Below are 43,589 nucleotides of genomic sequence, written 5' to 3' on the forward strand. Positions count from 1 at the left end.
GCAGCGGCATCTCCGGCGGTTGGGCCGCCAAGGAGCTTACCGAGAAGGGCCTGAAGACCCTGGTTCTCGAGCGGGGCCCGATGGTCCGCCACATCGAGGACTACCCGACCGCCCAGACCAATCCGTGGGAGACGACGTATCCGAAGGGTAAGCTGCCCCAGGCGGAGCTGGACGCGCACTACAAGGTGCAGCAGCGCACCGGGTACGCGGTCACCGAATATTCCAAGCATTTCTTCGTCCGCGACGACGAGAACCCGTACACCGAGGACAAGCGGTTCGACTGGATCCGCGGCCATCACCTGGGCGGCCGCTCGCTGACCTGGGGCCGGCAGAGCTATCGCCATGCGCCCATCGATTTCGAGGCCAACGCCCGGGAAGGCGTCGGCGTGGACTGGCCGATCCGGTACGCCGACCTCGCCCCCTGGTACGATCATGTGGAGCGGTTCATCGGCGTCAGCGGCCAGGCGGAGGGCCTGGCGCAGCTTCCCGACGGCCAGTTCCAGCCGCCGATGGAGATGAACTGCGTCGAGAAGGCCTTCAAGGCCAGCGTCGAGGAGCGGCTGGGCCGCCGCATCACCATCGGCCGCGCCGCGCACCTGACCGCGCCCACCGAGGAGCAGATCGCCCTGGGCCGCGGCAAGTGCCAGCACCGGAACCTGTGCGTCCGCGGGTGCCCGTTCGGCGCCTACTTCAGCTCGAACTCCGCGACCCTGGTGGCCGCCGAGCGCACGGGCAACCTGAAGATCCGGACGGGCTCGATCGTTACCTCGCTGATCCTGGACCCCAAGACCAGCAAGGCGACGGGCGTCCGCGTTCTGGACGAGGCCAGCGGCCAGGAGATCGAGTTCTACGCCGGCGTCGTCTTCCTCTGCGCCTCGGCGCTGAGCACGGCCTGGATCATGCTGAACTCCACCAGTTCGCGTTTCCCCAACGGCTTCGGCAACGACAGCGACCAAGTCGGCCGCAACATCATGGACCACCACCTGGGCGTCGGCGCGGTGGCGGAAGTCCCAGGCTATCTGGACAGCTATTATTCCGGTCGCCGGCCGAATGGAATCTACATCCCGCGCTTCCGAAACCTGGGCGACAAGGCCTCGGCCCGGTCCGACTTCCTGCGTGGGTATGGCTACCAGGGCGGCGCGGGCCGCCAGGGTTGGGACCGCCCGGTTTCGGGCGTGGGCGCCGAGCGCAAGGCGGCGCTCAGCCAGCCGGGCCCCTGGATGTTCCGCCTGGGCGGCTTCGGCGAGATCCTCCCGTATGCCGACAACCGGGTGACCCTCAACAAGGCCAAGACGGACAAGCACGGTCTGCCCACCCTGACCTTCGATGTCTCCATCCGCGAGAACGAGAAGGCGATGCGCAAGGACATGGCGACGGCGGCCGCCGAGATGCTCGAGGCCGCGGGCTTCAAGAAGATCCTGGCCGGCGACCAGGGCTATGCGCCGGGGCTCGGCATCCACGAGATGGGCACGGCGCGTATGGGCCGCGATCCCAAGACTTCGGTGCTGAACGCCCACAACCAGGTCCACGCCTGCAAGAACGTCTACGTCACGGACGGAGCGGCCATGGCGTCCGCCTCCTGCGTGAACCCGTCCCTGACCTACATGGCGCTGACCGCCCGGGCCTGCGCGCACGCGGTCGAGGCGAAGAAGCGGGGGGAGATCTAGGATGCTGAACCGACGCGAAGCGGCGCTTTCCTTCGGCGCCCTCTGGACTGCCCTGGTCCTGCCCGCCGCGGCCTTTGCGCAGGCGACGCCGACCCTCGCCTGGACGCCCAAGGCGGTGTCGCCGGCCCAGGCCGTCGTCTTGGACGCCGTGGCCGAGGCGATCATCCCGGCGACGGACACCCCCGGCGCCCGGGCGGCCGGCGTGCCCCAGTTCGTGGATCGCGCGCTGGCGACCTATTCGGCGCCCGACGACGCGGCGGCGATCAAGGCTGGCCTGGATCAGATCGACCGCGACGCTCACGCTGCCCACAGGGCGCCGTTCGCCCGGTTGAGCGGACCCCAGCAGCAGGAGCTGCTCAACGGCTACGACCGCTCGGGCAAGGCCTTCTTCCGGGGCCTGAAGGAGCTCGTGACCGTCGGCTATTTCACCTCCGAGCCGGGCGCCACCATCGCGCTGCGCTACGACCCGGTCCCCGGCGACTACCGCGGCTGCGTGCCCCTTTCCGAGATCGGCCGCGGCTGGGCGACCTGAACGGCGCGTAGCGCGAGCGTGCTGCGCCAGAGGCGCGAGGAGACACAAAGCGCACGAAGGTCACAAAGATCACGAAGGGGGAGCGGGCCTCTTCGTGGTCTTCGTGCGCGCTTGGAGGTCTTGGTGTCTGAACGCGCCTGCGGCGCGAAGCTCACGGCAGCGGCCGGATCTTCAGGTTGCGGAAGGCTACGGGGTCGCCGTGGTTCTGCAGGGCGATGTGCCCGGACGGCGCGGCCGCGAAGGTGGGCCATCGGGTGAACTTGCTCGCCGCCACCCGCGCCTTGAAGTCGGCGGAGTTCATGTCGTAGGCCGCCACCTTCACCCCATTCAGCCAGTGCTCGACCTTGCCGTGGTCCACCAGGATGCGGCCGGTGTTGTACTCGCCGACGGGCTTCGTCACGGCGCCTTCGGGAGCGTAGAGGGCGAAGAGGCCGCCGGCCTGCTCCAGCGGCGGCTCGCCGCGGCTGTTGTCCAGCACCTGGTATTCGGGCCCGCTCTCATAGGTCTGGCCGCCCGCCTCGGTGACGTGGAACATCACCCCGGAGTTGCCCTTCGGCCCGATCTTCCACTCGAACGTCAGGTCGAAGTTCTCGAAGGTGTCCCGGGTCATCAGGTCCTTGGAGGTCTTCGGGTCAGGGCTGAGCTCGCCCTTGGCGGTCCAGCCCGGATCGGGCTCGGGGGTCTTGAAGCCGCGCCAGCCCTCGGTGCTGGTCCCGTCGAACAGCAGCCTCCAACCCGCCGCGCGCTCGGCGGCGGTGAGGGCGTTCTCGGCCGCCTGCACGCCGCCCGCGAGCAACGCCAGGGTTATTCCGAGCGCGATCGTCTTCATGCCGAAACTCCCTTGAGGCCCAGCTTGGCCAGCTGCAGGTTCAGCGCCGCCTTCACCTCGGCGGAGGGTCCCTCATCGGCCTCGCGGGCGATGTTGCCGATGTAGCCGATGTCCTTGAAGCCTGCCTCGGTCGTGTAGTAGGCGCCGATCGTCAGGGCTCGGAACCGCTTGAAGAAGGCCCCACCCTCAGCCTGCAGCGCGGCCATGGCCGCCGGGCGCTCGGCGGCCCCCGCCTTCGCCAGCGCCTTCAGCCCGTCGCGGATCACCGGCCGGTCCTTGAGCTGGTCGGGGTAGGGCGCGCTGACCCACTCGTCGATGAAGTCCGGAACCCCCAGGGCGCTCGCCGCCGGCGCCGTCCCACTGGCAGGCAGGACGAAGTCGGCGAGGATGGCCGCCGCTTGCAGCTCCGCATCGCTCAGAAGGCGCGGCCACGGCGCCTTCTCCGGAGTGACCAGCTTGGGGTCGGTGCCATAGCCCTTGGCCTCGGCCTGGCCGCCGATCGTTGGGCCATAGACCACGACGCCGGCGCCGACCGCCGTGGCCGCCCCGACCGCCCCGATCCAGGCCAGGGCCGTGCGCCGGTCGATCTTGCGGACGTAGGGTGTGGGCTCGCTCATAGAGCCCCCTGTTTGGCGAGGGTCGCCAGGTGGTCGCTGGACCGCCAGGCCAGGGCCAGGATCGACAGCGTCGGGTTCTTGTCGGGGCTGGAGACCAGCACCGCGCCGTCGGTGACGAACAGGTTGGGCACGGCCCAGGCCTGGCCGTACTGGTTCACCACCGAGTCCGCGTCCGAGGCGCCCATGCGCACCGTGCCCACCTCGTGGATCATTTCACCGCCCTTGGAGATCGCCTTGCGGCCGTCGCGCTCGATCGGGCCGATGGGCTTGCCCCCCAGGCGGTCGATCACTTCCAGGAAGGTGGTCACCATGTGGGCCGCCTGCCGCGTCTCGTGCTCGCCCCACTTCCAGTGGAAGCGCAGGACCGGGATGCCCCACTTGTCCTTCACCTTGGGATCCAGCTCGCAGTAGCAGTCGTCGTTGGGGATCATCTCGCCCCGGCCGTCGAAGCCGATGACGCTGCCGAAACGCTGGCGCAGCCGGGCGCGCAGGTCGTCGCCGACGCTGGTCTCGTCGTCGGGCAACAGGCCGGCCAGGCCCATGGACGGCATCCGGCGGCCGCCATTGATCTCGATGTGGTAGCCGCGCGGGAACCCCAGCTCTTTGTGCCGGTCGTAGCCCCACCAGGGGACATAGGTGTGCTGGGTGCCCTGGCCGTCGTCGTTGGTGGGCGGCAGGCCCTCCAGCGCCGGGAACTGGCCGGCGACGCCCAGCCCCACGCTGTCCATCAGGTAGCGGCCGACCATGCCCTGGGTGTTACACAGCCCGTCCGGAAACTTCGAACTCTTCGAGTTCAGCAGGATCCGCGCCGTCTCGCCCGACCCGGCCGACAGCACGACCGCCTTGCCCCTCACCGAGTGGTGCTCGCCGGTGACCCGGTCGACATAGGTCACGCCCTTCGCCTTGCCCGCCTTGTCCAGGTCGACCTGATAGACGAGGGCGTTGGTGGTGATGGTCAGGTTCCTGGTCGCCAGGGCCGGCGGGATCAGCACCGTCGTCGACTGGAAGTTCGCGCCGATCGAGCAGCCGCGGCCGCAGGGGGTGGCGAAGACGCAGGTGTTCCGCCCCTCCATCTTCTGGGTGACCACCGCCCCGTGCATCGGCACGACCGGGATGCCCATGGCTTCGAAGGCGCTGGCGTAGAACAGCTCGAACGCCCGCGGCGGCGCCGACTCCATCAGGCAGCCGGGCGGCGAATCCGGGGTGTTGGTCAGGCCCCGGGGCGGCGCGGCGCCGCTGACCCCGATCAGCTTCTCGGTCCGGTCGTACCAGGGCGCCAGGTCGTCGTAGGTGATCGGCCAGTCGTAACCCAGGCCGTCGCGGCTGCGCGGCTTGAAGTCCAGCGGCCCGAAGCGCAGGGAGATCCGACCCCAGTGGTTGGTCCGTCCGCCCAGCATCCGCGGCCGCCACCAGGTGAACGGCTCGGACCCTTCGGCCACGGTGTAGGGCTCGTTCGGCACTTCCCAGCCGCCGTCGACGGTGGCGTCGTAGAAGCCGAACGGCTTGTCCGGCGTGCCCACCCCGCGCAGGGGCGCCTCGGCCGGGATGTTGAACATCGGGGTCTCGGTGACGGGGTCGTAGTTGCGGCCCGCCTCCAGCATCAGCACCTTCAGGCCTGAGCGGGTCAGGTGATAGGCGCTCATCCCGCCGCCGGCGCCCGAGCCGACGACGATCACGTCATAGGGTTCAGCTCCGGCCATGGCGGCCTCGCGACATGGGCGCGTCCATGCGTCCCGCCTCCCCGATGTAATCGTTTACGCGCGGCAAACTGGCGCCGACTCGGCCCCACGCCAAGGGGCCTTGAGCGTCGACCGCCGCGATCACGCCCTGGCCGGGGGCCCGGCGAGGGAGCGTTGCGTCGCGCGCAATCGCCCTTGCGATCATTGCGTTCGACCGGCCGCCCTGCCGGGCCGATAAGCCGGCCGCAACACGGTGGGGGATCGGGATGCGCAAGGGCTTGATGACGGCCGCGGGGTTGGCGGCGCTGGGCCAGCCGGCGTGGGCGGAGACCGGGGCCGAAGCCGGCGTGGCCGAGCTTGTGGTGGTGGGCAGCCGCGGGGCGCCGCGCCTGGCCACGGAGACCGCTGCGCCGGTCGACGTGCTCCCGGGCGCTGAGGTCGCAGCGCGCGGCCACAACGACCTCACCAAGGTGCTGGAATTCCTGTCCCCGTCGTTCAACTACCCGCGCAGTTCCTCGGGGCCGTCCGTGGCCGGGGCGCGACCGGCGACCCTGCGAGGACTGAGCCCCGACCAAGTGCTGGTCCTGGTCAACGGCAAGCGCCGCCACGCCTCTTCCGTCATCACGTTCAACAACGGCGCCTACCGAGGCTCCGTGCCGGTCGACTACAACACGATCCCGGTGACGGCGATCGGCCAGGTCGAGATCCTGCGCGACGGCGCCGCGGCCCAGTATGGCTCGGACGCCATCGCCGGGGTGGTGAACATCGTGCTCCGCGACGACGCCGAGGGCGGTCAGGCGTCGGTCCAGTACGGCGAGACCGAGCGCGGTGACGGCAGGACGACCATCGTCACGGCCCGCCAGGGCTTCCGGTTGGGCGCCGAGGGCTTCCTGACCTTGACCGGCGAGGTGCGCGACCGCGGCGACACCAACGCCGCCGAGGTCGATCCGCGGTTCGGCCGCGTCACCTCCACCTTCGGCGATCCCCAGAGCACCGACATCGATGTCACCGCCAACGCCGAACTGCCGCTGGCCGCCGGCGTCAGGCTCTACGGCTTCGCCACCCACGCCCGCCGGGACTCCGAGATGAGCCCGCTGTTCCGCGCGCCGACCGTGGCGCCGGCGTTCTATCCGAACGGCTTCCTGCCCCGGGTGAACCTCGACCTGCGGGATGTGGGGGCCAGTGTCGGGGCCACGGGCGAGATCGGCGGCTGGACCTGGGATCTCTCCGACACCTACGGCCGCTCCAAAGGCGACTATCGCGTTGGAACGAGCGTCAACACCTCGCTCGGCGCCGCCAGCCCGACCCGGTTCTACGGCGGCGGGGCGCGGTATTCGCAGAACCTCGTCAACCTGACGGTGGATCGCGCCTTCGACCTGGCCGCGGGCGCGCACCTGGCGGGGGGCCTCGAGCACCGTCGCGAGACCTATCGGCTCGTGCGCGGCGACCAGGACTCCTACACCCTGGCCGGCGCCCAGGGCTTCCCGGGGTTCAATCCGCCCGCGCCGGTGGACGTCAGCCGCCACGCGGTCAGCGCATTCGTGGACGGTGAGCTGAGCCTGGCCGAAGGCCTCGATCTGGGCCTGGCCGGCCGCTACGAGGACTATTCCGACTTCGGCGAGGAGGCGACCGGGAAGGCATCGGTGTTCTGGCGGCCCCGCGACGTCGTGGCCCTGCGCGGCACGGCCAGCACCGGCATCCGCGCGCCGTCGCTCCAGCAGCAGTTCTTCTCCACCGTGACCAGCCAGAACAACGCCGGCGTGCTGCAGAACGTGGGCACCTTCGCGGTGAACGATCCGATCTCGGTGGCCCTGGGGTCGAGCCCGCTGAAGGCCGAGACCTCGGTCAGCTACGCGGCGGGCGTCGTTCTCACCCCGGCGCCCGGCCTCTCGCTCAGCCTCGATCTCTTCCGCATCGACATCGACGACCGCATCGCCCTGTCGGAGAACCTGCAAGGCCCGGCCGTGGCCGCGATCCTGCGCGCCAACGGGGTGACCAACGCGGCGGTGGCCCGGTTCTTCACCAACGCCGCCGACACCCGCACCAAGGGCTGGGAAGCCACCTTGCGCTGGGATCGCCGGCTCGCCCCCGACGCACGCCTGGCGGTGACGCTGGGCTACGGCGCCTTCGACACCGACGTGCGCCGCCTGGCGACCAATCCCGTCCTGCCGGCCAGCCCGCTGCTCGGGGCCGGCTCCATCGATCTCACCGCCGACGGCCAGCCGCGCAACAAGCTGGTGTTCAACAGCGAGCTGGCCTGGCGCGACGTGCGCTTCATCGCCGACGTGACCCGCTTCGGCGCTCACCGGATCACCTCGCCGCTGGGCGGGGCGAACCAGGTGATGGAAGGGCGCACGTCCATCGACGTCTCCGCCGCCTACCGCTTCCGCGATCGCTACACCGCGACGGTCGGCGTCCTGAACGCGGCCGATGAATATCCGGACCGGCTGGTGGGCGAGGGGACGGGGCGGCCCTACAGCGAGTTCGACCCGCTGGGCGTCAACGGGCGCGAGTACTACCTGCGGCTCACGGCGGAGTTCTGAGATGCGCGCCATCGTCCTCGCCGCGGCGCTCGTCTTGGTCGCGGTCCAGCCGGCGGCGGCCTGGACCCGGCCCGGCCACATGGTCACGGCCGCCATCGCCTACGACGAGATCTCGCGCGTGCGCCCCGATCTGCTGGCGCCGCTGGAGGCCATGCTGGACGCGCACCCCGACCGCGGGCCGTTCCAGGTGGCGGTGGACCGCACCGTGGGCGCCGAGCGGGCCCGGCGCATGTTCCTGCAGTGCGCCCGCTGGCCAGACGACGTCCGTCTGACGGGCCATGACCACCCCACCTGGCATGCGGTGCTGTGGCCGGTGCTCGCCGCCGATGTGCCTGAGGAGACCCGCGCGCGCCTGGCGGGCCGCGGCGGGGCGCCCTCCGGCCAGGCGCTAGAGGCGCTCTCGCTGAACTACCGCGTCCTGGCCGACGCCCGGGCCGAACCCGGCGCGCGGGCGCAGGCCCTCTGCTGGGTGCTGCACGTGGCGGGCGACATCCACCAGCCGCTGCACACGGCCGAGCTGTTCTCGGCGGCCTATCCGGCCGGCGACCTGGGCGGCGGCCGGCAGTTCGTGCGCGATCCCCTGTCGGGAGAGGCGATCTCGCTGCACTGGCTGTGGGACGACAGCGTGAGCCGCTCGGGCCTGGCGGCCGACGCCGATCGCAAGGCGCGGGAGGTCCAGGCGGCGCATCCGCGCGCATCGCTGGCAGCCCTGGGGCCGTTCAGCCCCGACCGCTTCGCCGCCTGGGCGCGCGAGGAGAGCCATCCGCTCGCGGTCGCCACCGCCTATGGAGCTGGCGTGCCCACGTCGCCGGCCGCGGCGACGGCGCCAGCCCTGACCGAGGCGCAGTGGCGACAGGTGCGGGGCGATGCGGAGATCCGCGTCGCCCTGGCGGGCTACCGCATGGCCGACGCGGTGATCGCGGCCCTGGACAGCGCGTCGCGTCAGGCGAACGCCGCGCCGCCGGCGGCTGCGTCGGCGGGGGCTGCGTGGGCCGTCCGGCGTCCCGCCTTCGCCTCCTCGGCCAACCAGGTCCACATCGCCGCCACGGCCGGCGCGCGCATGCGGCTGGCGCGGCCCACGAGCCGATAGCCGCCGGGATAGCGCGCCGACGGCAGGCCAAGGCTGACCAGGCGGCCGGTCTTCAGGTGCGTCGCCACGGTGACGCCCATCCCCGCCGCGACGCCCCAGCCCGCGGCGGCGGCCTCGTACAGCGCATAGGCCATGTCGAAGGTGTCGCTGGCCGCGAACGGGCCGCCATTCGCGGCGGTGGCCTCGCCCCACCACGACCACATGCCCGGCGCCTGCGCCGGAGCAAGGAGGCGCTGGCCGGCCAGGGCGATCCGCCCCTCGTGGAACGCCGCCACGAGCTCCGGCGCCGCGACCGGGGCCACGTGCACGTCCAGCAAGTGCTCGGTATGCAGGCCGACGGCGTCCACGTCGGAGGCGCAGACTCCCAGGTCGGCGTCGCCGGCCCGGATGGCCTCAGCCGTGCGCGTGGTCTGGATCGCCACCTCGATGTCGGGGCAGCGCTGCCGGAACCGGTCCAGCCGCGGAAACAGCCACGCCACCGCCAGCGAATGCGACAGCGACAGGGTGACCTTGCCGCCGCCGCGCGGCCCGCCGAGCTCCAGCGCCGCCTGGGTCATGGTGCGGTAGATGGGCTCCAGGGTGTCGAGACACTCCTGGCCCGCGGCGGTCAGGCGCATGCCGGCGGGCGTGCGGTCGAACACCTCGCGTCCGACGAACAACCGAAAGGCCTGGATGCGCCGCGAGAACGCGGCGGGCGAGAGGGCGCAACGCTCGGCGGCGATCCGGAAGCTGGGCGCGCGCGCGGCCTCGATGAAGGCCTCGATCACTTCCAGCCGGGGGATACGTCGGGTCATGGCGCGCCGTCGCGGTGGGTCGGGCGGAACCTTACACGAGAAGCCCGGCGCGTTTTGTGACGGTGGCGCTCACTCGAGGATCGCAACCGCCCGGATCCAGCCGGCCGAAGCGCCCGCGATCTTCACCGGGAAGCACGACAGGGTGAAGCCGCTAGGGGGCAGGCTTTCCAGGTTGGTGAGCTTCTCGATCTGGTAGTACTCGCGCAGGCGGCCCGCCTTGTGCCCCTCCCAGATGATTTTCGGATCGTGGCTCTCCGCCCATTTGCGGGCGGTGTGCGAGAACGGCGCGTCCCACGACCAGGCGTCGGTGCCCACCACCTTCACGCCCCGTTCGGTGAGGTAGAGCGTGGCCTCCTCGCCCATGCCGCAGCCCTTGTGGATGTAGTCGGGGCCGCCATAGGCCGCGCCGGCGGCGGTGTTCACCAGCACGATGTCCAGCGGCTGCAACTCGTGGCCGATGCGGCCCAACTCAGCCTCCACGTCGGCGGCGGTGGCGACGTAACCATCCTCGAAATGACGGAAGTCCAGCTTCACCCCGGGCTGCAGGAAGTAGTCCAGCGGCCCCTCGTCGATCGTCGGCGCGGGCCGCACCTGCTCGGCCGCGTCGGTGGTGGAATGGAAGTGCCAGGGCGCGTCCATGTGGGTGCCGTTGTGAGTCGACAGCCGGACCTGCTCCACCGCCCAGCCTTCGCCGTCGGGCAGGTCCTCCGCCTTCAGCCCCGGGAAGAACGAGGCGATCTGGCCCACGGTCTCCTTGTGCTTCGAATAGGTCACCTGCGGCCGCATCACGTCGGGGTCCGAGACGATGTCGTTGGTGATGGGGATCGACAGGTCGACGAGCCTACGCGCCATGGGCTTCCTCCGGGCCTCTTCTGGAGCGCGAGCTTAGGCCGTGCGGGGCCCAGGGGAAGTCCTGCCCGTCATTGTGCACTGCAGCACTTTTTCGTTAATGTGGGCGCGCAAACCGGAACCTGCGGCCCGTGTCGGCGGTTTAGCGCAATGTTCGGGGGGTGCACGGAGCTGGGCTGGCAAATGACCGTCATCGCGCCGCGCGCGCAAGCGCCGCTCCGTGTTGTCTCGGCCGACGAGCCTGCAAGGGTGGCGTCCAGCCGTCGCAAGCGCGCCTTCGACATCTTGGCGGCCAGTCTGGCCCTGCTGGCCTTCCTGCCGCTGTTGCTAGTGATCGGCGTGGCGATCTGGATGGAAAGCGAGGGGCCGATCCTCTTCCGCCAGCAGCGCACCGGCCTGCACGGCCGCCCCTTCCGCATCTACAAGTTCCGGACCATGCGGGTGACCGAGGACGGCGCCGAGATCCGCCAGGCCACCCGCGGCGACTCCCGGGTCACGCCCCTCGGGGCCCTGTTGCGCAAGCTCAGCCTGGATGAACTGCCCCAGCTCCTGAACGTGCTGAAGGGCGAGATGTCCATCGTCGGCCCGCGGCCCCACGCCATCGCCCACGACCTCGTCTGGAGCCGCCGGGTGCCCAACTACGCCGGCCGGTTCCGCACCCGCCCGGGTCTCACCGGCGCGGCCCAGGTGAACGGCTATCGCGGGGAGGTCGCCAACGATGAGGGCCTGTTCGCCCGCATCGACGCCGACAACGCCTATGTGGACGGCTGGCGCTTCCGCGACGACCTGCGCCTGATCGCCCGGACCGTCCCGCTGCTCTTCGGGGACGCCCGGGCGTTCTAGAAGACGACCGCCGCCGCCTGGGCCGCGAGGCCCAGCAGCACCAGCGAGGCCAGCATGAACAGGGCCCAGCGCAGCATGATCACGTTCACCGTGGCCTGGACCAGGCTGTGGACCACCCGCAGGCCGACGTAGCCCCAGGCGAGGGCGGCGTTCAGTCCCTCGCCGTGTCCCGCGACCGCTAGGGTCAGGGCGATGGCGTAAAACAGGGTCGGCTGCTCCATCAGGTGGTTATAGTTGTCGGCCTTCCAACGGACCTGCGGCGGCAGGCGTGCGGCCAGGTCCGCCGACGTCAGGGCGGGGTCCAGCGCGACCTTGGCCTTCTGCATCGCCGGAATGCGGGTGGCGTAGAGCCAGGCCCACATCACCATGGACCACAGGACCAAGGCGACGACGGGCTGAAGGATTGGGCTGGGCATGCTGGAATCTCCCCCGAGTTGTTGTGCGGCCATGGAGACCCGCGTCAGGGTCGCCGTAAAGGCTTGATCCCACCGGCGGCCATTGACGAACCCGGTCCGCGTCCCGCTTAAGGGCCCGTGTCCCCGCCGCCCGCGCACCCCCCGGCCCAGAACGTCGCCTTCGGCATCGCCTTCCGCGTGGCGGCCATGGCCTGCATGGCGTGCCTGTCGGCGATCGTGAAGTGGACCGGCTCCCGCGGGATCCCGGTCTTCGAGATCATCCTGTTCCGCAACCTGTTCGCCTTCGTGCCGCTCGGGCTCTATATCGCCCGCACCACCGGCTGGGAGGTGCTGAAGACGCAGCGCCCCTTCGGCCACCTGGCGCGGGCCACGGTGGGGCTGACGGGCATGGTTTGCGGCTTCTCGGCCGTGCAGTACCTGCCGCTGACGGAGGCCACCGCGCTGCAGTTCACCTCGCCGCTGTTCATGACGGCGCTGTCCGCCCTGCTGCTGTCGGAAAAGGTCGGGCGTCACCGCTGGGGGGCGGTGGTGGTGGGCTTCCTGGGCGTCCTGATCATGGCCCGACCCCTGCCGGGACAGCTGAACGTGCCCGGCGTGACCCTCGGCATTCTCAGCGCGCTGGGCGCGGCCGGCGCTATGGTGGCGATCCGCCAGATCGCCGACACCGAGCGCGGGCCCACCATCGTCTTCTACTTCACCCTGGGCGGCGTGGTGCTGGGCGCCATCGGCTCGGCTTTTCACTGGGTGACGCCCGATCCCGCGACCCTGGGCATGCTGGTCGTGGCCGGCCTGATCGGCGGGGTGGGCCAGCTCTTCCTCACCGAGGCGCTGCGTCAGGCGCCCATCGGGGTGATCGCGCCGTTCGACTACACCCAGCTGGTCTGGGCCGCCCTCTTGGGCTTGGTGATCTGGGGCGAGCTGCCGCATCCCCTGACCCTGGTGGGCGCGGTCATCGTCGCGGCCAGCGGCGTCTACATCCTGCACCGCGAGATGCGCCGGTTCCGGCAGGGTTAGCGGCCGGCCTTCGCCTCCAGCCACGCCGTCAGCCGCCGCGCCGGACCCGCCGAGAAACCCGCAACGTCGCCGGGCGTCCTGAGCTGGGCGGCCAACTGCAGCGAGTGGAAAACCCGCGCCACGTCCGCCGCTTCGGAAGCGCCAAGGTTGTAGGCGCGGGCCAGCAGGCCGGCGATGATGCCCTCGCGCGCCGTGTCGGCGTCGCGCACCAGCGCCGCGACACCGGGCCGTCGGGCCGCAAGTTCCCGCACGCCGATCTCGAGACTGTGATCCATGCGCTCGGACCGCCTGGCCAGGGCGCGCAGACCCCTGCGCGGATCGGCCTGGGCGGTGGCCAGGGCGCCGATCTCGTAGGTCTCGGTTCGCCGCCACCGCCGCGCCAGTTCCACCAGCAGCGCGTCCATGGTCTCGAAATGGTGATAGAACGATCCCTTGGTGCGGCCCGCCGCCACGCAAAGGCCGTCGACCGTAAGGGCCGGCGCGCCATCGGCTTTCAACCGGGTCACCGCCAGCTCCACCCAGTCCTGCCGCGACCAGCGCGCTCCGGCCGCAACGCTTGCCTCGCTCATCAGCAACACCTCAAGACTTGCGACGAACATACCAAACCGTATGGTATGTTGGAAACAGGAGACTTCCGATGGTTCTGAAGCTCGCCGTGCTGGCCGTCGCGCTGGGCGCGTTGATGACACCCGCCGCCCACGCGGGACCCGATCAGCCCTTGTTCGCAGTCATCTATCGGCCCGGTCCCGCCTGGAAAGCCGGGCTGCCCATGGCGCAGCAGGACCTGCGCGCGCACGGCGGATACATCGCGCGGCTCGCAGCCGAGGGCCGCGTGGTGGCCGGAGGCGGCTGGGTGGGGCTGGATGGCGGCATGGCTCTCCTGCGGTGCGCCGACGCCGAAGAGGCCGCACGACTGCTGGCTGCGGATCCCGCGATCACGACCGGCGTCTTCGAGGCCGACGTGCGGCGCTGGTCGCCGCGTTTCGGCGTCGACGCCGACCTCGTCCCGAAGCCAGCAACGCCATCGCTCAGACCCCAACCGTGAATTGACACAACAGCGTTACAGGCGGACGCTCCCGGGGTTCAGGTTGCGGAGCGACCCCATGCTGAAGACCCCTCCTATCCTCGGGCTGGCCGCGGGCCTGTCCCTGTTGGCCTTTGCGGGCGCCGCGCAGGCGGCGGTCACCGTGCTGGGCGGCGGCATGGCGCGCAGCTGTTCCGAGGCGGCGCTCTCGGGCGAATCCGACGTGAGGTTCGAGAACCTTTGCACCATGGCGCTCGAGAGCGAGGTTCTCGACCTCCGCGACCGCGCCGGCACCTATGTGAACCGCGGCGTGCTGAAGCTGCGGCGCAAGGAGTTCGGCCAGGCGCTGTTCGACTTCAACCGCGCCATCGAGACCAAGCCGGACCTGGGCGAGGCCTACGTGAACCGCGGCGCGGCCGCGGTCGGCGCCCGCCGTTTCGCCGACGGCCTGGCCGACATCAACAAGGCGCTGGAGCTCGGCGTGGAGGAGCCGGAAAAGGCCTACTACAACCGCGCCCTGGCCTATGAGGGCCTCGACAACCTCAAGGCCGCCTATTTCGACTACCAGAAGGCGGTCGAGCTGAAGCCGGAATGGGACGCGCCCAAGAACGAGCTGGCCCGCTTCACGGTGGAACGCCGCTAGGACCTGGGCCGTTGGACGCGCATATGGTGTCCCATGCGCGCGCTCCTCGTCCTTATCGTCCTCGCCGTCGCCACGCCGGCTGCGGCCCAGCCGATCCAGCTCCAGCTGGACGATCTGCGCGCCCAGCAGCAGGCCGCCGAGCGCCGCGCCATCGACCAGGCCAACCAGATGCAGGCGCTTGAGGCCCGGCTGCGCGCCGACCAAGCCAGCGCCGACTTGGCCGCCCAGCGCGCGGGCGCGCGACTGCCGCAGCTGCCCTACGGAGAACCCTCGATGACTAACCGACCGGCGGCTGCGGCGGCCATCTACCCGTCCGTGCCGGACGCGGTGCTGGCCGACTCTAACCGGCGCGTCCAGGACGCCGCCCGGAACCGCCGCTGATGCGCTGGCAGGGCGGGGAGGGCGGCGGTAACGTCGAGGATCGGCGGGGCATGGGCGCGGTCGGCGTCGGCGGCATGGGCGTGGGCGGCGTGGTCCTGGCCCTGGTGGGCTATTTCTTCTTCGGCATCGACCCATCCACGACCATGGGCGTCGTCAATGGCGTCGGCCCCCAGGCCCAGCAGCAGGAAGGCGTGCGCGGCACGCCCGCCGACGAGGCGGGGCGCTTCGTCGACGTCGTCGGCCACAACGTCGACCAGGTCTGGCAGGCCCAGATGCGCGGCTATCGTCCCCCGGACGCCATCGTGATCTACGACCAGGCCACCGGCACCGGCTGCGGGATGGGCCAGTCGGCGATGGGGCCCTTCTATTGCCCAGCCGACCGCAAGATCTATCTGGACCTGTCGTTCTGGCAGGAGTTGGATACCAAGTTCGGCGCCGGCGGCGAGGCCGCCCGCGCCTACGTCATCGCCCACGAGATCGGCCACCACGTCCAGAACCTGACCGGCGCCTCCGACGAGGCGCGGCGGATGGGGGCGAAGGGAGCGGAAAGCGGCTCGGTGCGGCTGGAACTCCAGGCCGACTGCTACGCCGGCGTCTGGGCGGCCCACGCGTCGGCGGTTTCCAAGGGCCAGGTCTCGCTGGATCCGCGCGACATCGAGGACGGCCTGCGCGCCGCCGCGGCGGTGGGCGACGACACGCTGCAGCGGAAGTCCCAGGGCCGGGTCATGCCCGACGCCTTCACCCACGGCAGCTCCGAGCAGCGGATGCGCTGGTTCCGCAAGGGCGCGGAGACCGGCGACCCGGACGCCTGCGACACCTTCGGCGCGTCGCGGCTCTAGGGGTTCAGTCCCAAGGTCAGTTGATGGGGTCGAGCTTCACCCGGCCGGCGCAGCGCCGCGACAGCGTCATCGGCGTCGAAACGGCCCTGGGGCGAGGCGCAGGCCTAGAACAGCAGCCCCATCGCCCACTGCAGCATGAACGCGGCGCCGGCTAGGGCGGCGAGCGTGCAGCCGAAACAGACCGCGCTCTCGGCGAGCGTCTTGGGCGCATGGTGGACGTTGTCGCGAAAAGCCATCTGCCGCTTCCTCCTCTGCGTCGGTCCGCTCTCGAGGGCAGGCCGTCCGCAGGGCAGAGCATGCGCCAGGCCCGGAGCCTTGGCCAGAGGTCTTGATCGGGATCAGGTCTTCGGATCGTCCAGCGGCGCCGTGAGCACGCACCGTATGGCCGTGCGGAGCACCCGGGCGATCGCCTGGCGATCAGCGCCTGGGTTGTTCACGCCGCGCACGGTCATGCCGTCGAACAGCATGCTGGTCACCTCGCTGCGCGCCAGGCCCTCGGCCGGATCGCACCCCGGCGGAAGGACGCGCTCGATGAGCGCGAGTTTCATCCGGCGTTCCTCGGCGTCGGCGGACTCCACGATGGCTGCGACCGCGGGATTGCGCGCGGCCTCCGCCGCGACTTCCAGCATCAGGGCGGCCCGATCACGGTCGTAGGCGTCGTCCACCGCGGACACGCACTTTGCGAGGATCTTGTCCAACAACGGCTCGCCCGCGTCCTGCATCTCCGTGAAGATGTCGCGCATCTCCGCGGTGTTGCGCGCGACGATGGCGGCGATGATCGCCTCCTTGTTCTCGAAGTAGCGATAGATCTGCCCCACGCTCAGGCCGGCGGTCTGGGCGATTTCGGCCATGCTGGCGCCATGGAACCCGGAGCGCCGGGCGCACGCCGAGGCGGCGTCGACGATCTGTTGCCGCCGCGCGTCCGCATCGGTCCGCTTTGTCACGGGCTCGCTCATGTGACTCCTCTTTGCACCGCAACAAAATCAAGCGCCACCGGTTGACTTAGCGGAAACCTGCGTCTAGTGACCAAACTGAGAATGAACGTTCATTCTCATGGTTTCTCCTCAGTGAATTGTCAAGGCCGCGGCCTCGAAATTCCCGTCCGCCAGGTGCTCGAATGCCCAGATCGTTTTACTCCGGCGCGGCGGTTGCGCTGGCTCTCGTCCTGTCGGGATGCGGCGCGAAGGCGCCCCCTGGGCCGGACCCGAACGCCCCCGCGCCGGTGGGCGTGGTGGTCATCCGCACCGAGCCCGTGAACCTGACGATGGAGCTGAGCGGACGGACGTCGGCTTCCCTGGTGTCCGAAGTGCGCCCGCAGGTGAACGGCGTGATCAAGGCCCGGCTGTTCCAGGAGGGCTCCACCGTCCGTGCGGGCCAGCCGCTGTACCAGATCGACCCGGCGATCTATCGCGCCAGCCTCGACAGCGCGAACGCCGCGCTGGCCCAGGCCCAGGCGACCGCCAGCTCGGCGAAGCTCAAGGCTGACCGCTACCGGGAACTGGTCGCCATCAACGCGGTGAGCAAGCAGGACAACGACGACGCCCAGGCCGCGGCCCAATCGGCCGCCGCGAATGTTCAGGCCCAGCGCGCCGCCGTGCAGCAGGCGCGCATCAATCTCGACTACACCCAGGTCCGGGCGCCGATCTCCGGCCGGATCGGCAAGTCTTCGGTGACGCCGGGCGCCCTGGTCACCGCCAACCAGGCCGCCGCGCTGGCGACGGTCCAGGACTTCGGCAAGATCTATGTGGACGTCACCCAGTCGGCGGCGGAGCTGCTGAAGCTGCGCCACGCCATGGCGGCTGGCGCGGTGGAGGCGCCGACGTCGGCCAAGGTTCGGCTGATCCTGGAAGACGGGTCGACCTATCCCATCCCCGGCACGCTGGCGTTCTCGGACATCACGGTGGACGAGGGCACCGGCTCGGTCGGCCTGCGGGCGGTCTTCCCCAACCCCGACGGCGCCCTGCTGCCCGGTCTCTACGTACGTGCGCAACTCGAACAGGGCGTCGCAACCTCGGCCATCCTGGTTCCCCTGGCCGCGGTGAGCCGCGATCCGAAGGGCTCGGCCACGGTCTATGTGGTGGATGCCGCCGGCAAGGCGCAGCTGCGCCCGATCGCCGTCTCCCGCATGGTCGGCGACAAATGGCTGGTGACCAGCGGCCTCAAGGCCGGCGAACGGGTCATCGTCGAAGGGCTGCAGAAGGTGCGGCCGGGCGCTGCCGTGAAGCCCGCCGTCATCGGCGCGGCGCGCTAGGGACCCGTCATGCTGTCACGCTTTTTCATCGACCGGCCGATCTTCGCCTGGGTCGTCGCCATCGTGATCATGATGGCCGGCGCGCTCGCCATCCGCACGCTGCCGATCGCCCAGTACCCCGACATCGCGCTGCCCCAGGTGGCTATCCAGGCCGTCTACCCCGGCGCCTCGGCCAAGACGGTCGAGGACAGCGTCACCCAGGTCATCGAGCAGAAGATGAAGGGGCTGGACGGGCTCGAGTATATCAACTCGGCCAGCGACGGGACCGGGTCGGCCACCATCACCCTGACCTTCAAGGCCGGCACGGACATCGACATCGCCCAGGTGCAGGTCCAGAACAAGCTGCAGACCGCCACCGCGCTGCTGCCGCAGGAGGTCCAGCAGCAGGGCCTCAGCGTTGTCAAGTCGACGCGCAACTTCCTCATGGTCGTGGCCCTCTACGCCACCGACGGCAAGGCTTCGAACGCCGACTTGGCCGACTACCTGGCCGCCAAGCTGCAGGACCCGATCAGCCGGGTGGACGGCGTGGGCGACGTGCAGCTGTTCGGCGCCCAGTACGCCATGCGCATCTGGCTGGATCCTGACAAGCTCGCGTCCCGCAGCCTGACCCCGGCGGACGTGATCGCGGCCATCCGCGCCCAGAACGCCCAGGTCTCGGCCGGCCAGTTGGGCGGCACGCCCGCGCTGCCGGGCACCACCCTGAACGCCACCATCAGCGCCCAGTCGCGCCTGCAGACCCCCGCCCAATTCGAACAGATCATCCTGAAGGACACTGGCGGCGGCACGCACGTCTACCTGCGCGACGTGGCCCGCGTGGAGCTGGGCGCGGAGAACTACAACTCCCTGTCCAAGTACAACGGCAAGTCGGCCGCGGGCCTCGCCATCAAGCTGGCGCCCGGCGGCAACGCGCTCGACACCGCCGAGGCGGTGAAGGCGCAGCTCGCGGAGCTGTCGAAGGATTTTCCCCCGGGCATCGGCTACGAGGTACCGGTCGATTCCACCCCGTTCGTGAAACAGTCGATCGAAGAGGTGGTGAAGACCCTGGTCGAGGCGGTGATCCTCGTCTTCGTGGTGATGTTCCTGTTCCTGCAGAACTGGCGCGCCACGCTGATCCCGACCATCGCCGTGCCGGTGGTGCTGCTAGGCACCTTCGGCGTGCTGGCGGTGTTCGGCTACTCCATCAACACCCTCACGATGTTCGGCCTGGTGCTGGCCATCGGCCTCTTGGTCGACGACGCTATCGTGGTCGTGGAGAACGTCGAGCGCGTGATGAGCGAGGAGGGCCTCTCCCCCAAGGAGGCCACTCGCAAGTCCATGGACGAGATCACGGGCGCCCTGATCGGCGTGGCGCTGGTGCTGGCCGCCGTGTTCGTGCCCATGGCCTTCTTCGGCGGGTCACAGGGCGTGATCTATCGCCAGTTCTCCATCACCCTCGTCTCGGCCATGGTGCTGTCGGTCCTGGTGGCCCTGGTGCTGACGCCCGCGCTCTGCGCCACCCTGCTCAAGCCCGTCGACAAGGGGCACGAGATCTCGAAGCGGGGCTTCTTCGGCTGGTTCAACCGCAACTTCGACCACGCCAGCCATCGTTATCAGGGTCAGGTGCGCGCGATCCTGGGCAGGGGTGGCCGCTGGATGGCCGTCTACGGGGCGATCCTCCTGGTCATGGCGCTGCTCTTCCTGCGCCTGCCCAGCGCCTTCCTGCCGGAAGAGGACCAGGGCACGATCTACACCCTCGTCCAGCTCCCGCCCGGCGCCACCGAGGAACGCACCCAGGCCGTCCTCAAGCAGGTGGCCGACCACTATCTGAAGGACGAGGCCGAATCGGTGAAGGCGGTGTTCACCGTCTCGGGCTTCAGCTTCGCCGGCGCCGGCCAGAACGCCGGCATCGCCTTCGTCCGCATGAAGGACTTCGAAGAGCGCAAGTCGGCCGATCGCAAGGTCGCCGCCGTCGCCCAGCGGGCCATGGGCAAGTTCTCGCAGATCCGCGACGCCATGGTGTTTGCGGTGGTTCCGCCGGCGGTGCCGGAGCTCGGCAACGCCTCAGGCTTCGACTTCCAGCTGCAGGACACCGGCGGTGTCGGCCACGAGGCGCTGATGGCGGCCCGCAACCAGCTCCTCGGCATGGCCGGCCAGGATCCGAAACTGGCCGGCGTCCGCCCGAACGGCCAGGACGACACGCCGGAGTTCGCCATCGACGTCGACCACGCCAAGGCCGGGGCCATGGGCCTGACCACGGCCGACATCAACGCCACCCTCTCGACGGCCCTCGGCGGCAGCTACGTGAACGACTTTATGGACCGCGGCCGGGTGAAGAAGGTCTTCGTCCAGGCGGACGCCCCCTTCCGGATGAAGCCCGAGGATCTGGAGCGCTGGTACGTCCGCAACGCGGCTGGCCAGATGGCGCCGTTCTCCGCCTTCGCCTCCAGCCACTGGACGGTCGGCTCGCCCCGGCTGGAGCGCTACAACGGCCTGCCGGCGGTGAACATCCAGGGCGCGCCCGCGCCCGGACAGAGCTCGGGCCAGGCCATGCAGGCCATGGAGGCGATCGCCGCCAAACTGCCTGCCGGCATCGGCTACGAATGGACGGGCCTGTCGCTGCAGGAGCGGGAGGCGGGCGCCCAGGCGCCGGCGCTGTACGCGCTGTCGATCCTGGTGGTCTTCCTTCTGCTGGCAGCGCTCTACGAGAGCTGGACCATCCCGCTGTCGGTGATCCTGGTGATCCCCCTGGGCATCGTCGGCGCGTTGCTGGCGACCGCGGCGCGCGGCCTGTCCAACGACATCTACTTCCAGGTGGGCCTGCTCACGACCATGGGCCTGGCGGCCAAGAACGCCATCCTGATCGTCGAGTTCGCCAAGGACCGCTTCGAGGCGGGCGCCCCGCTGGTCGACGCGACCCTGGAGGCGGTCCGCATCCGCTTGCGGCCGATCATCATGACGTCGCTGGCGTTCATGTTCGGGGTGCTGCCGCTGGCGATCTCCAACGGCCCGGGCTCGGGCAGCCAGCACGCCATCGGCACCGGCGTGATCGGCGGCATGCTGTCGGCGGTGATCCTGGGGATCTTCTTCGTCCCGCTCTTCTTCGTGCTGGTGCAGCGCTACCTCGGCCGTAAGGCCACGACGCCTGCCGCCGTCCCCCATGAGGCCGCCTGAGATGTCCCCCAGATCCCTCGTCCTGGCGCTGATGGCGTCGGCCGCGCTCGGCGGCTGCACCCTGGCGCCGCGCTATGAACGGCCCATCCTCCCGGTGGGCCAGGCCTGGCCTGTGGCGACGGATGCCCCCGCCGCCGCCGTCCCGGGGGCCGATCTCGCGTGGCGCGACGTCTTCCAGGATCCCCGCCTGCAGTCGGTGATCGCGCTGGCGCTGGAACAGAACCGCGACCTGCGGGTCGCGGTGGCCAATATCGCGCAGGCCCGCGCTCAGTACCGGATCCAGCGCGCCGAACTCCTCCCTGGCATCGACGCTACGGCGGCTGGGACGCGCACGCGCACGCCGGCGTCGGTCTCGCAGACCGGCCGCTCGGACGTCACCGACCAGTACAGCGTCGGCGCCGGCTTCTCGGCCTATGAGCTCGACCTGTTCGGCCGGGTACAGAGCCTGAGCGCCGCGGCGCTGCAATCCTACCTCGCCACGGAAGAGAACCGGCGCACGGTGCAGATCAGCCTGATCGCCGAGACCGCCAGCGCTTACCTCACCCTGGCGGCCGACCAGGACCTGTTGAAGATCACGCAGGACACCCTGGCCACCCGCGAGGCGGGCCTGGACCTCGCCCGCAAGCGCTTCGAAGCCGGGGCGACGTCCGAGCTCGACCTGCGCCAGGCCCAGACCCTGGCCGAACAGGCCCGTAGCGATGCGGCGTCGGCCACCGCCCAGGTGGACCGCGACCGCAACGCCCTGCGCCTGCTTGTCGGCGCCGAGGTCCCGGCCGATCTTCTGCCGGAGGGCGGGCTGACGGACGTGGGCGTCCTGGCCGACATCTCGCCCGGGCTGCCCTCCGACGTCCTGACCCGCCGGCCCGACGTCCTCGCCGCCGAACACACCCTGCGGGCCCAGAACGCCAATATCGGCGCGGCGCGAGCGGCGTTCTTCCCGCGCATCAGCCTGACGGGCTCGGCGGGAACCATCAGCCCCGAACTTGGCGACCTGTTCGGAGGCGGTACGCGGACCTGGAGTTTCGCGCCCCAGGCGGTTCTGCCGATCTTCTCCGGCGGGGCCAACATCGCGGGCCTGCGCAGCGCCGAGGCGTCCCGCGACGCCGCGGTCGCCCAGTACGAGAAGGCGATCCAGACCGCCTTTCGCGAGGTCGCCGACGCGCTCGCGACGCGCGCCACCATCGCCGACCGGGTCTCCGCGCAGGAGCGGCTGGTCGAGGCCGCGGCGGCGGCCCAGCGCCTCACCCAGGCTCGCTACGAACGCGGCGTCGACAGCTACCTGTCGCTCCTGGACGCCCAGCGTACGCTCTACGCCGCGCGCCAGACTCAGCTCGCGGCGCAGTTGGACCAGGCTGCCAACAGGGTCGAGCTCTATCGGGCGCTGGGCGGCGGCGCGCCGAACGGCGCCCGCCCGTCGGACTGAGCGCCCGCGGCTAACCCACGCCGTGCGGCAGCGGCTCCCAGCGTAGGCACACGGCCACGCAGCGGCGGGCCAGCAGGTCGCCGGGGTCGATCAGCTCAAGCTTCACGTGCTCGTCCTCCAGCACCAGCGGGACCTCGGTGCAGCCGGCGATCAGCACCTCCGCGCCCAGCTTGCGCAGCTCGTCGGCGTAGCCCTTCATCTCGCGCGTCACGTCGTCGCCCAGGTCGCCGGCCTTGATCCGGTAGAGGGTGACCATGAACGCCTCCTGGCGCTCGGGCGGCAGGCTGACCAGGCCCATGCCGCGGGCGGCCAGGTATTCGCGGTAGAGCTTGAGCGCGCCCTTGGTGCCCAGCACCCCGGCTCGGATGGCGCCGGACTGACTGGCCGCCTCCGCGCCCAGGTCGATCATGTCGATCAGCGGCAGGCCCGAGGCGCGCTGGATCAGATCGGCGTGGGCGTGGGCCGTGTTGCACGGCATGGCCAGCACCTCGGCCCCCGCCCCGTGCAGGGCGCCCGCCATCTCGGCCAGCACGTTGCCTGCGCCCGAGCCGGGCACGTTGCGGTCCGGCGCCTTGGGGTTGATGTCGACGATCACCCGGATGTGGTCCTGGTCCCGCTCGGCGGGCGTGTAGGCCTGGAGCCGGGCCAGGAACTCCAGGGTCGCCGCCGGGCCCATGCCGCCCAGCACGCCCAGCGTCAGCTGATCGTCGCTCACGACAGCTTGCCCTCGAGCTCGCCCTGGTAGCCGAACAGGCCCTGGGCGCCGCCGGTGTGCAGGAAGACCACGGTCTCGCCATCGAAGGCGCCCTTGGCCGCGAGCGCCAGCAGGCCCTTCATCGCCTTGCCGGTATAGACCGGGTCTAGCAGGATCGCGTCGGTGCGGGCGATGGTCTTCAGCGCCTCGATGACCGCGTCGTCGATCAGGCCATAGCCGGCGCCGACGTAATCGCAGTCGGCCACGACCATATCCCGCGTCACCCGCTCCTCATGGCCCAGCAGGGCGGCGGTCTCGCGGGCCAGCTTGTAGACGTTGGCCTCCTGGACGTCCTTCGGCGCGCGTACCCCGATGCCCAGCACGGGGATGTCGGCGCCCATCACCGCCAGGCCGGCGACCAGGCCCGCATGGGTGCCGGCGCTGCCGGTCGCCGTCACGATCCGGTCGATCTCCAGCCCCGTCTCGTTCGCCTGGGCCACCAGCTCCAGCGCGCACTCCACATAGCCCAGCGCCCCGATGCTGTTCGAGCCGCCGCCGGGGATCACGTATGGCCGTCCGCCGGCGTCCGACACCTCGGCCGCCACCTTGGTCAGCTCCTGGTTCATGTCCGTGCCGCCCGGCACGCTGCGGATCTTCGCGCCCAGGAGCTGGTCCAGCAGGACGTTACCGGACCGGGTGTAGTCAACGGCCGTGGAGCCGGTGCGCTCCTCCAGGATGATCTCGCACTTCATGCCGAACTTGGCCGCCGCCGCCGCCGTCTGGCGCACGTGGTTCGACTGCACGGCGCCCTGGGTGACCAGCGTGTCGGCGTCGTTGGCGAGCGCGTCGCCCAGCAGGTACTCCAGCTTGCGGGTCTTGTTGCCGCCGCCGGCCAGGCCGGTGCAATCGTCGCGCTTGATCCATAGGGCCGGCCCGCCACCGCCCGGCCGCACCAGATGTTCGGTCAGGCCCGGCAGCGGCTCGAACGGCGTGGGCAGGTGGGCGAAGCGGACGGGGTTGAAACGGGCGAGGTGCATGCCCTCGCTGCTAGACCCTTCCCGCTACGGCTTCAACTTCCGCGGCAGGGCGGCTGCCTCGTCCGGCGTCAGCCTGGCGATGGAGTCCACCGCGCAGAGGCCGCTGCGGGCGTGGAGCGTCACGTCCCGGGGCTTGCAGATCACGCCGCCATGGCTGACCTGGCTCATCCCGATCGGATCGGACGAGATGGCGCTCTTGAGGCAGCCGTTGGTCATGGTGAAGCGGTAGAGGCCGCGGTTCTTGCCCACGGCCTCCACCAGCAGGGTGTTCTTGTCGACGACCGAATGGTTGCCCACGTCGCGCAGGATCATGCACTGACCCTCGGGCAGGCCGGCGCCGGAGGCGGGCGGCGGGCCCAGCGGCGAAGCGGGAACGGCGGCGATGGCCAGCGTCGCGACGCCCGCGACGCCGGCGGCCATGGCGATGGTTGCGAACCTCATGGATGGTCTCCGTGGGCTAAGGCTTCAGTTTGCGGGGGAGGGCGGCGACCTCCTCCGGCGTCATCCTGACGATCGAATCCACGATGCACTGGCTGGGGAAGCCGCCCCGCGAGATGGCGATGTCCATGTCGATGGGCTTGCAGATGATCGAGGAGCCGGGCGGGATCCGGGTCACCAGCGGGTCGGAGGCCACGGCGCCGGCCAGGCAGCCGCCCTTCATCGTCACGCGATAGGTCGCCTTGCCGCCCACGTCGATCAGCAGCGTGTCCTTGTCGGCGATGGTGTGATTGCGGATCTCGCTGGATCGGATGCATTGTCCGCTGGGCAGCCCCGTTCCCGACGGCGGCCGCGGCGTGGTCAGGGGCGAGGGTTTGGCCGCGATGGCGGCGGTGGATGCGGCGGCGGCGACGGCCGCCAGGGCGATGGTCGCCAGTCTCATTCGGCGTGCTCCTTGGTCTCGTCCCACCGACAAGATACGCGCGGCGACGCCTCCCGTCTTCGCAATTGACGCTGGCGGGCGTCGGGCAACGGGCTTACCCTGCGGCTATCCTCGGGGGGCCGCGCGCGAGCGGCTGAGAGGTGGGTGAGCCCACGACCCGTCGAACCTGATCCGGGTCATGCCGGCGAAGGGAAGGGCCTTTTCACCCCGACTGACGCCCGTGATCCGTCCGCCTACGGAGTCACATGCGATGAACAAATTCACCGGCAAGCTGGCCGCCGCCGCCATCCCCACGGGCGAGCGCCCAGGGTCGAAGAAGGTCTACCAGCCCGGGGTGCTGTGGCCCGACATCCGCGTGCCGTTCCGCGAGGTGGCAGTCCATCCCTCGGCAAACGAGCCGGCCCTGACCCTGTACGATCCTTCGGGCCCCTATACGGACCCGACCGTCGGCATCGACATCGAGAGGGGCCTGGCCAAGACCCGCGAGCCGTGGGTGGTCAGCCGCGGCGACGTGGAGATCGTCGAGATCCCCCGCGCCGTGAAGCCCGAGGACAACGGCTTCGCCCGGGGCGCGCACCTGGCGCCCGAGTTCACCGCCCCGCGTCGCGTCTACCGCGCCAAGGCCGGCGCCAACGTCACCCAGCTGGAATACGCCCGTCGCGGTATCATCACGCCCGAGATGGAATACGTCGCCATCCGCGAGAACCTGCGCCGCCAGCAAGGGGACGCCTTCATCCGCGACGGCGAGGACTTCGGCGCCGAGATCCCGGATTTCTGCACGCCGGAGTTCGTGCGCGACGAGATCGCGCGCGGCCGCGCCATCATCCCGGCCAACATCAACCACACCGAGCTCGAGCCGATGATCATCGGCCGCAACTTCCTGGTGAAGATCAACGCCAACATCGGCAACTCGGCGGTCCTCAGCCACGTCTCCGACGAGGTGGACAAGATGGTCTGGTCGATCCGCTGTGGCGCCGACACGGTCATGGACCTCTCCACCGGCCGAAACATCCACAACATCCGCGACTGGATCGTCCGCAACAGCCCCGTGCCCATCGGCACGGTGCCGATCTACCAGGCGCTGGAGAAGGTGAACGGCGTCGCCGAGGACCTGACCTGGGACGTCTTCCGCGACACCCTGATCGAGCAGGCCGAGCAGGGGGTCGACTACTTCACCATCCACGCGGGCGTCCGCCTGGCCTACGTGCCCCTGACCGCCAGCCGCGTCACCGGCATCGTCTCCCGGGGCGGCTCGATCATGGCCAAGTGGTGCCTGGCCCACCACCGCGAGAACTTCCTCTACGAGCACTTCGAAGAGATCTGCGAGATCATGAAGGCCTACGACGTGTCGTTCAGCCTGGGCGACGGCCTGCGCCCCGGCTCGATCGCCGACGCCAACGACGCGGCCCAGTTCGGCGAGCTGGAGACCCTGGGCGAACTCACCCAGATCGCCTGGAAACACAATGTGCAGGTGATGATCGAGGGCCCCGGCCACGTGCCGATGCACAAGATCAAGGCCAATATGGACAAGCAGCTCAAGACCTGCGGCGAGGCGCCGTTCTATACGCTTGGCCCGCTGACCACCGACGTGGCTCCCGGGTACGACCACATCACCTCGGCCATCGGGGCCGCGATGATCGGCTGGTTCGGCACGGCGATGCTCTGCTACGTCACACCCAAGGAGCACCTGGGCCTGCCGAACCGCGAGGACGTGAAGGTCGGGGTGATGACCTACAAGCTGGCGGCCCACGCGGCCGACCTCGCCAAGGGACACCCTGGCGCGCGCATGTGGGACGACGCCATCAGCCGGGCGCGGTTCGAGTTCCGCTGGGAGGACCAGTTCAACCTGGGCATCGATCCCGAGACGGCGCGGGAGTACCACGACGAGAGCCTGCCGAAGGAGGCGTTCAAGACCGCCCACTTCTGCTCGATGTGCGGCCCGAAGTTCTGCTCGATGAAGATCAGCCAGGACATCCGCGACGCGGCCCGGGCGCAGAACGACGTCGACACCGGCATGGCGCAGATGGCGCAGAAGTTCCGCGAGACCGGCGGCGAGATCCTGGTGCCGGTGGCGCCGGCCGAATAACCCCGTCGCTATGGCTGGGCAGGACGTGCGGGGTCAGGCCGAAACGGCGGCCCGCGGGCGTCCCGCCCAGCCTTCGCGGTACGCGAACTGAACCGAAACTAGTCTTCGGCCTCGGCGGCGGCCGTCTTAGGCGGCCAGACGCGGACGGCGACCGCGACGGTCACCGAGCCCAAGATGGCGGCGGCGGCGCCGGCCCACTGGACCGCGTTCATGCCGATGGCCGCATAGTGGCCGGTCATGGCGCCCGACAGGAATACAAGGCTGGCCGAGCTCCACTCGATCAGATCCTTCTTGGTGATGTCGAGGTTCATGCGGTCACTCCGGGCAGGCGGTCTTGGCGTCGATCCAGGATCACCAGGGCTGGATGCCAAAACCTTACCGGCGGAGCGATGCGACACTGTTGCGCAGGCCGCGTCTATTCCGACCTGAGCGCCGGCGCCGGCCGCTTGGAAAGCGCCTGGAAAGACGCCAAGAGGCCGCCTACGCCGGCGAACGCCGAGGCGCCGGCCAGCAAGGCGGCGACGCCGGCCCAGTCGACGCTCCACTTCGCCTCGAAGACATGTGTCACGACGGGCCAGGCCGCGGCGTAGCCCAGCCCCACGCCCGCGGCGCCGGCGATCAGGCCCACCAGCCCATACTCGATGACATAGGCGGCCAGCACCTGCGCCCGCGACGCGCCCAGGACCTTCAGCGTCGCCGCCTCGCGGGTTCGCTCCTGCGCCCGGGCCGCGATGGCGCCGGCGAGCACCAGCAGGGCGGCCATCAGGGCCACAGCCGCCGCGCCGCGCACTGCCAGGGCGACCCGGTCGAACATCTCGGTGGCCGCCTCCAGCTGTTCGCGCACAGAGATGACGTTCACCTCCGGGAAGTCGGCGCCCAGGGCGCGGACGATCCGCTGTTCCTCAGCGAGGCTCGCCTTGGCGATGGCCACGTGCCGGGGCGTCGCACCCTCCAGCGCATTCGGGGTCAGCACGATCGGAAAGCCCGCGCCGAAGCTGCCGAAGTCGACCCGGCGGATGGCCGCCACCCTCGCGTCGATCTCCGCGCCCAGCACCGACAGCTTGAGCATGTCGCCGACCTTCAGGTTCCCGCCCTCGGCTGGGTCGCGCGACACCGCCACCAGCGGCGGTCCCGTATAGTTCGCCGGCCACCATCGGCCTTCGAACACGCCCGCGTTCGGCGGCTCGGCGCCCAGGGCCGAGAGGCTGACGTCGTTGTCATAGGCCCAGCGCGCGCCGGGCGGGATCTTCTCGATGTCCACCGGCACGCCGCGCACCGCCAGGATCCGGCCGGTGAAGAAGGGCGCGCGCAGATAGGTGTCAGGCCTGGGCGTGCGGCCGAAGGCCCGCGCGACCTCGGCGTCGAAGGCCGCCGTGCGCTCGCCGGGGATCTCGGTGAAGATCAGCGCCGGCGCGGTCTGTGGCGCAACGATGGAGATCTGGCGCAGGAGGCTGGACTGGATCAGCACCACCGCCGCCAGCAAGGCGACGCCCAGACCGATGGCCGGGGCCGCCGTCCGCGCCGCCGAGCGCGGGCCGGCCAGGTTCGCCAGGGCGATCCTCACCGCGCTGCGCGTGCCGCCGCGCAGCCGCCCCGCCAGCTTCGCCGCGCCCCAGCCGAACGCCCACAGCACGCCGAACGCCGCGGCCACGCCCGCGGTCATGATGCTGGCGGCCAGCGGCGTCGGCGCGGTGACGATGGCCAGGGCGCCCAGGCCCAGCGCCGCCAGGAGGGCGCCGATCAGCTCCGGCCCGAAGGTCAGGCGGCCCGACAGGTCGCTGCGGAACAGGCTGGCGGGCGGCGTGCTCCGCGCCCGGGCCAGGGGCGCCAGGGAAAAGGCCGCCGCCGACAGAAGCCCGAAGGCCGCCGCCCGCGCCAGCGGCCAGGGATAGACCGCGAACAGCGCCGGCACCGGCAGCTCGTCGCGGACCAGGGCGCCCAGCACCAGGGGCGTCACGGCGCCGACGATGAGGCCGATGGCGATTCCGGCCAGGGCCAGGAGGCCGATCTGCGCGAGATAGACGTTGCGGATCAGGCCGCTCTCGGCGCCCAGGGCCTTGAGGGTGGCGATGGCCGGCTTGCGCCCGTCCACATAGGCGCTGACGGCGCCGAATACGCCGAGGCCCCCAGCCACCAGCGAGGCCAGGCCGACGAAGCCCAGGAAGTATTCCAGCTGGTCGATGATCCGGCTGACGCCCGGCGCGGCGTCGTTGCGGTCGCGGATGCGGAAGAACCCGCGCATGCTCTTGCGGACGTCGGCCTTCGCCGCCTCCAGCGACAGGTCGGGCCGCAGGGATATGCGCACCGTCTCGCCGAACGGCAGGCCGGGCTGCAGGAAGCCGCCCTGTTCCAGCGCCCCGGTCCGGGTCAGGACCCGCGGGCCCAGCGAGAAGCCGCGGGACAGCCGGTCGGGTTCCTCCTCCAGCACCGCGCCGACGCGCATCGGCACGTTGCCGGCCAGGAAACGGTCGCCGACCTTCAGGTTCAGGCGGTCCAGCAGCGCCTGTTCCACGGCCGCGCCCCATACGCCGTCCCGCGTGGCCAGGGCGGCGGCCAGCGACGGCGCGCCCGTGATCTTCACCTCGCCGGCCAGCGGGTAGGCCGCATCGACGCCGCGCAACTCCACCAGCCGCCGCTCGCCGCCCGGCGCCTCGGCCATGGCCTGGGAGGCGGCCGCGTAGGTCGTGCGGCCCAGCCGGTCCAGCCAGCCGCGCTCCACCGGCGTGAACCGGCGCTGGCTGGCCGAGACCGCCATGTCGCCGCCCAGGATCTCGCGCGCCTCGGTCGCCAGGCCCCGGCGGAACGCCTCGGCCGTAGAGCTGGCCGCGGCGATGGCGGCGACGCCCAGGGCCAGGCACGCCAGGAAGATGCGGAAGCCCTTGACCCCGCTCCGAAGCTCACGCGCGGCGAACCGCAGCCAGAGGGGGATCATGCCGCCTCGACCGGCCGGCCGTCGCGCAGGGTCACCACGCGCTGGGCGCGCGCCGCCAGGCCCGGGTCATGGGTCACCAGCAGCAGCGCCGCGCCCGTGTGCTCCACCAGTTCGAACAGCAGGTCGGCCACGTGGCGGGCGTTGCTGGAATCCAGGTTGCCGGTCGGCTCGTCGGCGAACAGCAGGGCCGGGGAGGGGGCGAGCGCCCGCGCGAGGGCCACGCGCTGCTGCTCCCCGCCCGAGAGCTGGTGCGGATAGTGCCGGGCCCGGGCCGACAGGCCCACCCGGTCCAGCCAGGCGCGCGCCTCGTCCATGGCGTTGGGCTTGCGGGCGATCTCCAACGGGGCGGCCACGTTCTCTTCTGCCGTCATGTTCGGGAGCAGGTGGAAGGACTGGAAGACCAGGCTCACCCGTCCCCGTCGCAGCTTGGCGCGGCCGTCCTCGTCCAGCTTGCCGAGGTCGCGGCCGAACAGGCTGACCTTGCCGGCGCTCGGCCGCTCCAGGCCGGCGGCCACCGCGATCAGCGACGACTTGCCCGAGCCGGACGGCCCCACCAGCGCCACACGTTCGCCCTCGGCCAGGGTCAGATCGAGGTTTCGCAGGATCTCCACGGGTCCCGCCGCGGACGGCAAGGTCAGGCCCACATCCTCGAGGACCAGCGGCGGTGTGTCGTTCAAGCGGAACCTCAGGCGGTTGAGCAGCGTACCCTTTCCCTTACATAGGACGTTCATGGCCGAGCCAAGACCTACCCGACGCGTGCTGTTCGCCTTGCCGCTGATCGCGGCCGCGGGACCGGCCCTCGCCGCGCCGCCCAGGGTGGTGACGGTGCTGGGCGATTCCATCACGGCCGGCTACGGCCTGCCCGCCGCCCAGGCCGTGCCGGCGCAGCTTCAGCTGGCCCTCCGCAAGCTCGGCTTCTCGGTCCAGGTCCGCGCGGCCGGGGTCAGCGGCGACACCACCGCGGGCGGCCTCGCCCGGGTGGACTTCAGCGTGCGCAAGGATACCGACCTCGCTGTCGTGGCCCTGGGCGCCAACGACCTGCTGCAGGGCCAGGACCCCAAGCGGACGCGCGCCAACCTCGACGGCATCATCCGCAAGCTGAAGGCGCGCCGCATCGGCGTCCTCCTCACCGGAATCTCCGCGCCGACCGAGATCGGCGGCGGCTATGCGCGCGACTTCAACGCCATCTTCCCGGGGCTTGCGCGCGCCCATGGCGTGCCGCTCTACCCAAATCTCCTGGACGGCGTGGCCCGACGCCCGGCGCTGAACCAGCCCGATGGCATCCATCCTAACGCCCGCGGCGCCCAGATCATCGCCGCCCGCCTCGCCCCCGTGGTCGCCAAGGCGCTGGCGGCGAAGCGCTAGCCGACCGACTGGCGCACGGTGCGGCTGAGGTCGTCGATACTGACCGGCTTGCGCAGCACGACCGCGTCGGGGATCGCGTCCAGCGCCAGCGAGTCCGCATAGCCGCTGCAGAAGACGATCGGCAGGTGCGGGTGGCGCGCCCGCATCCGGTGCGCCACCTCGGCGCCGGTCATGCCCGGCATGGCGTAGTCCAGCACCACGGCGTCGGGCGGGCTCGCGTCCACCATGGCCAGGCCCGAGGCGCCGTCCGGCGCGCCGCGTACGGCATAGCCCTCGCTGTGCAGGCCGTCGCAGAGGATCTGCCGCACCTGGTCGTCGTCGTCGATCACCACCACGCTCAAGCTGCGCTGGGGTGTGGGCGCCGCTTGCGAGGGCCCCGGCGCGGCCTCGGCGCCGGGCGGTTCGGTCCGGGGCAGGGTGATCCGCACACTCGCCCCCCGGCCGGGCGCGCTGTCGATCTCGCAGGCGCCGCCGCACTGCCGCGCGAAGGCCGCCACCTGCGCCAGCCCCAGGCCCGACCCCTGGTGGGTCTTGGTGGTGAAAAAGGGCTCGGTCGCCCGGGCCAGAACCTCCGGGGTCATGCCGACGCCCGTGTCGCTCACCTCGATGCACACCGACGCGAGGTCGGCCCAGGTGCTGAGGCGAACCACGCCACCGTCGGGCATCGCGTCGCGGGCGTTCACCACCAGGTTCAGCACGGCCAGCTCCAGCTGGGTCGGGTCGGACCGCGACCACGCCGGGCCGGCTCGCAGGTCGGCCACGAGCTGGACGTCAGCGTCCAGGGCGTGGCGCATCAGGCTGTCGCTCCGGGCCAGGGTCTCATCCACCGCCACCGGCCGCAGGGTCAGCCGCTGGGTCCGCGAGAAGGCCAGGAGGTGGGCCACGACCTTGGCGCCCCGCTGGGCCGCGTCCAGGGCGGTGTCCACGTAGCGCCGGCGCGGCTCGCCCTCTTCGATCGTGCGCTGCAGCAGTTCGAGGTAGCCGATGATCGGCGTCAGCAGGTTGTTGAAGTCGTGCGCGACACCGCCGGTCAGGCGGCCGATCGCCTCCACCTTCTGGACCTGCACAAGCGCCTGCTCGGCCCGCAGCCGCTCGGCCACCTGGTGGTCGACCTCGGCCAGGGCCTGCTCAAGCTCGGCGGTCCGCGCCCGCAGCCCGCGCTCCAGCTCGGCGTTCCGGCGGCGCAGCTCGCGCACCGTCAGCGCCCGCTTGATCGCCGGCAGCAGTGTCGAGAGCTTCAGCGGCTTCAGCACATAGTCCAGCGCGCCCTCGCGCATCGCCGTGACCGCCGAGCCAATGCTGCCCTCGCCGGTCATGATCACGGCCGCCAGGTCCGGGTCGCGCGCCTGCATCTCGCGCATGAGGGCAAGGCCGTCGACGCCCGGCATCACCAGGTCGGCGAGCAGCAGGTCATGGGCTCCCGGCGAAAACGCCTGCAGCGCCGCCGCGGGGTCCGAGAAGCCCGTCACCTCATAGCCCTGCCCGCCGAGGGTCGCCTCCAGGGCCTGCAGGTTCGCCGCCTCGTCGTCGACGACCAGCAGGCGGGCCGGGCCGCGCTCGGGGCTCTCGGCGGAGTTCACTCGGCCGCCTTCCGCGCCTGGCGGGCCAGGGCCGCGCGCACCTCGCGCAATTTCGGCGGCTTGCCCAGCACGAGATCGACGTTCGGGATGCCCTCGACCCCGGAAAGCATGCCCTGACCCCAGCCGGTCAGCAGGATCACCGGTGTCTCGGGCGACGCGGCCTTCACCGCGGCGGCCACCTGCCGGCCGTTGACGTAGGGCATGCCCAGGTCGGTGATCACCGCGTCGAAGGGATGGCCATCCTGTCCGCGCGCGAAACTGTCGATGCCGTCCTGGCCGGCGTTGGCCGGGGTGATCTGATGGCCATCGTTGCTCAAAGCGTCGCTCAGGGCCTTCAGCAGCACGGGGTCGTCGTCGACGAGCAGGAGCCGCATCGGCGGTGGGGTCTCCAGCTCGGCCGGGCCGCCCCTGGCGCTTCGCGTGGCGGCGGGGAAGATCAGCGAGAAAGTCGTCCCCGCCCCCGGCGTCGACTGGATGTCCACCTCTGCGCCGTGACGTTGCGCGACGCCGTAGACCATGGCCAGGCCGAGGCCGGTGCCCCGCTCGCCCTTGGTGCTGAAGAAGGGCTCCATGCACCGTCGGCGGGCCTCGTCGTCCATGCCGACGCCGGTGTCGAGGACGTCGATCCTCACCCAGCCGGGCTCATCCGCCACGCTGGTGCGCAGGGTCAGGGTCCCACCGTCGGGCATGGCGTCGATGGCGTTGAACACCAGGTTCGTGAGGGCCTCGCGGATCTCGCTCTCGGCCCCCAGCACCAGAGGCAGGCCCTGGGCCAGGTCGGTCTCCACCCGCACCAGGGTCCCGCGCTGCATGGTCATGTCGGCCCAGCGCGGCCGGGTCAGTTCCAGCACCTGGCGCGCCAGCTCATTGAGCTGCAGCGGGGACCCCGGCAGCTGGGGTTCGCGCTGGCGGTAGAACTCGCGCATGCGCCCGATGGTGTGGCCCACGTCCTCCACCGCCCGCCGGATCACCTCCAGCTGGCTGCGGGCCGTGGGGCTCAGGCCTTTTTCGGTCTCCAGCATCGCCTCGGTGTAGAGCGCCACCGGCGACAGGGCGTTGTTGATGTCGTGGGCGATGCCGCTCGCCATCTGGCCCAGGGCGCGCAGCCGGTCCTGCTGCATCACCACCTGCTGCGACTGGCGCAGGTCGTCATAGGCCCGCTGCAGGGCGCCATAGAGCTGGGCCTGGTGCGCCGCCAGCGCCACGTGCTCGCTGAGCTGGCGCAGGAACTCGCAGTCCTCGCTCTGGAAACTGTCCGGCTCCAGCCGCCCGGCGAGGAAGCAGCCGAAGACCTTGCTCTCCACCTGCAGCGGCGCGGCCACCAGGGCGTGGATTCCCGCCAGCGACAGCTGCGCCTGCAGCGGGAAGGGCATGCCCGAGACATCCGGCTCGTAGGTGAGGTGGCCTTCGATGCAGCGGACGAGGGCGTTCTCGTCCGCCGGGAAGACCATCGGTTCGGGCGCCGCCAGCGACAGACCCAGCTCCCGCGACTTGGCCCCGACCGAGACCACCGTCAGGACCCGGGTCGCCTCGTCGTAGTCGCAAAGGCAGGCGAAATCGACCGGCAGCTGCTGTTCGACGCTCCGGACCGCCACCTGGTAGATGCTGTCCAGGTCCTGGCGGTCGCCGATGGCGCGGGTGATCTGGTGCAGCAGGTTCAGGCGCTCCAGCTGCGCGCGCGCCTTGGCGTCGGCCCGCCGGCGCTCGGCGGCCTCGCGCCCCAGGTCCTCGTGCGCCGAAGCCAGGGCGTGGGCGCGGGCCTCGACTTCGCGCGCGAGGGCGGCCTCGGCGGCGAACCGTTCGCGCATGTCGTCGGCCATGGCTCGCATCACCCACAGCAGGATGATCAGGTAGCCGGCGATCTTGCCCAGGTGGGCGATCATCCCCTGGCTGTCGGCCGGGGCGGTCGAATAGAGGATGGCGGCGTGTCCGACCGTCATGATCGCCGCCGCCCAGGCCGTCGGGCCGGCGATGCGGTGACGTCTCCGCAGCCGCCAGGCCCACACCGCCACCCCAGCCCAGAGCAGCGGCACGCCGACCAGCGATGGCCGCGTGAAGCCCAGGGCGTTGGGCGCGGTGTAAGGCGGAAGCTGCTGATAAAGGAGGAACAGGCCGGCGCCCGCCAGGCCGCCCAGTCCCAGCAACACCGCCACGTTGCCGCGTCCGCTCTGCAGGCGCCAGAGCGCGCCGCAGATCGCGAGTGGCAGCAGGTACGCGGACGGCGACCAGGTGGCGGGCCGCAGGTAGGCGCGCGCTTCCGTCACCCAGGCCAGGCGCCCCAGCCAGTCAATGCTGACCACCACGTGCAGCAGTTCCAGCGCGAACGTCACGCCGAAGGCCGTGGACAGCCATCGCACGAACGGGCTGTCCGTGTGCTGGGCCATATCCCAGAGCAGCAGCGCCATCAGGCCGGACAGTACGGCCACGCTGGTGTCGAGGACGGTGTGCAATTCGACGAACTCGGCCCGGCCGGCGCTGAGCATCAGGGCGCCTGCGCCGAACGCCAGCAGCACGGCCAGCGATGCGCGCGGCAGTCCCCTTGCGCCAGTCAACGCGGTCATGTCCGACCCTCGACGTCCATGACGACCCTGGAGGGCCGCGCCGCCTCGATACAATCAGGCGGTGTAGGAACGACTCCTAACCCAATGGATAAGCTGCGCAAGCCCGCTAAGGTTGCGCTGGACGCCGGCGGCGGCGCTCATACCGTGCGAAACCGCAGCGGCATGGCGCGCGGACCCGAGATGAAGTTCGACGCCAGCCACTCCACCGGCGCCGCCGGCTCGAAGCCCGTCATCCGCGTCAGCACCTCGCGCAGCATGGCGTCGATCTCGATCCGGGCGATGTGCTGGCCCAGGCACCCGTGCGGCCCGGTGCCGAAGGCGATGTGCGGGTTCTCGGCCCGCCCCAGGTCCAGGACGTCGGGCCGATCGAACACCGCCGGATCGCGGTTGGCGGCGCCGAAGTACATCACCACCTTGTCGCCCTCGCGGATCTGCTGGCCGGCCAGTTCGGCGTCGCGCTTGGCCGTGCGGCGCATGTAGATCACCGGGCTGGTCCAGCGCAGCAGCTCCTCGCGCGCGGTCGGCAGCCGCCCCTCCAGGTCCGCCATCAGCCAGGCGTACTGCTCCGGACGCTCCATCAGGGCGAGCAGCCCGCCGGAGAGCAGGTTGCGGGTCGTGTCTCCGCCGGCGTCCACCAGCAGCAGGAAGAACAGCAGGAACTCCATGTCCTCCAGCTTGCGGCCGTCCACTTCGCAGGCCAGCAGGCGGGAGGCGAGGTCGTCGCCGGGGCGAGCCCGCTTCTCCGCCATCACCTTCGAGCCGTACTCGAACATCTTCATCACCGCCTGGCCGCCGGCCCCGGGCGGCAGCGCCTCGGGGGCGGTGTGGATGGTCTCGGTCAGCTTGTAGAGTTCGCGCCCGTCCTCCAGCGGCAGGCCCATCAGCTCGGCGATCACGAACGAGGGCATCTCGCCGGCCACCTCGGCCACGAAATCGCATTCGCCCTTGTCGATCACCGCATCGACGATCTGTTTGGCCAGCTCCTGGATCCGCGCCTGCCGCAGCCGCGCCGACGGCTCTGTGAATTCCGACCGGATCAGCTTGCGGAACGCCGTGTGCTCCGGCGGATCCATCATCAGCATCATCTTGTACGGCCCGAACCCGCCGGCCTCGGCCAGGGGGTCGTTGATCATGATCGTCGGCTCGGACGAATAGGTCTGGAAGTCGCGGTCCACCGCCCAGACGTCGGCGTGCCGGGTGACCGCCCAGAAGCCCCTGCCGTCCGGCTCGTCGTGCCAGCGCACGGGCGCGTTCTCGCGCAGCCAGTCGTACTGTCCATGCGGCTGTCCGCCGGCGAAGCTGGCCGGCGACAGGAGGTCGATCTTCATGGCCTGGCGTCCTCCCACGGTTTTCCGCAGAGGACGCCCCTTTCCCGCGGGTCAGGCAAGCGTGGCTAGAAGACCTCGGTCCAGCTGTCCGAGCCGGCGTAGGAGCTCGCCTTGCCATAGCAGAACAGGCCCGGGCGCTCGGCCTGGGACTGGGCCTTCTTCAGTTCCCACTTGAGCTGTTTGCAGGGCCAGCCGTTGACCGGCTCCTCGCTCACCACCGTGATCGAGCCGGTGGAGGCCGATCCCTTCCACGTGATGGACTCGCCCAGCGCCAGGGCTCCCACCTTCTTTTCCCAGGCCCCGTAGGATCCATCCAGGCGCACGAAATGCCGGACCCAGGCGTCGTAGCTGTAGCCCCCTTCGCAGTCGTTGCAGGAGACCTTGCTGAACTCGACGAAGGCCTTCTTCTGGTCTTCCAGCTCGGGCGAGAAGGTCAGGTTCGAGGGATACCTCACCGACTTCGCGCCGACGTTCTTCGGCCACGGCGCCGGGCCGGAGGTCTGCGGGGCCTGGGCCGCTTCGGCGTACTGCGCAGGCTGGGCCGCGTCCTGCCCCTCCGCTTCGGCCGCCGGCGGCTGGGACTGCTGGGGCTGCGCCGCATTCTGGATCGCGGCCGCGGCCGCCTGGCGGGCCAGGTTCTTCAGGAAGCCGCTCTGTGCGGCGGCGGGTCCGGCAAGGACCAGCGACAGGCCGGCGACGGCGAGCGCGGCAAAAACCGATTTCGACATGCACACTCCAGGTTTGCAGCCCGTGCCGAAGGCCGATCCGCCGCATCCGCGCCAGCGCCTTGCTGCGAACGCGGCTCCGGCCGCGACGAGCGTGGATCGCATCGGCGAACTCTGAGGCCGTCGAGCCACGCTACCCAAATTGGGGGGCGCCCCTCGGGCTTTACCGAATGTTTCGATCTGCCTGGGAAATTCCCATCCGATTCCCACAGTTGGGAAGCAACCGAAGAGCCCAGAGCGCGCGCGCCGATGAGCCTGGCCGACATGTCCCTTGCGAACCTCGGCTCGCGCATCGACCTCAGGAAGGCGTCGATCCTGCTGGTCGAGCCGAACAACCAGGCGATGGACGTGCTGACCTCGATCTTCCTGGGCTTCGGCGCGACCCATTGCCTGAAGGCCACCTCGTTCGAGGAGGCGCAGCAGATCGCCCACAGCGCCCCGCTCGACCTCATCGCCTGCGAGGCGACCCTGCAGCCCGAACAGCCGGACGGCTACGAGTTCGTCCACTGGCTGCGCCGCTCCAACCTCGAGCCCAACGCCTTCGCCCCCGTGGTCCTGATCTCCTCCCACACCAGCAGCCGCAACGTCTCGCGCGCCCGCGACTGCGGCGCCCACTTCATGATTTCCAAACCGCTGGCCCCGACGGTGCTGCTCCAGCGCATCCTCTGGATCGCCCAGAACAACCGCACCTTCGTCGAGTGCGCGTCCTACACGGGGCCCGATCGCCGCTTCCAGAACCTGGGCCCGCCCGACGGCGTGGGGCGCCGCCACAACGACCTTTCCGCCGAGCTCGGGGATGCGGTGGAACGCAACATGGACCAGGACGAGATCGACAACCTGCTCAGCCCCAAGAAGGTCGTCCGATGAGCTCGGTCAGCTACATCCGCCGTCCGAACCGCCTGGGCAAGCTCATCTCCACCCCCGGCGGGCGCAAGCTCGCCGAGGCCGTGGCGCAGGCCGAGGCCAACATCGAGTCCATGCGTCCCGGCATGCTGGCCGAAGTGGACGGGGCCCTGGACAGGCTGCGCCAGGCCGCCGCCCGCGAGGACACGGCCGCCCACGCCGACGTCTACGCCTGCGCCAGCGCCATCGTGGGCTTCGCGGGCCTGTGCCATCTCTCCCGCCTGGGCGAGGTGGCCTACAATCTCTGCGAACTCTCCGACCGCTACATCGAGGCCGGGGCCTGGAACACGGCCGCCATCGCCGCGCACATCCAGACCATGGGCGTCCTGCGGATGGCCAACCTTCCCGAGGACTCGCCCGAGGCCGAGGCCGTGATGGAAGGCCTCAAGACCCTGGTCCGCCGCGCCGAGGAGAAGGCCGCGGCCGAGGCGTCCCAGGGCTAGGGCGCGATCGTCAGAGATCCTTGCTGGGGTTGATCAGGTACTTCTCGCCCGTGGTCTTCTTGTTGTACGCGGCGATCACGTCCGGCTGCAGCGCCTCGGCCAGCGAGATCTCGGCCGTGTAGTGGCTGGCGAAGGTGGTCCTCAGTTCGTCCGCCACCCGCTTGCGCAGCCGCGCCACGCCTTCCGCGCCCAGCTTACCCAGGAACGGCGTCAGCAGCCAGCCGCCCACCGCCCACGACAGGCCGTAGTTGCGCGCTAGTTCGGACGGCCGCGGGTCGAGCGAGCCGTAGATGTAGACCTGCTTGAACACGCTGGAGCCGTAGCGGCTGTAGGCGCCGCCCCGCGAATTGGCCGCCGCCTCCATGCCCGACAGGATCTGGCTGGCCAGCTTGCCCCCGCCGATGGCGTCGAAGGCGATGGTGGCGCCGGTCGCGATCAGCGCCGCGGTCAGGTCGTCCTGGAAGGTGGGAGAGGTGGAATCCACCACGTACTTGGCGCCGATGTCCGTCAGGATCTTCGCCTGCTCGGCGCTGCGGACGATGTTCACCAGATCGATGCCGTCCTTCAGGCAGATCTTGTTCAGCATCTGCCCCAGGTTCGAGGCCGCCGCCGTGTGCACCAGGGCGGTATGTCCCTCGGCCCGCATGGTCTCGGTCATCCCAAGCGCGGTCAGCGGGTTCACGAAGCACGAGGCGCCGTCCGCGGCCGTGGCGCCCTCGGGGAGCGCCAGCACGTCGGCGGCCTTTACGGTCCGGTACTGGGCGTACATGGCCCCGCCCAGCAGGGCGACCGTCTTGCCGATCAACGCCTGGGCGGCCGGGTCGGGCCCGGCGGCGATCACCACGCCCGCGCCCTCGTTGCCCACCGGCATGGACTCGTCGATCCGCGCGGCCATGGCCTTCAGGAACTTCTCCGGCACCTGCGCCGTCGTCACGCCGTCCGCGCTCTTCAGGGTCGACAGGTCCGCCGGCCCCAGCAGCAGGCCCAGGTCCGAGGGGTTCAGCGGCGAGGCCTCCACCCGCACCAGCACCTCGTCGCCCGCCGGCGGCGCGACCGGCGTCTCCACGAGGCGGAGCTCCAGTTCGCCACTGCTCTTGATGGTGGACCGCAACTGCAGCCCCTTGTCCGGCACGCCGGCCATGGTCGCCTCCCTTGGCTTTACATTGTCAGGAGACGGACATGGAGGCTCGGCCGCGCTTCGCCAAGGCCTGAAAGCAAGAAGGCGGCTCTTGCGAGCCGCCCCAAACCCACAAAGCAAGAAGGCGGCTCTTGCGAGCCGCCTCTGCCGCTTCTTTTGATCCGCACGGGATCCGAAGATCCCGGAAGCGCTGCGGGGGCCCCACGCCCCGGCGGCTGGAGAGACCGGCCGCCGTTACCGAAGGTCTTCCTCCAACCGCGGTCGCGCGACAAGTCCCCGCGCGCCTCCGCCGCATTTCCCCCGTATCCTGTGGCGGCGTCGACACGCCCTGAAATGGTCTTATTCCCGACCTGAGCCGGACACAGGCCGCCCGTTTATTGGATATGTCGGCTGGCCCGCTTCCGGTCCGGATCCTGAACAGCCCCCCAGCCCCCCTGATCGGGCGCCTGGTCAGCCGACGACCCTTCCCCCAATCCACATGTCGGCGGTCCTCAGCGGACTGCGATCACTTCGACCTCGGCCTCGCCCAGCGCGACCGCTTCGCCCACGCCCTTGCCCAACAGGGCCCGCGCGAGCGGCGACACATAGCTGATGCGGCCCTGCGCCGGGTCGGCCTCGTCCTCGCCCACGATGCGGAAGGTCTGCCGCCGGCCATCGTCGCGCTCGATCTCCACCGTGCGACCGAACTGCACGGTGTCCTCTTCCAGCTCGGGTTCCGTCAGCTGCGCGCTGGCCCGCCGCGCCGACCAGTAGCGCAGGTCGCGGGTAGCCCGGGCCATGGCGGTGCGGTCCGCCGCCACCCCGCCCTCGGCCTGGGCCTGGGAATAGGCCGCCCGCGCCGCCGCCAGTTCGGCTTCGATGGCGGCCAGTCCGCTGGCGGTGACCAGGTTGGGATGCGCCGAGATCGGCCGATCCGGGAGGTCCGCCGCCTGCGCCTCGTAGTCTTCCTCACGGGTGAATGCGACCGCCATGACCCAATCTAGGCCTCCCTTGCCGCAGCCGCCAGCTTGCCCGCGACGCGGGTCGTCCGCGGCGCTAGGTTGCGGCGATACGGAGGACTCACATGGCCGGTCTCAAGGACAAGCGCGGCTTCATCGACAAGGACCGCCTGGACCTCTCGGAACGCAAGGCCGTCGAGTACTGGATGAAGCGCTGGGGCGTCACCCAGGACCAGATCGTCTCCGCGCACCGCAAGGTCGGCCGCCTGACCAAGGACATCGCGGCCGAGCTGGGGAAGAAGCGCTAGCCGCCTGAGGAAAAGGCCCCGGCGTCGCCGCCGGGGCCTCGCGTCGGTTGCGGCTCGCCGTGGACTTAGGCGAACGCCAGGGCGTTCCGGCGGCGGCGGAGCAGGGCGCCCGTACCGCCGAAGCCCAAGATCATCAGCGCCCAGGCGCCCGGCTCCGGCACCACGCCGGCGGCGAAGGTCGCCGTGCCGGCATAGACGGCTTCGGAACCGCCGAAGCCCGCGATCGTCAGCACCTGCGGCCCACCGGCCACGATCGGCAGCGGACCGTCGGCGCCCAGCACGGTGTTGCCGCCGTCGCCGGTCGGCGTGTTGGTGAACGCCAGGTCCACGCCGTTGAAGGTGAACGACGAGACGGTCAGCGAGCTGTTGGCCAGGAACCCGATGGAGCTCAGCGTGAAGCCGACGATGCCATCCGGAAGCTCGAAGCTGAAGGTGTTGGTGAAGGCGCCCGTCCCCTCGTCGTAGACGTGGGTCGAGGTGGTTTCGCCGGGGATGCTCTCGGCGCCCGGGATGCCCAGGCCATCGTTCCCGAAGGCGACCGAGATGCCGCCCATCGGCGTGGTCGTCCAGGGTTCCACGAAGGTCGCGGCCGATGCGCCGCCCGCCATGGCGCCCAGGCCCAGCGCTGCGGCCGCGCCCGCGAAAAAGTGTTTATGCACAGACATTTAAGGCCCCTTTACAGCCAGAAGAGCATGACGGCTCTCAGTGCCGGCATGCAGCCCGGGACCAGAACCGGGAGAGGCGTGCATTGTTCCCGGCGATGTCAAAAAATATGGCGGCCATGTGACGAAAACCGCCGTCGGCCGCCGCATTTGTATCAAATGTCAAAAACCTCCGATCCCTGGGGACCGGAGGTCTTGATGTCAGCTCTCGCAGCGGACCCGCCCACCGGCAGGCAGGCGCATCCCCCGCGCGGCCCCGCTCCGCTACTTGGAGGGGCTGGTGTCCGGCGTATTGGCCGTCGTGGCGCCGCCGTCGGCGTTGCCGGCCTGCTGCTCGACGGCGTCGGCCTGTGCGTTGAGAGCCTTTTCCTGCGCTTCGTTCGGCGTCGCGGCGGCTTGAGACTCCATGGCGTCGGCCGTCGCTTCGGCCTGCTTGTCGGCGGGACTGCTGCACGCGGCGAGGCTGGCGGCGGCACAGGCGGCGAGGGCCGCGGTCAGGATGCGCATCGAGAAAGTCTCCATTTGTTAGTACCCCGAGACAGCTTGAGCGCACGGAACGCGATTTGGTTTCGTGGGCGCGCGCTTTCTCATGCCCGGGCGCGCGCCAGCCAGCAGGCCGAGGTGAACCGGACGGCTCCGTCCTGCACCAGCGGCGCGAAGGCGTTCCGCAGAGCCCCGGCGACCTGCCCGCGGCGGGTCTCCCCCATGTCCCGCATCGCCAGGCCGACGGGCCCCAGCCGTGTGACGTAGGCCATCAGATCCGCCTCGGCCACCTCGCCCGGCAGGTCCAGGGGGCTGACGTCCACGTCCCGCCAGCCGGCGCGGTCCAGGATGCGCCGTACCCGCTCGCCGTCCGCGAAGGCGAACTGGCCCGGCGCGTCGGGGGCGGCCGGGGGCGTTGGCGGCAGGAACGGCGCCGCCGCCCGCGCCGCGGTGGTCATGAATGGGTTGTCGGCGGGGCTGCGCCAGGCGACGAAGGCGAGGGCGGCGCCGGGACGGGCGGCGCGGCGGATGTTGGCGAACGCGGCCTCGGGGTCGTCGAAGAACATCACCCCGAAGCGCGATATCACCGCGTCGAACGCGCCCGGATCGAAGCCATGGGTCTGGGCGTCGGCCTCCAGGAACGCCGCGGCGGCCACACCGTCGGCGGCCGCCCGCTCGCGGGCCGCGGCCACCAGCGGGGCCGATATGTCCACGCCCAGGCACAGGCCCTGCGGGCCGACCCGGCGCGCCATGGCCAGGGTCGTGGCACCCGCGCCGCAGCCGATGTCCAGCACACAGCCGCCCTCGCCCGGAAACGCCTCGGCCACCAACCGGTCGACGAAAGGCGCCAGCATCCGATCCAGCACGGCCTGCATTTCGGCCCAGGTCCGGCCGGCGGCGTCGTTCCACAGGGCGGCCTGGTCGCGGTTGGCCGGGCTGGAG

42 protein-coding genes, 1 pseudogene and 1 riboswitch are annotated in these 43,589 nt (G+C 70.7%); of the genes and pseudogenes, 18 read left to right on the forward strand and 25 right to left on the reverse strand.

Going from position 1 to position 43,589, the window contains the following annotated elements; translation table 11 throughout:
* A partial coding sequence (locus AX721_RS24980) for a GMC oxidoreductase (protein WP_068878674.1) occupies positions 1–1,667 on the forward strand: 1,667 nt, incomplete at its 5' end.
* A gap of 1 nt (position 1,668) precedes the next feature.
* Entirely contained in the window at positions 1,669–2,199 is a 531-nt protein-coding gene (locus AX721_RS24985) for a gluconate 2-dehydrogenase subunit 3 family protein (RefSeq protein WP_068878675.1), read from the forward strand.
* A gap of 151 nt (positions 2,200–2,350) precedes the next feature.
* Here the strand turns inward: AX721_RS24985 and AX721_RS24990 are convergent, their stop codons facing one another.
* The 3 genes from AX721_RS24990 to AX721_RS25000 are packed head-to-tail and all read right to left on the reverse strand — an operon-like array spanning position 2,351 to position 5,345.
* The gene (locus AX721_RS24990) at positions 2,351–3,028 is read right to left on the reverse strand and encodes a DUF1080 domain-containing protein (protein ID WP_068878676.1); all 678 of its coding nucleotides are present in this window, start codon (positions 3,026–3,028) and stop codon (positions 2,351–2,353) included.
* Complete coding sequence (locus tag AX721_RS24995) at positions 3,025–3,645, reverse strand: gluconate 2-dehydrogenase subunit 3 family protein (RefSeq protein WP_068878677.1); 621 nt, start codon at positions 3,643–3,645, stop codon at positions 3,025–3,027. Before AX721_RS24995 ends, AX721_RS24990 begins: the two co-directional genes overlap by 4 nt.
* On the reverse strand, positions 3,642–5,345 hold the full coding sequence (locus AX721_RS25000) for a GMC family oxidoreductase (protein ID WP_068878678.1): 1,704 nt from the start codon (positions 5,343–5,345) through the stop codon (positions 3,642–3,644). Before AX721_RS25000 ends, AX721_RS24995 begins: the two co-directional genes overlap by 4 nt.
* 245 nt (positions 5,346–5,590) lie before the next feature.
* Here AX721_RS25000 and AX721_RS25005 point away from each other — a divergent pair, with 245 nt between their 5' ends.
* The gene (locus tag AX721_RS25005) at positions 5,591–7,867 is read left to right on the forward strand and encodes a TonB-dependent siderophore receptor (protein WP_068878679.1); all 2,277 of its coding nucleotides are present in this window, start codon (positions 5,591–5,593) and stop codon (positions 7,865–7,867) included.
* A 1-nt stretch (position 7,868) separates the two neighbouring features.
* Positions 7,869–8,777, forward strand: a pseudogene (locus AX721_RS28500) (S1/P1 nuclease); the annotation flags it as partial.
* A 32-nt stretch (positions 8,778–8,809) separates the two neighbouring features.
* Here the strand turns inward: AX721_RS28500 and AX721_RS27090 are convergent.
* Positions 8,810–9,751: a LysR family transcriptional regulator gene (locus tag AX721_RS27090; RefSeq protein WP_082765824.1), complete on the reverse strand. Its 942-nt coding sequence runs from the start codon at positions 9,749–9,751 to the stop codon at positions 8,810–8,812.
* A 69-nt stretch (positions 9,752–9,820) separates the two neighbouring features.
* The gene (locus AX721_RS25020) at positions 9,821–10,603 is read right to left on the reverse strand and encodes a cyclase family protein (protein ID WP_068878682.1); all 783 of its coding nucleotides are present in this window, start codon (positions 10,601–10,603) and stop codon (positions 9,821–9,823) included.
* A gap of 246 nt (positions 10,604–10,849) precedes the next feature.
* On the opposite strand from AX721_RS25020, the gene AX721_RS25025 reads away from it, so the two are divergent.
* Positions 10,850–11,443, forward strand: coding sequence for a sugar transferase (locus AX721_RS25025; protein ID WP_068878710.1), 594 nt, complete (start codon positions 10,850–10,852; stop codon positions 11,441–11,443).
* On the opposite strand, the gene AX721_RS25030 is transcribed toward AX721_RS25025, so the two are convergent.
* Positions 11,440–11,859 (reverse strand): MAPEG family protein, encoded by a 420-nt coding sequence (locus tag AX721_RS25030; RefSeq protein ID WP_068878683.1) that lies wholly within the window; start codon positions 11,857–11,859, stop codon positions 11,440–11,442. The two genes, AX721_RS25025 and AX721_RS25030, sit on opposite strands and share 4 nt — an antisense overlap.
* Positions 11,860–11,976: 117 nt before the next feature.
* On the opposite strand from AX721_RS25030, the gene AX721_RS25035 reads away from it, so the two are divergent.
* Positions 11,977–12,873 carry a DMT family transporter gene (locus AX721_RS25035; RefSeq protein ID WP_082765822.1) on the forward strand — a complete coding sequence of 299 codons (897 nt, stop codon included), beginning with the start codon at positions 11,977–11,979 and terminating at the stop codon, positions 12,871–12,873.
* Here AX721_RS25035 and AX721_RS25040 read toward each other — a convergent pair.
* Positions 12,870–13,442 carry a TetR/AcrR family transcriptional regulator gene (locus AX721_RS25040; RefSeq protein WP_197422711.1) on the reverse strand — a complete coding sequence of 191 codons (573 nt, stop codon included), beginning with the start codon at positions 13,440–13,442 and terminating at the stop codon, positions 12,870–12,872. The genes AX721_RS25035 and AX721_RS25040 overlap by 4 nt on opposite strands.
* A 68-nt stretch (positions 13,443–13,510) precedes the next feature.
* On the opposite strand from AX721_RS25040, the gene AX721_RS25045 reads away from it, so the two are divergent.
* The 4 genes from AX721_RS25045 to AX721_RS25060 are packed head-to-tail and all read left to right on the forward strand — an operon-like array spanning position 13,511 to position 15,760.
* Positions 13,511–13,918, forward strand: coding sequence for a YciI family protein (locus AX721_RS25045; RefSeq protein ID WP_068878685.1), 408 nt, complete (start codon positions 13,511–13,513; stop codon positions 13,916–13,918).
* A gap of 58 nt (positions 13,919–13,976) precedes the next feature.
* Entirely contained in the window at positions 13,977–14,540 is a 564-nt protein-coding gene (locus tag AX721_RS25050) for a tetratricopeptide repeat protein (RefSeq protein WP_068878686.1), read from the forward strand.
* A gap of 33 nt (positions 14,541–14,573) precedes the next feature.
* Positions 14,574–14,921, forward strand: coding sequence for a hypothetical protein (locus AX721_RS25055; protein ID WP_068878687.1), 348 nt, complete (start codon positions 14,574–14,576; stop codon positions 14,919–14,921).
* On the forward strand, positions 14,921–15,760 hold the full coding sequence (locus AX721_RS25060) for a neutral zinc metallopeptidase (protein WP_068878688.1): 840 nt from the start codon (positions 14,921–14,923) through the stop codon (positions 15,758–15,760). The genes AX721_RS25055 and AX721_RS25060 overlap by 1 nt, the downstream gene beginning before the upstream one ends.
* Before the next feature lie 104 nt (positions 15,761–15,864).
* On the opposite strand, the gene AX721_RS28645 is transcribed toward AX721_RS25060, so the two are convergent.
* Together AX721_RS28645 and AX721_RS25065 are read right to left on the reverse strand one after the other, a co-directional pair.
* Entirely contained in the window at positions 15,865–15,996 is a 132-nt protein-coding gene (locus AX721_RS28645; protein ID WP_255355361.1) for a hypothetical protein, read from the reverse strand.
* Between the two features lie 102 nt (positions 15,997–16,098).
* Positions 16,099–16,716, reverse strand: coding sequence for a TetR/AcrR family transcriptional regulator (locus AX721_RS25065; protein WP_068878689.1), 618 nt, complete (start codon positions 16,714–16,716; stop codon positions 16,099–16,101).
* A 161-nt stretch (positions 16,717–16,877) separates the two neighbouring features.
* On the opposite strand from AX721_RS25065, the gene AX721_RS25070 reads away from it, so the two are divergent.
* From AX721_RS25070 to AX721_RS25080, 3 genes are read left to right on the forward strand one after another with little or no spacing between them, the layout of a single operon-like run.
* Positions 16,878–18,011 (forward strand): efflux RND transporter periplasmic adaptor subunit, encoded by a 1,134-nt coding sequence (locus tag AX721_RS25070; RefSeq protein WP_068878690.1) that lies wholly within the window; start codon positions 16,878–16,880, stop codon positions 18,009–18,011.
* Positions 18,012–18,020: 9 nt separating this feature from the next.
* Entirely contained in the window at positions 18,021–21,161 is a 3,141-nt protein-coding gene (locus AX721_RS25075) for an efflux RND transporter permease subunit (RefSeq protein WP_068878691.1), read from the forward strand.
* Position 21,162: 1 nt separating this feature from the next.
* The gene (locus AX721_RS25080; RefSeq protein WP_068878692.1) at positions 21,163–22,584 is read left to right on the forward strand and encodes an efflux transporter outer membrane subunit; all 1,422 of its coding nucleotides are present in this window, start codon (positions 21,163–21,165) and stop codon (positions 22,582–22,584) included.
* Between the two features lie 10 nt (positions 22,585–22,594).
* Here the strand turns inward: AX721_RS25080 and AX721_RS25085 are convergent, their stop codons facing one another.
* Genes AX721_RS25085 through AX721_RS25100 form a run of 4 tightly spaced genes read right to left on the reverse strand, consistent with a single transcriptional unit; the run spans position 22,595 to position 25,195 of the window.
* Entirely contained in the window at positions 22,595–23,299 is a 705-nt protein-coding gene (locus AX721_RS25085) for an aspartate/glutamate racemase family protein (RefSeq protein ID WP_255355360.1), read from the reverse strand.
* Positions 23,296–24,315, reverse strand: coding sequence for a D-cysteine desulfhydrase (locus tag AX721_RS25090; RefSeq protein ID WP_068878693.1), 1,020 nt, complete (start codon positions 24,313–24,315; stop codon positions 23,296–23,298). Before AX721_RS25090 ends, AX721_RS25085 begins: the two co-directional genes overlap by 4 nt.
* Before the next feature lie 24 nt (positions 24,316–24,339).
* Entirely contained in the window at positions 24,340–24,756 is a 417-nt protein-coding gene (locus tag AX721_RS25095) for a hypothetical protein (protein ID WP_068878694.1), read from the reverse strand.
* 16 nt (positions 24,757–24,772) lie between these two features.
* Positions 24,773–25,195 carry a hypothetical protein gene (locus AX721_RS25100; RefSeq protein WP_068878695.1) on the reverse strand — a complete coding sequence of 141 codons (423 nt, stop codon included), beginning with the start codon at positions 25,193–25,195 and terminating at the stop codon, positions 24,773–24,775.
* A gap of 102 nt (positions 25,196–25,297) precedes the next feature.
* Positions 25,298–25,405, forward strand: a riboswitch (TPP riboswitch).
* Between the two features lie 40 nt (positions 25,406–25,445).
* On the opposite strand from AX721_RS25100, the gene thiC reads away from it, so the two are divergent.
* Positions 25,446–27,281 (forward strand): phosphomethylpyrimidine synthase ThiC, encoded by a 1,836-nt coding sequence (gene thiC, locus AX721_RS25105; protein ID WP_068878696.1) that lies wholly within the window; start codon positions 25,446–25,448, stop codon positions 27,279–27,281.
* 98 nt (positions 27,282–27,379) lie between these two features.
* Here thiC and AX721_RS25110 read toward each other — a convergent pair whose 3' ends face one another.
* The 3 genes from AX721_RS25110 to AX721_RS25120 all read right to left on the reverse strand — a co-directional run bounded on the left by AX721_RS25110 (position 27,380) and on the right by AX721_RS25120 (position 30,890).
* Positions 27,380–27,592 carry a hypothetical protein gene (locus tag AX721_RS25110; RefSeq protein WP_068878697.1) on the reverse strand — a complete coding sequence of 71 codons (213 nt, stop codon included), beginning with the start codon at positions 27,590–27,592 and terminating at the stop codon, positions 27,380–27,382.
* A gap of 104 nt (positions 27,593–27,696) precedes the next feature.
* The gene (locus tag AX721_RS25115) at positions 27,697–30,213 is read right to left on the reverse strand and encodes an ABC transporter permease (RefSeq protein ID WP_068878698.1); all 2,517 of its coding nucleotides are present in this window, start codon (positions 30,211–30,213) and stop codon (positions 27,697–27,699) included.
* Positions 30,210–30,890, reverse strand: coding sequence for an ABC transporter ATP-binding protein (locus tag AX721_RS25120; protein ID WP_068878699.1), 681 nt, complete (start codon positions 30,888–30,890; stop codon positions 30,210–30,212). The genes AX721_RS25115 and AX721_RS25120 overlap by 4 nt, the downstream gene beginning before the upstream one ends.
* Before the next feature lie 52 nt (positions 30,891–30,942).
* On the opposite strand from AX721_RS25120, the gene AX721_RS25125 reads away from it, so the two are divergent.
* Complete coding sequence (locus AX721_RS25125; protein WP_068878700.1) at positions 30,943–31,578, forward strand: arylesterase; 636 nt, start codon at positions 30,943–30,945, stop codon at positions 31,576–31,578.
* On the opposite strand, the gene AX721_RS25130 is transcribed toward AX721_RS25125, so the two are convergent.
* The 4 genes from AX721_RS25130 to AX721_RS25145 all read right to left on the reverse strand — a co-directional run bounded on the left by AX721_RS25130 (position 31,575) and on the right by AX721_RS25145 (position 37,775).
* Positions 31,575–33,158 (reverse strand): response regulator, encoded by a 1,584-nt coding sequence (locus AX721_RS25130; RefSeq protein WP_068878701.1) that lies wholly within the window; start codon positions 33,156–33,158, stop codon positions 31,575–31,577. The genes AX721_RS25125 and AX721_RS25130 overlap by 4 nt on opposite strands.
* Entirely contained in the window at positions 33,155–35,719 is a 2,565-nt protein-coding gene (locus AX721_RS25135) for an ATP-binding protein (protein WP_231733465.1), read from the reverse strand. Before AX721_RS25135 ends, AX721_RS25130 begins: the two co-directional genes overlap by 4 nt.
* Before the next feature lie 137 nt (positions 35,720–35,856).
* Positions 35,857–37,047 (reverse strand): cytochrome P450, encoded by a 1,191-nt coding sequence (locus AX721_RS25140; RefSeq protein ID WP_068878702.1) that lies wholly within the window; start codon positions 37,045–37,047, stop codon positions 35,857–35,859.
* A 65-nt stretch (positions 37,048–37,112) separates the two neighbouring features.
* Positions 37,113–37,775, reverse strand: a complete 663-nt coding sequence (locus AX721_RS25145; RefSeq protein WP_068878703.1) for a hypothetical protein — start codon at positions 37,773–37,775, stop codon at positions 37,113–37,115.
* 246 nt (positions 37,776–38,021) lie between these two features.
* Between AX721_RS25145 and AX721_RS25150 the strand changes: the two genes are divergently transcribed.
* The gene (locus tag AX721_RS25150) at positions 38,022–38,639 is read left to right on the forward strand and encodes a response regulator (protein ID WP_231733464.1); all 618 of its coding nucleotides are present in this window, start codon (positions 38,022–38,024) and stop codon (positions 38,637–38,639) included.
* Positions 38,636–39,118 carry a hypothetical protein gene (locus AX721_RS25155; RefSeq protein ID WP_068878704.1) on the forward strand — a complete coding sequence of 161 codons (483 nt, stop codon included), beginning with the start codon at positions 38,636–38,638 and terminating at the stop codon, positions 39,116–39,118. The genes AX721_RS25150 and AX721_RS25155 overlap by 4 nt, the downstream gene beginning before the upstream one ends.
* A gap of 10 nt (positions 39,119–39,128) precedes the next feature.
* Here the strand turns inward: AX721_RS25155 and AX721_RS25160 are convergent, their stop codons facing one another.
* Positions 39,129–40,259 carry a zinc-binding dehydrogenase gene (locus AX721_RS25160; RefSeq protein WP_068878705.1) on the reverse strand — a complete coding sequence of 377 codons (1,131 nt, stop codon included), beginning with the start codon at positions 40,257–40,259 and terminating at the stop codon, positions 39,129–39,131.
* A 488-nt stretch (positions 40,260–40,747) separates the two neighbouring features.
* Positions 40,748–41,227 (reverse strand): transcription elongation factor GreA, encoded by a 480-nt coding sequence (gene greA / locus AX721_RS25165; RefSeq protein ID WP_068878706.1) that lies wholly within the window; start codon positions 41,225–41,227, stop codon positions 40,748–40,750.
* 92 nt (positions 41,228–41,319) lie between these two features.
* Here greA and AX721_RS25170 point away from each other — a divergent pair, with 92 nt between their 5' ends.
* A complete protein-coding gene (locus tag AX721_RS25170) occupies positions 41,320–41,502 on the forward strand; it encodes a DUF3606 domain-containing protein (RefSeq protein WP_068878707.1) in 183 nt (60 codons plus the stop codon).
* 65 nt (positions 41,503–41,567) lie between these two features.
* On the opposite strand, the gene AX721_RS25175 is transcribed toward AX721_RS25170, so the two are convergent.
* The 3 genes from AX721_RS25175 to AX721_RS25185 all read right to left on the reverse strand — a co-directional run.
* Positions 41,568–42,167 carry an FxDxF family PEP-CTERM protein gene (locus tag AX721_RS25175; RefSeq protein WP_068878708.1) on the reverse strand — a complete coding sequence of 200 codons (600 nt, stop codon included), beginning with the start codon at positions 42,165–42,167 and terminating at the stop codon, positions 41,568–41,570.
* Positions 42,168–42,428: 261 nt separating this feature from the next.
* Complete coding sequence (locus AX721_RS25180; RefSeq protein ID WP_068878709.1) at positions 42,429–42,671, reverse strand: hypothetical protein; 243 nt, start codon at positions 42,669–42,671, stop codon at positions 42,429–42,431.
* An 80-nt stretch (positions 42,672–42,751) separates the two neighbouring features.
* Positions 42,752–43,589: class I SAM-dependent methyltransferase (locus tag AX721_RS25185; RefSeq protein WP_082769888.1), on the reverse strand; the 838-nt coding region annotated here is incomplete at its 5' end.

The sequence above is a fragment of the Phenylobacterium sp. CCH9-H3 genome (assembly GCF_001557235.1).
Lineage (GTDB): Bacteria > Pseudomonadota > Alphaproteobacteria > Caulobacterales > Caulobacteraceae > Phenylobacterium.

What these genes read in the sequence shown, in the direction of transcription:
- AX721_RS25160 (WP_068878705.1), bottom strand. Translation starts at nt 40,259, where the DNA reads ATGGCCGGCGTGCCGGACAAGGGGCTGCAGTTGCGGTCCACCATCAAG.
- AX721_RS25115 (WP_068878698.1), bottom strand. Translation starts at nt 30,213, where the DNA reads ATGATCCCCCTCTGGCTGCGGTTCGCCGCGCGTGAGCTTCGGAGCGGG.
- AX721_RS25005 (WP_068878679.1), top strand. Translation starts at nt 5,591, where the DNA reads ATGCGCAAGGGCTTGATGACGGCCGCGGGGTTGGCGGCGCTGGGCCAG.
- AX721_RS25055 (WP_068878687.1), top strand. Translation starts at nt 14,574, where the DNA reads ATGCGCGCGCTCCTCGTCCTTATCGTCCTCGCCGTCGCCACGCCGGCT.
- AX721_RS25090 (WP_068878693.1), bottom strand. Translation starts at nt 24,315, where the DNA reads ATGCACCTCGCCCGTTTCAACCCCGTCCGCTTCGCCCACCTGCCCACG.
- AX721_RS25095 (WP_068878694.1), bottom strand. Translation starts at nt 24,756, where the DNA reads ATGAGGTTCGCAACCATCGCCATGGCCGCCGGCGTCGCGGGCGTCGCG.
- AX721_RS25040 (WP_197422711.1), bottom strand. Translation starts at nt 13,442, where the DNA reads ATGAGCGAGGCAAGCGTTGCGGCCGGAGCGCGCTGGTCGCGGCAGGAC.
- AX721_RS24995 (WP_068878677.1), bottom strand. Translation starts at nt 3,645, where the DNA reads ATGAGCGAGCCCACACCCTACGTCCGCAAGATCGACCGGCGCACGGCC.
- thiC (WP_068878696.1), top strand. Translation starts at nt 25,446, where the DNA reads ATGAACAAATTCACCGGCAAGCTGGCCGCCGCCGCCATCCCCACGGGC.
- AX721_RS25180 (WP_068878709.1), bottom strand. Translation starts at nt 42,671, where the DNA reads ATGCGCATCCTGACCGCGGCCCTCGCCGCCTGTGCCGCCGCCAGCCTC.
- AX721_RS27090 (WP_082765824.1), bottom strand. Translation starts at nt 9,751, where the DNA reads ATGACCCGACGTATCCCCCGGCTGGAAGTGATCGAGGCCTTCATCGAG.
- AX721_RS25050 (WP_068878686.1), top strand. Translation starts at nt 13,977, where the DNA reads ATGCTGAAGACCCCTCCTATCCTCGGGCTGGCCGCGGGCCTGTCCCTG.
- AX721_RS24990 (WP_068878676.1), bottom strand. Translation starts at nt 3,028, where the DNA reads ATGAAGACGATCGCGCTCGGAATAACCCTGGCGTTGCTCGCGGGCGGC.
- AX721_RS25170 (WP_068878707.1), top strand. Translation starts at nt 41,320, where the DNA reads ATGGCCGGTCTCAAGGACAAGCGCGGCTTCATCGACAAGGACCGCCTG.
- AX721_RS25070 (WP_068878690.1), top strand. Translation starts at nt 16,878, where the DNA reads ATGCCCAGATCGTTTTACTCCGGCGCGGCGGTTGCGCTGGCTCTCGTC.
- AX721_RS25135 (WP_231733465.1), bottom strand. Translation starts at nt 35,719, where the DNA reads ATGACCGCGTTGACTGGCGCAAGGGGACTGCCGCGCGCATCGCTGGCC.
- AX721_RS25110 (WP_068878697.1), bottom strand. Translation starts at nt 27,592, where the DNA reads ATGAACCTCGACATCACCAAGAAGGATCTGATCGAGTGGAGCTCGGCC.
- AX721_RS25020 (WP_068878682.1), bottom strand. Translation starts at nt 10,603, where the DNA reads ATGGCGCGTAGGCTCGTCGACCTGTCGATCCCCATCACCAACGACATC.
- AX721_RS28645 (WP_255355361.1), bottom strand. Translation starts at nt 15,996, where the DNA reads ATGGCTTTTCGCGACAACGTCCACCATGCGCCCAAGACGCTCGCCGAG.
- greA (WP_068878706.1), bottom strand. Translation starts at nt 41,227, where the DNA reads ATGGCGGTCGCATTCACCCGTGAGGAAGACTACGAGGCGCAGGCGGCG.
- AX721_RS25080 (WP_068878692.1), top strand. Translation starts at nt 21,163, where the DNA reads ATGTCCCCCAGATCCCTCGTCCTGGCGCTGATGGCGTCGGCCGCGCTC.
- AX721_RS25150 (WP_231733464.1), top strand. Translation starts at nt 38,022, where the DNA reads ATGAGCCTGGCCGACATGTCCCTTGCGAACCTCGGCTCGCGCATCGAC.
- AX721_RS25060 (WP_068878688.1), top strand. Translation starts at nt 14,921, where the DNA reads ATGCGCTGGCAGGGCGGGGAGGGCGGCGGTAACGTCGAGGATCGGCGG.
- AX721_RS25045 (WP_068878685.1), top strand. Translation starts at nt 13,511, where the DNA reads ATGGTTCTGAAGCTCGCCGTGCTGGCCGTCGCGCTGGGCGCGTTGATG.
- AX721_RS25140 (WP_068878702.1), bottom strand. Translation starts at nt 37,047, where the DNA reads ATGAAGATCGACCTCCTGTCGCCGGCCAGCTTCGCCGGCGGACAGCCG.
- AX721_RS24985 (WP_068878675.1), top strand. Translation starts at nt 1,669, where the DNA reads ATGCTGAACCGACGCGAAGCGGCGCTTTCCTTCGGCGCCCTCTGGACT.
- AX721_RS25125 (WP_068878700.1), top strand. Translation starts at nt 30,943, where the DNA reads ATGGCCGAGCCAAGACCTACCCGACGCGTGCTGTTCGCCTTGCCGCTG.
- AX721_RS25065 (WP_068878689.1), bottom strand. Translation starts at nt 16,716, where the DNA reads ATGAGCGAGCCCGTGACAAAGCGGACCGATGCGGACGCGCGGCGGCAA.
- AX721_RS25075 (WP_068878691.1), top strand. Translation starts at nt 18,021, where the DNA reads ATGCTGTCACGCTTTTTCATCGACCGGCCGATCTTCGCCTGGGTCGTC.
- AX721_RS25030 (WP_068878683.1), bottom strand. Translation starts at nt 11,859, where the DNA reads ATGCCCAGCCCAATCCTTCAGCCCGTCGTCGCCTTGGTCCTGTGGTCC.
- AX721_RS25000 (WP_068878678.1), bottom strand. Translation starts at nt 5,345, where the DNA reads ATGGCCGGAGCTGAACCCTATGACGTGATCGTCGTCGGCTCGGGCGCC.
- AX721_RS25155 (WP_068878704.1), top strand. Translation starts at nt 38,636, where the DNA reads ATGAGCTCGGTCAGCTACATCCGCCGTCCGAACCGCCTGGGCAAGCTC.
- AX721_RS25145 (WP_068878703.1), bottom strand. Translation starts at nt 37,775, where the DNA reads ATGTCGAAATCGGTTTTTGCCGCGCTCGCCGTCGCCGGCCTGTCGCTG.
- AX721_RS25100 (WP_068878695.1), bottom strand. Translation starts at nt 25,195, where the DNA reads ATGAGACTGGCGACCATCGCCCTGGCGGCCGTCGCCGCCGCCGCATCC.
- AX721_RS25175 (WP_068878708.1), bottom strand. Translation starts at nt 42,167, where the DNA reads ATGTCTGTGCATAAACACTTTTTCGCGGGCGCGGCCGCAGCGCTGGGC.